The organism is Arthrobacter sp. StoSoilB20 (assembly GCF_019977295.1).
Taxonomy (GTDB): domain Bacteria; phylum Actinomycetota; class Actinomycetes; order Actinomycetales; family Micrococcaceae; genus Arthrobacter; species Arthrobacter nicotinovorans_A.
This window is the reverse complement of the sequence record NZ_AP024651.1, coordinates 2,467,956-2,524,487: the sequence shown is the minus strand read 5'-3', so window position 1 is coordinate 2,524,487 and position 56,532 is coordinate 2,467,956. Positions and strand designations below refer to the sequence as shown.

At 62.0% G+C, this 56,532-nt stretch carries 55 protein-coding genes (2 of these 55 running past the window's edge); 24 read left to right on the top strand and 31 right to left on the bottom strand.

Annotated features, from left to right (window positions below):
* Positions 1–343 carry the 5' end (the start) of a glycogen synthase gene (glgA, locus tag LDN85_RS11360; protein ID WP_035760663.1) on the bottom strand. The gene continues 854 nt to the left of window position 1, outside the view, so 343 of the gene's 1,197 nt are visible here — the first part of the coding sequence; its start codon is at positions 341–343; the stop codon falls past the left edge of the window.
* Positions 344–436: 93 nt separating this feature from the next.
* Between glgA and glgC the strand changes: the two genes are divergently transcribed.
* Positions 437–1,849 (top strand): glucose-1-phosphate adenylyltransferase, encoded by a 1,413-nt coding sequence (gene glgC / locus LDN85_RS11355; protein WP_172322769.1) that lies wholly within the window; start codon positions 437–439, stop codon positions 1,847–1,849.
* Between the two features lie 73 nt (positions 1,850–1,922).
* On the top strand, positions 1,923–3,374 hold the full coding sequence (locus tag LDN85_RS11350; RefSeq protein WP_026540670.1) for an SDR family NAD(P)-dependent oxidoreductase: 1,452 nt from the start codon (positions 1,923–1,925) through the stop codon (positions 3,372–3,374).
* A gap of 88 nt (positions 3,375–3,462) precedes the next feature.
* On the opposite strand, the gene LDN85_RS11345 is transcribed toward LDN85_RS11350, so the two are convergent.
* The 3 genes from LDN85_RS11345 to LDN85_RS11335 are packed head-to-tail and all read right to left on the bottom strand — an operon-like array spanning position 3,463 to position 6,849.
* A complete protein-coding gene (locus LDN85_RS11345; RefSeq protein WP_026540669.1) occupies positions 3,463–4,314 on the bottom strand; it encodes a transglutaminase family protein in 852 nt (283 codons plus the stop codon).
* Entirely contained in the window at positions 4,311–5,237 is a 927-nt protein-coding gene (locus LDN85_RS11340) for an alpha-E domain-containing protein (RefSeq protein ID WP_026540668.1), read from the bottom strand. The genes LDN85_RS11345 and LDN85_RS11340 overlap by 4 nt, the downstream gene beginning before the upstream one ends.
* A 55-nt stretch (positions 5,238–5,292) precedes the next feature.
* The gene (locus tag LDN85_RS11335; RefSeq protein ID WP_223943135.1) at positions 5,293–6,849 is read right to left on the bottom strand and encodes a circularly permuted type 2 ATP-grasp protein; all 1,557 of its coding nucleotides are present in this window, start codon (positions 6,847–6,849) and stop codon (positions 5,293–5,295) included.
* A gap of 111 nt (positions 6,850–6,960) precedes the next feature.
* Here LDN85_RS11335 and LDN85_RS11330 point away from each other — a divergent pair, with 111 nt between their 5' ends.
* On the top strand, positions 6,961–8,010 hold the full coding sequence (locus tag LDN85_RS11330; protein ID WP_223943134.1) for a putative sulfate exporter family transporter: 1,050 nt from the start codon (positions 6,961–6,963) through the stop codon (positions 8,008–8,010).
* A 4-nt stretch (positions 8,011–8,014) separates the two neighbouring features.
* Positions 8,015–10,621 (top strand): aminopeptidase N, encoded by a 2,607-nt coding sequence (pepN, locus tag LDN85_RS11325; RefSeq protein WP_223943133.1) that lies wholly within the window; start codon positions 8,015–8,017, stop codon positions 10,619–10,621.
* A 12-nt stretch (positions 10,622–10,633) separates the two neighbouring features.
* Here the strand turns inward: pepN and LDN85_RS11320 are convergent, their stop codons facing one another.
* From LDN85_RS11320 to LDN85_RS11300, 5 genes are all read right to left on the bottom strand, one after another.
* Positions 10,634–11,734, bottom strand: coding sequence for a lipoate--protein ligase family protein (locus LDN85_RS11320; protein ID WP_223943132.1), 1,101 nt, complete (start codon positions 11,732–11,734; stop codon positions 10,634–10,636).
* Positions 11,735–11,821: 87 nt separating this feature from the next.
* Positions 11,822–12,079 (bottom strand): type B 50S ribosomal protein L31, encoded by a 258-nt coding sequence (locus LDN85_RS11315; protein ID WP_017200906.1) that lies wholly within the window; start codon positions 12,077–12,079, stop codon positions 11,822–11,824.
* 142 nt (positions 12,080–12,221) lie between these two features.
* The gene (locus tag LDN85_RS11310; protein ID WP_026546797.1) at positions 12,222–13,031 is read right to left on the bottom strand and encodes an RNA methyltransferase; all 810 of its coding nucleotides are present in this window, start codon (positions 13,029–13,031) and stop codon (positions 12,222–12,224) included.
* A gap of 7 nt (positions 13,032–13,038) precedes the next feature.
* The gene (locus LDN85_RS11305) at positions 13,039–13,824 is read right to left on the bottom strand and encodes a sulfite exporter TauE/SafE family protein (RefSeq protein ID WP_026546796.1); all 786 of its coding nucleotides are present in this window, start codon (positions 13,822–13,824) and stop codon (positions 13,039–13,041) included.
* Between the two features lie 6 nt (positions 13,825–13,830).
* Positions 13,831–14,628 (bottom strand): ABC transporter ATP-binding protein, encoded by a 798-nt coding sequence (locus LDN85_RS11300; RefSeq protein WP_026540661.1) that lies wholly within the window; start codon positions 14,626–14,628, stop codon positions 13,831–13,833.
* A gap of 110 nt (positions 14,629–14,738) precedes the next feature.
* Here LDN85_RS11300 and serB point away from each other — a divergent pair, with 110 nt between their 5' ends.
* Both serB and LDN85_RS11290 read left to right on the top strand, forming a co-directional pair.
* On the top strand, positions 14,739–15,632 hold the full coding sequence (gene serB / locus LDN85_RS11295) for a phosphoserine phosphatase SerB (protein ID WP_223943131.1): 894 nt from the start codon (positions 14,739–14,741) through the stop codon (positions 15,630–15,632).
* Positions 15,633–15,930: 298 nt separating this feature from the next.
* On the top strand, positions 15,931–16,527 hold the full coding sequence (locus tag LDN85_RS11290) for a hypothetical protein (protein WP_223943130.1): 597 nt from the start codon (positions 15,931–15,933) through the stop codon (positions 16,525–16,527).
* A 73-nt stretch (positions 16,528–16,600) separates the two neighbouring features.
* Here the strand turns inward: LDN85_RS11290 and LDN85_RS11285 are convergent, their stop codons facing one another.
* From LDN85_RS11285 to LDN85_RS11275, 3 genes are all read right to left on the bottom strand, one after another.
* Positions 16,601–18,103: a sugar ABC transporter ATP-binding protein gene (locus LDN85_RS11285; protein ID WP_223943129.1), complete on the bottom strand. Its 1,503-nt coding sequence runs from the start codon at positions 18,101–18,103 to the stop codon at positions 16,601–16,603.
* A 267-nt stretch (positions 18,104–18,370) separates the two neighbouring features.
* On the bottom strand, positions 18,371–19,123 hold the full coding sequence (locus LDN85_RS11280; protein ID WP_026540657.1) for an SDR family oxidoreductase: 753 nt from the start codon (positions 19,121–19,123) through the stop codon (positions 18,371–18,373).
* Positions 19,124–19,239: 116 nt separating this feature from the next.
* The gene (locus LDN85_RS11275; protein ID WP_026540656.1) at positions 19,240–19,965 is read right to left on the bottom strand and encodes a beta-ketoacyl-ACP reductase; all 726 of its coding nucleotides are present in this window, start codon (positions 19,963–19,965) and stop codon (positions 19,240–19,242) included.
* A 153-nt stretch (positions 19,966–20,118) separates the two neighbouring features.
* On the opposite strand from LDN85_RS11275, the gene LDN85_RS11270 reads away from it, so the two are divergent.
* Genes LDN85_RS11270 through LDN85_RS11255 form a run of 4 tightly spaced genes read left to right on the top strand, consistent with a single transcriptional unit; the run spans position 20,119 to position 22,224 of the window.
* On the top strand, positions 20,119–20,616 hold the full coding sequence (locus tag LDN85_RS11270) for a DUF3099 domain-containing protein (protein WP_026540655.1): 498 nt from the start codon (positions 20,119–20,121) through the stop codon (positions 20,614–20,616).
* Complete coding sequence (locus LDN85_RS11265) at positions 20,613–20,888, top strand: hypothetical protein (RefSeq protein WP_026540654.1); 276 nt, start codon at positions 20,613–20,615, stop codon at positions 20,886–20,888. The genes LDN85_RS11270 and LDN85_RS11265 overlap by 4 nt, the downstream gene beginning before the upstream one ends.
* On the top strand, positions 20,889–21,755 hold the full coding sequence (locus tag LDN85_RS11260; protein ID WP_026540653.1) for an SURF1 family protein: 867 nt from the start codon (positions 20,889–20,891) through the stop codon (positions 21,753–21,755).
* Positions 21,739–22,224, top strand: coding sequence for a YbaK/EbsC family protein (locus LDN85_RS11255; RefSeq protein WP_026540652.1), 486 nt, complete (start codon positions 21,739–21,741; stop codon positions 22,222–22,224). The genes LDN85_RS11260 and LDN85_RS11255 overlap by 17 nt, the downstream gene beginning before the upstream one ends.
* 157 nt (positions 22,225–22,381) lie before the next feature.
* On the opposite strand, the gene LDN85_RS11250 is transcribed toward LDN85_RS11255, so the two are convergent.
* Positions 22,382–23,980, bottom strand: coding sequence for an ABC-F family ATP-binding cassette domain-containing protein (locus LDN85_RS11250; RefSeq protein WP_026540651.1), 1,599 nt, complete (start codon positions 23,978–23,980; stop codon positions 22,382–22,384).
* Between the two features lie 277 nt (positions 23,981–24,257).
* Between LDN85_RS11250 and LDN85_RS11245 the strand changes: the two genes are divergently transcribed.
* From LDN85_RS11245 to LDN85_RS11235, 3 genes are read left to right on the top strand one after another with little or no spacing between them, the layout of a single operon-like run.
* Positions 24,258–24,875 (top strand): biotin transporter BioY, encoded by a 618-nt coding sequence (locus tag LDN85_RS11245; protein WP_026540650.1) that lies wholly within the window; start codon positions 24,258–24,260, stop codon positions 24,873–24,875.
* A 14-nt stretch (positions 24,876–24,889) separates the two neighbouring features.
* Positions 24,890–25,627 (top strand): ABC transporter ATP-binding protein, encoded by a 738-nt coding sequence (locus LDN85_RS11240; RefSeq protein WP_026540649.1) that lies wholly within the window; start codon positions 24,890–24,892, stop codon positions 25,625–25,627.
* On the top strand, positions 25,624–26,250 hold the full coding sequence (locus LDN85_RS11235) for an energy-coupling factor transporter transmembrane component T (RefSeq protein ID WP_223943128.1): 627 nt from the start codon (positions 25,624–25,626) through the stop codon (positions 26,248–26,250). The genes LDN85_RS11240 and LDN85_RS11235 overlap by 4 nt, the downstream gene beginning before the upstream one ends.
* A 9-nt stretch (positions 26,251–26,259) precedes the next feature.
* Here LDN85_RS11235 and LDN85_RS11230 read toward each other — a convergent pair whose 3' ends face one another.
* The gene (locus tag LDN85_RS11230; RefSeq protein ID WP_223943127.1) at positions 26,260–27,483 is read right to left on the bottom strand and encodes a thiolase family protein; all 1,224 of its coding nucleotides are present in this window, start codon (positions 27,481–27,483) and stop codon (positions 26,260–26,262) included.
* Positions 27,455–28,846, bottom strand: a complete 1,392-nt coding sequence (locus LDN85_RS11225; protein ID WP_223943126.1) for an AMP-binding protein — start codon at positions 28,844–28,846, stop codon at positions 27,455–27,457. Before LDN85_RS11225 ends, LDN85_RS11230 begins: the two co-directional genes overlap by 29 nt.
* 61 nt (positions 28,847–28,907) lie before the next feature.
* Between LDN85_RS11225 and LDN85_RS11220 the strand changes: the two genes are divergently transcribed.
* On the top strand, positions 28,908–29,813 hold the full coding sequence (locus LDN85_RS11220; protein WP_091551794.1) for a neutral zinc metallopeptidase: 906 nt from the start codon (positions 28,908–28,910) through the stop codon (positions 29,811–29,813).
* Positions 29,814–29,918: 105 nt separating this feature from the next.
* Here LDN85_RS11220 and LDN85_RS11215 read toward each other — a convergent pair whose 3' ends face one another.
* From LDN85_RS11215 to LDN85_RS11190, 6 genes are read right to left on the bottom strand one after another with little or no spacing between them, the layout of a single operon-like run.
* Positions 29,919–30,251, bottom strand: a complete 333-nt coding sequence (locus tag LDN85_RS11215) for a metal-sulfur cluster assembly factor (RefSeq protein WP_011774796.1) — start codon at positions 30,249–30,251, stop codon at positions 29,919–29,921.
* A 13-nt stretch (positions 30,252–30,264) separates the two neighbouring features.
* Entirely contained in the window at positions 30,265–31,050 is a 786-nt protein-coding gene (gene sufC, locus LDN85_RS11210; RefSeq protein ID WP_026540644.1) for a Fe-S cluster assembly ATPase SufC, read from the bottom strand.
* A gap of 43 nt (positions 31,051–31,093) precedes the next feature.
* On the bottom strand, positions 31,094–31,450 hold the full coding sequence (locus LDN85_RS11205; RefSeq protein WP_026540643.1) for a non-heme iron oxygenase ferredoxin subunit: 357 nt from the start codon (positions 31,448–31,450) through the stop codon (positions 31,094–31,096).
* Positions 31,451–31,471: 21 nt separating this feature from the next.
* Positions 31,472–32,785: a Fe-S cluster assembly protein SufD gene (gene sufD / locus LDN85_RS11200; protein WP_026540642.1), complete on the bottom strand. Its 1,314-nt coding sequence runs from the start codon at positions 32,783–32,785 to the stop codon at positions 31,472–31,474.
* 2 nt (positions 32,786–32,787) lie between these two features.
* Positions 32,788–34,251 (bottom strand): Fe-S cluster assembly protein SufB, encoded by a 1,464-nt coding sequence (gene sufB, locus LDN85_RS11195; RefSeq protein ID WP_026540641.1) that lies wholly within the window; start codon positions 34,249–34,251, stop codon positions 32,788–32,790.
* Positions 34,251–35,072, bottom strand: coding sequence for a helix-turn-helix domain-containing protein (locus tag LDN85_RS11190; RefSeq protein ID WP_043432181.1), 822 nt, complete (start codon positions 35,070–35,072; stop codon positions 34,251–34,253). Before LDN85_RS11190 ends, sufB begins: the two co-directional genes overlap by 1 nt.
* 109 nt (positions 35,073–35,181) lie before the next feature.
* Here LDN85_RS11190 and LDN85_RS11185 point away from each other — a divergent pair, with 109 nt between their 5' ends.
* Genes LDN85_RS11185 through LDN85_RS11175 form a run of 3 tightly spaced genes read left to right on the top strand, consistent with a single transcriptional unit; the run spans position 35,182 to position 37,912 of the window.
* Positions 35,182–36,147, top strand: coding sequence for an ABC transporter ATP-binding protein (locus tag LDN85_RS11185; protein ID WP_026540639.1), 966 nt, complete (start codon positions 35,182–35,184; stop codon positions 36,145–36,147).
* Positions 36,144–36,908, top strand: a complete 765-nt coding sequence (locus tag LDN85_RS11180) for an ABC transporter permease (protein WP_026540638.1) — start codon at positions 36,144–36,146, stop codon at positions 36,906–36,908. Before LDN85_RS11185 ends, LDN85_RS11180 begins: the two co-directional genes overlap by 4 nt.
* Before the next feature lie 47 nt (positions 36,909–36,955).
* Positions 36,956–37,912: a COX15/CtaA family protein gene (locus LDN85_RS11175; protein WP_223943125.1), complete on the top strand. Its 957-nt coding sequence runs from the start codon at positions 36,956–36,958 to the stop codon at positions 37,910–37,912.
* Here the strand turns inward: LDN85_RS11175 and LDN85_RS11170 are convergent.
* From LDN85_RS11170 to LDN85_RS11145, 4 genes are read right to left on the bottom strand one after another with little or no spacing between them, the layout of a single operon-like run.
* On the bottom strand, positions 37,909–39,891 hold the full coding sequence (locus LDN85_RS11170; protein ID WP_223943124.1) for an ABC transporter ATP-binding protein/permease: 1,983 nt from the start codon (positions 39,889–39,891) through the stop codon (positions 37,909–37,911). The genes LDN85_RS11175 and LDN85_RS11170 overlap by 4 nt on opposite strands.
* Positions 39,888–41,045, bottom strand: a complete 1,158-nt coding sequence (locus tag LDN85_RS11165) for a peptidoglycan-binding protein (protein ID WP_223943123.1) — start codon at positions 41,043–41,045, stop codon at positions 39,888–39,890. The genes LDN85_RS11170 and LDN85_RS11165 overlap by 4 nt, the downstream gene beginning before the upstream one ends.
* Positions 41,032–41,937, bottom strand: coding sequence for a hypothetical protein (locus LDN85_RS21930; RefSeq protein WP_263422062.1), 906 nt, complete (start codon positions 41,935–41,937; stop codon positions 41,032–41,034). The genes LDN85_RS11165 and LDN85_RS21930 overlap by 14 nt, the downstream gene beginning before the upstream one ends.
* 2 nt (positions 41,938–41,939) lie before the next feature.
* A complete protein-coding gene (locus tag LDN85_RS11145; RefSeq protein ID WP_026540633.1) occupies positions 41,940–42,320 on the bottom strand; it encodes a peptidase inhibitor family I36 protein in 381 nt (126 codons plus the stop codon).
* A 222-nt stretch (positions 42,321–42,542) separates the two neighbouring features.
* Between LDN85_RS11145 and LDN85_RS11140 the strand changes: the two genes are divergently transcribed.
* Complete coding sequence (locus tag LDN85_RS11140) at positions 42,543–43,085, top strand: TOPRIM nucleotidyl transferase/hydrolase domain-containing protein (protein WP_223945460.1); 543 nt, start codon at positions 42,543–42,545, stop codon at positions 43,083–43,085.
* 200 nt (positions 43,086–43,285) lie between these two features.
* Here LDN85_RS11140 and LDN85_RS11135 read toward each other — a convergent pair whose 3' ends face one another.
* Positions 43,286–44,248, bottom strand: a complete 963-nt coding sequence (locus LDN85_RS11135) for a heme o synthase (RefSeq protein ID WP_026540631.1) — start codon at positions 44,246–44,248, stop codon at positions 43,286–43,288.
* Positions 44,249–44,675: 427 nt separating this feature from the next.
* Here LDN85_RS11135 and tkt point away from each other — a divergent pair, with 427 nt between their 5' ends.
* Genes tkt through pgl form a run of 6 tightly spaced genes read left to right on the top strand, consistent with a single transcriptional unit; the run spans position 44,676 to position 52,908 of the window.
* On the top strand, positions 44,676–46,802 hold the full coding sequence (gene tkt / locus LDN85_RS11130; RefSeq protein WP_223943119.1) for a transketolase: 2,127 nt from the start codon (positions 44,676–44,678) through the stop codon (positions 46,800–46,802).
* A gap of 31 nt (positions 46,803–46,833) precedes the next feature.
* Positions 46,834–47,952 (top strand): transaldolase, encoded by a 1,119-nt coding sequence (gene tal, locus LDN85_RS11125; RefSeq protein ID WP_026540629.1) that lies wholly within the window; start codon positions 46,834–46,836, stop codon positions 47,950–47,952.
* Between the two features lie 6 nt (positions 47,953–47,958).
* Positions 47,959–49,590, top strand: a complete 1,632-nt coding sequence (locus LDN85_RS11120; protein ID WP_026540628.1) for a glucose-6-phosphate isomerase — start codon at positions 47,959–47,961, stop codon at positions 49,588–49,590.
* A gap of 15 nt (positions 49,591–49,605) precedes the next feature.
* The gene (gene zwf, locus LDN85_RS11115) at positions 49,606–51,162 is read left to right on the top strand and encodes a glucose-6-phosphate dehydrogenase (protein ID WP_026546777.1); all 1,557 of its coding nucleotides are present in this window, start codon (positions 49,606–49,608) and stop codon (positions 51,160–51,162) included.
* A complete protein-coding gene (locus tag LDN85_RS11110) occupies positions 51,159–52,100 on the top strand; it encodes a glucose-6-phosphate dehydrogenase assembly protein OpcA (RefSeq protein ID WP_026540626.1) in 942 nt (313 codons plus the stop codon). Before zwf ends, LDN85_RS11110 begins: the two co-directional genes overlap by 4 nt.
* 37 nt (positions 52,101–52,137) lie before the next feature.
* Positions 52,138–52,908 (top strand): 6-phosphogluconolactonase, encoded by a 771-nt coding sequence (gene pgl / locus LDN85_RS11105; protein WP_263422061.1) that lies wholly within the window; start codon positions 52,138–52,140, stop codon positions 52,906–52,908.
* On the opposite strand, the gene LDN85_RS11100 is transcribed toward pgl, so the two are convergent.
* The 5 genes from LDN85_RS11100 to gap form a co-directional block, all read right to left on the bottom strand.
* Positions 52,861–53,259 carry an RNA polymerase-binding protein RbpA gene (locus LDN85_RS11100; RefSeq protein ID WP_091551778.1) on the bottom strand — a complete coding sequence of 133 codons (399 nt, stop codon included), beginning with the start codon at positions 53,257–53,259 and terminating at the stop codon, positions 52,861–52,863. The genes pgl and LDN85_RS11100 overlap by 48 nt on opposite strands.
* A 179-nt stretch (positions 53,260–53,438) precedes the next feature.
* Positions 53,439–53,696, bottom strand: a complete 258-nt coding sequence (gene secG, locus LDN85_RS11095) for a preprotein translocase subunit SecG (RefSeq protein ID WP_017198454.1) — start codon at positions 53,694–53,696, stop codon at positions 53,439–53,441.
* A gap of 36 nt (positions 53,697–53,732) precedes the next feature.
* Positions 53,733–54,548: a triose-phosphate isomerase gene (gene tpiA, locus LDN85_RS11090; RefSeq protein WP_223943117.1), complete on the bottom strand. Its 816-nt coding sequence runs from the start codon at positions 54,546–54,548 to the stop codon at positions 53,733–53,735.
* Positions 54,549–54,621: 73 nt separating this feature from the next.
* Positions 54,622–55,848: a phosphoglycerate kinase gene (locus LDN85_RS11085; RefSeq protein ID WP_026540623.1), complete on the bottom strand. Its 1,227-nt coding sequence runs from the start codon at positions 55,846–55,848 to the stop codon at positions 54,622–54,624.
* A gap of 9 nt (positions 55,849–55,857) precedes the next feature.
* Positions 55,858–56,532: the 3' portion of a type I glyceraldehyde-3-phosphate dehydrogenase gene (gene gap / locus LDN85_RS11080; RefSeq protein WP_024821016.1), read on the bottom strand. Its footprint extends 336 nt past the window's final position; 675 of the gene's 1,011 nt are visible here — the last part of the coding sequence; its start codon lies off the right edge, out of view — the gene reads right to left on this strand; its stop codon occupies positions 55,858–55,860.

Below are 56,532 nucleotides of genomic sequence, written 5' to 3'. Positions count from 1 at the left end.
GGGCGCTGAGCACGTGGGGAATTCCGTGCAGCAGCGAGGCGAGATGGCCGGCCATGTTCGCGTACCAGGTGTGCGAGTGGACCAGGTCCGCCCCCGCAATGTCCGGAACGATCCTCAGGTCCACGCCCAGGGTTTGGAGGGCGGCGTTGGCATCGCCGAGGTCTTCAGGGGTGGCATAGGATGCCACCGAAGCCCCGTGGTAGTCGGCATCACGCGGCGCGCCGAAGGCCCGGACGTGAAGGTCGACGTGCTTTGCCAGCACCCGGCTGAGCTCGGCAACGTGGACACCGGCACCGCCATAAATTTCCGGAGGGAATTCTTTAGTCACAATGTCTATTCGCACGCTAACCAACGTAGTCGTTCCGGCGTATGTGTTCTAGTGTGAAAGAGTCCGGAAAATCGGACTTTTGGGGGATACGAAGACGTACGGGGAGCTGTGACCATGGCGTTGAAGAAAGTTCTGGCAATCGTATTGGCAGGCGGAGAAGGCAATCGACTGATGCCGCTGACGGCGGACCGGGCAAAACCCGCGGTTCCGTTCGCAGGCGGCTACCGGCTGATTGACTTTGCACTATCCAATCTCGTTAATTCGGGATATTTGAAAATCGTGGTGCTGACGCAGTACAAATCGCACAGCCTTGACCGGCACATCTCCGAAACCTGGAGGATGTCCACGCAATTGGGCCGGTATGTGGCTTCTGTTCCCGCGCAGCAGCGTGTGGGCAAGAGCTGGTTCCTTGGCAGTGCCAACGCAATTTACCAATCGCTGAACCTCATCCATGACGACGCCCCGGACATCGTGGTTGTGGTCGGCGCTGACCATGTGTACCGCATGGATTTCTCCCAAATGGTGGAGCAGCATATTGCCAGTGGTGCCAAAGCAACGGTTGCTGCCGTACGGCAGCCGCTGAACATGGCCAACCAATTCGGTGTGATCGAAGTAGACCAGAACGATCCCCAAAAGATTGCCGCATTCGTGGAGAAACCGGCCAGCACCCCCGGGCTGGCGGCAGATCCCACGCAGTTCCTGGCCTCCATGGGCAACTACGTCTTTAACGCAGACGCCTTGGTGGAAGCCTTGCATGTGGATGCGGAGAGACTCGATACCAAGCACGACATGGGCGGGGACATCATTCCCTACTTCGTGGACCAAGGTGAAGCAGGCGTGTACGACTTCACGCTCAATGACATCCCCGGTGCCACCGATCGGGACCGGACCTACTGGCGCGACGTCGGTACCATCGACTCGTTCTATGACGCGCACATGGACCTCATCTCCCCCGTGCCGATCTTCAACCTCTATAACTCCGAGTGGCCGATCTACACCCGCCAGAGCATCTCGCCGCCGGCAAAGTTTGTCCGTGGCGAGAACAACACCGTCGGTACTGCCCTGGACTCCATTGTTGCCAGCGGAGTGGTGGTTTCCGGTGGCATCGTTGAAGGGTCCGTGATTTCCAACGACGCCTATGTGGCGGCAGGCAGCCGTGTCCAGGACTCTGTACTGATGGACAAGGTCCGCGTTGGTGAAGGCGCGGTCATCAAGCGGGCAATCCTGGACAAGAACGTCAAGGTCCCTGCCGGTGCTGCCATCGGCCTGGACCCGGCCTTGGACAAGGCCCGGGGTTACAAGGTCACCGAATCCGGCATTACTGTGCTGGCGAAGGGCCAGGTTGTGCCCGAGCCCGGTGAAGCAGAGCTTGCCTTGTCGGCGCAACACCGCCGTGGGTTGCCCGAAGCTGTGAAGGCAGCTACCCATGATGATCCGGACATCCGCGATTCTGCCGAAAAGGTAGCCGCGGGAATCCAATCACGCGTCGCGGACGCTGCAGCGCAGGGCGCCTCGCACTAAGGTGCGGGCACTGCACTGACGTCGCCGGAACCCGAGGCAGGCCACAGGCTCCCAAGGCTGTAAAATCAGGTCAATGAGCTCCACCGATCTGACGCCTGAAGAGATCCAGGCCTGCCTCAAGGTTCTGACCACGATCCACGTCTATGACGAAGAGCACCCGGACTACGTTGCAGTCCGCCGTGCCACCGGCAAGATGTTCAAAGCCGTCAAACGGCACCGCAGGGTTACCAAGCGCGACTCCATCGCGGAGGCCGACCGCGCAGTCATCGCCTTGACGGCCACTGCCGCTCCGGACCGCATCGATGATGAGACCCGCGGCAACAAGCTGGAACCTTCTGCCACCGGTGAGATCGCCGGCCACCTCATCCGTTCGCGTCCCTGTTACATCTGCAAGAAGCACTACACGCAGGTTGATGCCTTCTATCACCAGCTCTGCCCGGAATGTGCTGCATTCAGCCACAGCAAGCGCGACGCCCGCACCGACCTCACAGGACGCAGGGCCCTGCTGACGGGTGGACGCGCCAAGATCGGCATGTACATCGCCCTTCGCCTGCTCCGCGATGGCGCCCACACCACCATCACTACCCGCTTCCCCAAGGACGCGGCCCGTCGCTTCGCTGCCATGGAAGACAGCGGTGAGTGGCTGCACCGTCTCCGGATTGTGGGCATCGACCTCCGTGACCCGGCTCAGGTCATGGCCCTGACAGACTCCCTCAACGAGGCCGGGCCGCTGGACATCATCATCAACAACGCAGCCCAGACAGTGCGGCGCTCCGGCAACGCCTACAAGCCCTTGGTCGATGCCGAGGACGAGCCATTGCCTGCCGCTTTGGAAGCCGCCAACGGTGGTCCGGAGCTGGTCACGTTCGGCCATGCCCATGACAAGCACCCCCTGGCCCTGGCCAGCAGCGTTACCGAGCACCCGGTCCTGGCAGGGGACGCGATCACCTCGTTGGCACTGTCCACAGGATCGGCTTCGCTGGAACGGATCGAGTCGGGAACAGCGATCGACGCCGGCGGACTGGTCCCGGACCTCGCCTCCATCAACAGCTGGACCCAGGTGGTGGACGAAGTGGACCCCCTGGAGATGCTCGAGGTCCAACTCTGCAATGTCACGGCCCCCTTCCTGCTGGTCAGCCGTCTGCGCGATGCCATGAAGCGGTCCACTGCGCACAGGAAATACATTGTCAACGTCTCGGCCATGGAGGGACAGTTCTCCCGCGCTTACAAGGGCCCCGGACACCCCCACACCAATATGGCCAAGGCCGCATTGAACATGATGACCCGCACCAGCGCCCAGGAAATGCTGGATTCCGACGGCATTCTGATGACTGCCGTGGACACCGGATGGATCACCGACGAGCGTCCGCACTACACGAAGGTCCGGCTTATGGAGGAAGGCTTCCATGCGCCGTTGGACCTGGTGGATGGAGCCGCGCGGGTCTACGACCCCATCGTGATGGGCGAAAAGGGCGAGGACCAGTACGGTGTCTTCCTGAAGGACTACAAGCCCTCACCCTGGTGACCGTTCCCCGAGCCTGATCACAGCGAAGGCCCTTAAGAGCAACTCTTAAGGGCCTTCGCTGTTTTCACGTTCCTGTGCGCTTCAACGCCTAGGCCAGGCGGGTGATCTCCACTGATACGGAGAGTCCCGAACCTCCACCTCCGGACAGGATGCCTTTCAACGGGGGAACATCGCGGTAGTCACGTCCGCGGGCCACAGTGACGTGATAGTCACCTGCGGGCTTGTGGTTGGTGGGGTCCCAGCTGCGCCATTCCCCATCCCACCATTCCAGCCACGCGTGCGACTGCCCTGCAACGGTTTCGCCGATGTCCGCCGAGGACCTGGGATGGATGTACCCGGAAACATAGCGGGCAGGGATGCCGCTGCAACGCAGGGCCCCGATAGCCAAATGCGCCAGGTCCTGGCATACGCCCTGGCGCTGGGACCATGCTTGCTCGGCGTTGGTGGTGACGCCGGTGGAACCCTTCATGTAGGTCATTTCCCCGGCCATCCAGGCGAACACGGCCAAGGCCGCCTCGTGGGGATTCTTTCCCTCGACAACGCCGGGGACAATGCCCAGGACTTCCTCTCCGGGCCCACTGAGCCTGGACTGGGGCAGCCAGTCGCTGAAGTCGTCCTGGACCTTGTCCGAGGCAATGACGTCCCACCCGACGATGTCGTCCTCCACTGCCACGCGTTCGGTGCGGTGAACTTCCACGGTGGCTGTGGCGAGGACTTCGAGGCTCTCGTGCGGCATCTGCATATCAAACGCCGTGACGCGGGTACCCCAGTAGTCACGGTACGTGCTGACGGACGCCTGGTTGGGCGAGACCTTCAAGGAGGACTCGAGGACCACTTGCTGGCCGTCGGTCAATGGGGTCATCCGGGCCTCGTTGTAGGACAACGTCACGCGGCGGTTGTACTTGTAGGCCGTCTTGTGGACGATGCTCAGCCGGGTCATGAAACTTCTCCCACCCAGGCGTGCTCATCAGCCTGATTGAAGTACTTACGGGAAATCGCATCGGACGCCTGCGTCACGGCCTTCTGCACACGTTCCATGTGCTCGGGCAGCTCCGACATGAGATCGTCTGTGCGGTGGAACTCAAGGAACGTGCGGGCCTGGCCAACTATTCGACGGGCATCATTGATGAAGCCCACACGCTGTGCTGATGGATCCAGCTTGGCAAGGCACTCATCCGCATCACGCAGCGCGTAGACGATGGACCGCGGGAACAACCGGTCCAGAAGCAGGAATTCAGCTGCGTGCTGGTCTCCGAATGCGGCCCTGCGGGTCCGGATGAAGGATTCGTAGGCCCCGGCGCACCGGAGCATGTTGACCCAGGACATTCCCGCGGACTGGACATCCCTCGTAGAGAGCATGCGGGCAGTCATGTCTGCCCGCTCCAGGGAACGGCCAAGGACCATGAACAACCAGCTCTCGTCGTGGCTGACGGTGGTGTCCGCAAGTCCCCGGACCATGGCCGTCCGCTCCAGGACCCAGTTGCAGAAACGGTAGGTTCCCACAACGTCCTTGCGGTGCTGGTTAAGGCCGTAATAGGTGGTGTTGAGGCTTTCCCACAGGGATTGCGAGACGGTTTCCCGTGCACGCCGCGCGTTCTCGCGTGCTGCACCGAGGGAGCCGGCTATGGAAGAAGCGCTCTGCTTGTCATAAGCCAGGGCATGAAGGAGTTCAGGAAGGCCAAAATCCTCGCTTTGGGGCTTGGCACCCATGACGGCGAGGAGTTCCCTGGCCACGCTCCGCTGCTCCTCAAGGGGCAGGTGGTTCAGCCGTTCGAGGTGGACGTCAAGGATCCGGGACGTACCGTCGGCACGTTCTACGTAGCGTCCGATCCAAAAGAGAGACTCAGCAATACGGCTCAGCATGGAACTGCCTCCTTCGAGTGGTGCAGGTCGAAGTTCAAATGGTGGTGGAGCGGGGTCACTGTTGCTGCTCCGTTTGGCGGTCACGCCAGTTGCTTTCCACGGGCCACACGGATACTTGTTCGCGGAGCGTCACGGACTGGCGTGGGATGACCTCAGCGGGAAGTTTCGGCGAGTCGGCCAGGACCCAGGTGTCCTTGGAACCGCCGCCCTGGCTGGAGTTCACAATCAAGGAACCTTCCTTCAGGGCCACCCGGGTGAGGCCGCCGGGCAGGACCCAGACGTCGTCGCCGTCGTTGACTGCGAAGGGCCGCAGGTCCACGTGGCGGGGACCAAATTTGTCCCCGGAGAGCGTCGGCACGGTTGACAGCTGCAGGACCGGCTGGGCGATCCACCCGCGGGGATCAGCGATGACCCGTTTACGCAGGGCTTCAAGCTCGTCCTTGGTGGCATCGGGTCCAATGACCAAACCCTTGCCCCCTGAACCATCAACAGGCTTGACCACCAGTTCATCAAGGCGGTCCAGCACGTGCTCCCTGGCTTCCTTTTCCTCAAGCCGGAAAGTGTCGACGTTGGCGATGATCGGCTCTTCATGAAGGTAGTACCGGATCAGGTCAGGGACGTAACTGTACACGAGCTTGTCATCAGCTACGCCGTTGCCTACAGCGTTGGCTATTGTCACTCCCCCGGCGCGTGCTGCGTTGACCAGCCCGGGGCATCCGAGCATGGAGTCGGAACGGAACTGGAGGGGATCCAGGAAGTCGTCGTCGATGCGCTTGTAGATGACGTCCACTCGCTGTTCACCCGCGGTGGTCCGCATGTAGACACGGTTGCCGCGGCAAATGAGGTCACGGCCTTCCACCAGTTCAACGCCCATGAGACCGGCAAGGAGCGTGTGCTCAAAGTAGGCGCTGTTGAAAACGCCCGGCGTCAGGACCACCACTGTGGGATCGTCCACGCCCGCCGGTGCAGTCTTGCGAAGTGCTGAAAGAAGCCGCCGTGGATACTCTTCCACGGGGCGGATGTGCTGCTGGCCGAAAGCCTCAGGCAGGCCCTTGGCCATGGCCCTTCGGTTCTCCAGGACGTAGCTGACGCCGGAGGGAACCCGGACGTTGTCCTCGAGTACCCTGAAGGTCCCGGCAGCGTCACGGACGACGTCGATGCCTGATACATGGACGCGGACACCACCGGATGGTTCGAAACCGTGGACTGCCCGGTGGAAGTGGGCGCTGGTGGTGATCAGCTGCCGGGGTATCACCCCGTCTGTCACTACCGCCATCCGGCCATAGACGTCATTAAGGAACGCCTCCAGTGCCTTGACCCGCTGGGCCACGCCGCGCTCCAGGACATTCCACTCATCGGCGGGAATGACCCGGGGCACAATGTCCAAGGGGAACGGGCGCTCCTCCCCCGCGTAGTCGAAGGTGACTCCGCGGTCCAGGAACGTCCGGGCCATGGAGTCTGCACGGGCCGTCACATCGGCCAGGGACAGCTCCCGCAAGGCGCCGGAAACCTGACCGTAGGATTTTCTGGCAACGTGGCCGGGGGCAAACATCTCGTCATAGGCGCCGCTGCGCGCAGCGGCCTCGGAGTAATCCTGGAAAAGGTCAGACATGGGATTCAGGTAATCACCTTTTTGAGTCGAGCGCATTACGCACTGATTGTGTCGCGGTTTCCGGATGCTCCCGGTTCGCCTTTCCGTGCCCTCATCCGGCAGGGTTGAGGCATGCCCTTCAACAGTCCTGCGCCCCAGCTGTCCCGGCTGGGGCCCGGGTTGGTCCTGAGCGTCGCCGCTGCGGGTCTTGCCTTCGCAATCCACACGGTGGTTCCGGCGGTTCCCGCCATGACGCTCGCTGTTGCCTTGGGCCTGCTCTCAGCAAATATACCGGGCACGGCGGTCCTGACCGCGGGGCGCGCCCGGCCTGGACTGGACTTCGCGGGGAAACACCTCATGCGTGCAGGGATTGTCCTGCTGGGACTCAAAGTCAGCATGGGCGATGTCCTGGGACTGGGCTGGCTGGCGCTGCTGCTGATTGCAGGTGTGGTTCTGATGAGTTTCGCCGGCACGTATGGCCTTGCGCGTCTATTGCGTCTCCCTGGTGAGGCGGCTTTGTTGATCGCCACGGGTTTTTCCATCTGCGGTGCCTCGGCCATTGGTGCCATGGCGGCTGTCCGGCGGATCAGGCACCAGGACACCGTCCTGCCGGTAGCGCTGGTAACCCTCTGCGGCACGTTGGCCATTGGCGTGCTGCCGCTGCTGATGCACCCTCTTGGCCTGTCTCCTGAACAGTTTGGTGCCTGGACCGGTGCCTCCGTCCATGACGTTGGCCAGGTGGTGGCCACCGCCCAAACGGCAGGGACATCCGCACTGGCGATCGCCGTCGTCGTGAAATTGACCAGGGTTGTCCTGCTGGCACCGATAACCGCCACGGCCGGGCTGCACCAACGGATACTCCACCTACGTGAGCGCGCCAGCGGCGCCACGGACGGGTCGGGCAGCCAGGATGGCAGGTTTCCCCCGATCGTCCCCCTCTTCGTGGTGGGTTTCCTCGCCATGGTGGCTGTTCGATCCCTGGATTGGGCCCCGCCGGCTGTTTTGGAGAGCGCTGCGGCGGTGCAGGACATCCTTCTGGCAACAGCCCTCTTCGGACTGGGCTCGGCGGTCCGCATCAGGACCCTGATCCATACCGGTGGTCGTGCCGTCCTGGTCGCTTTGGGCTCGTGGCTGCTCATCGCATCACTGGGCCTGGGGGCCGCTTTGATCATGATTAGATAGCTGTGTGTCGAATCACAATCTATCGCGCGATGAAGCCGCCACCCGTTCAGCCCTGATCACCACCCACAGCTACGACGTCACCCTCGATGTCCGCGACGCGGAAGATCCCGCCGTCCCCGGGTACCCGAGTACCAGCACCATCACCTTTTCAGCGATGCCGGGTTCGGCCACGTTCCTGGATTTTATCCACGGTGGCGTACAGTCCGTGATCCTTAACGGCCAACCCCTGGACGTTGGGTCCGTCGTGGACCGCCACAGGATAGTCCTGGAAGGACTGGCGGCCGAGAACACCGTCACCGTCACCGGCACTGCCCTGTACAGCCGCTCCGGTGAAGGCATGCACCGCTTTGTCGATCCCGCTGATGGCCAGTGCTACCTCTACACGCAATACGAGCCCGCAGACAGCCGGCGGGTCTTCGCCAACTTCGAACAGCCGGACCTCAAGGCCGAATTCACTTTCCATGTGATCGCCCCGGCAGGCTGGGAAGTCGCGTCCAACGGGGTGGAGGAATCCCGCACCCCGGAGGGCGGAGACGCCCGCGCCGCCCGCTGGGACTTCGCCACCACCAAACGCATGTCCACGTACATCACCACTGTGCTCGCTGGCCCCTACTTCAAAGCCACGGATCACTGGGGAGCAACGCTCGACGACGGCACCCGGCTTGAGGTGCCGCTGGCGCTTTTCTGCCGGGCCTCTTTGGCGGAGTCCTTCGACGCGGACGAACTGTTCCGGTTGACCAAGAGTGGGCTTGCCTTCTTCAACGATCTGTTCGACTACCCCTACCCATGGGGAAAATACGATCAGGCTTTCGTGCCCGAGTACAACCTCGGAGCCATGGAGAACCCCGGCCTGGTGACCTTCACGGAAAAGTATGTCTACGCCTCCCGGGCCACTGACGCCCAGTACCAGGCCCGGGCCAACACGCTGATGCATGAGATGGCCCACATGTGGTTCGGCGACCTCGTGACCATGAACTGGTGGGACGATCTCTGGCTGAAGGAGTCGTTCGCCGACTACATGGGCACCCTTGGCGTGGACCGTGCCACCGATTGGGACACCGCATGGGTGAACTTCGCGAACAAGCGTAAAGCCTGGGCGTACGTCCAGGACCAGTTGCCCACGACGCACCCGATTGTGGCCGACATCCCGGACCTCGAAGCGGCAAAGCAGAATTTTGATGGAATTACCTACGCCAAGGGTGCTTCGGTCCTGAAGCAGCTGGTGGCCTACGTGGGCTTTGATGCTTTCATTGCCGGCTCCCGCCAGTATTTCCGGGATCATGAGTTCGGGAATACTTCCCTGCAGGATCTGCTCCTGGCCCTCAGCGCCGCGTCCGGCAGGGATCTCGGCCAGTGGGCCGGCCAATGGCTGCAGACCTCCGGTATCTCGACCATTTCGGCGGAGATCGTGGACGACAACGGCGTCCTTGGTGCCGTGACGCTCCGGCAGGATGCCATCGACCCCATCACGGGCCACCAAGTACTCCGTCCGCACCGGTTGCGGCTGGGCCTGTACGACGCTGATGCTTCAGGCCTGCTCGTGCGTTCCGAGAGCCTGGAGGTCGACGTAACCGGCCCCAGTACCCTGGTGCCCCAGTTGAACGGCAAACGCCGTCCTGCTTTGCTTTTGGTCAATGATGATGACTTGAGTTACGCCAAGGTCCGCCTCGATCCCGGTTCCGAACACACTGTCCGGGCCTCGCTTGGAAAAATCAGCGATCCCATGGCCCGCGCCCTCTGCTGGACTGCACTGTGGGATTCCGCGCGTGACGGGGTGACGCCTGCCGTGCGCTATGTAGCGGCTGTGGAGCAGTTTGCCTCTGATGAGACCGGCATCGGGGTCCTGTTGAACGTGCTGGGCAACGCTTCTGCCGCCATTGAACGCTACGTTCCTGCAGCCGGCCGGGAAGGTGTACGCAAGGATTTCCTCTCGGTGGCCGCTGACAGGATGAAGGCCGCAGATCCAGGCTCCGACCATCAGCTCGCCTGGGCAAGGACCTTGGCGGAGGTATCCCGGCACGGGGACAGCGAACTCCCCTTGCTCCGGGGAATCCTGGACGGCAGCGTCGTCATTGAAGGACTGGCTGTCGATGCAGAACTACGTTGGAGCTTCTGGCAGGCTTTGTCAGCCCACGGCCAGGCGTCCCGGGCCGAATTGGACCGGGAACTGCAGGCAGACAAGACGGCATCCGGAAGGGAGGGTCATGCCCTTGCTGCGGCATCCATTCCCGACGCCTCAACCAAGGCAGCCGCCTGGGATTCCACGGTCAACAGCACGGGGCTTTCCAACGAAATCCTGAGCGCAACGATCGGTGGCTTCATGACGGGACCGGCGTCCCTTCTGGAACCCTATGTGGAACCCTACTTCGAATGCCTTGAACGGGTGTGGGCCGAACGCAGCATCGAGATAGCCGGCAGGATTGTGCGCGGACTGTTCCCGGGGGCACAGGACCTGGCGGAAAGCATGCAGCCTTCGGAGCACCCGGTCCTGGTACGCACGGACACATGGTTGACCGACCACAGTGACGCTCCCCGGGCATTGCGCCGTATCGTCATCGAGCAGAGAAGCCACTTGGCCCGGGCGCTCACGGCGCAAGCCGCCCCGGCTTAGGCCTGCCGGCAGCTACGGAACCCGGTTCAACCACTCTTCGGTTCCGAACTTCGCCTCCACGCGGTTCTTCGCCTCACCGAGCTCAGCCTCGGTGAGGCGGGACTCGAGGGCGCCATACCGTTCCATGAATACCTCCTGCATGGCTTCAAGGATGGCTGCCCGGGCAAGCCCCGTTTGGCGTCGTAACGGATCAACGCGCTTCTTGGCGCTGCGCGTGCCCTTGTCGGAGAGTTTTTCCTTGCCGATACGCAGGACTTCCACCATCTTGTCTGCATCGATGTCGTAGCTCATGGTGACGTGATGCAACATGCCCCCGTTCGCGAGGCGCTTTTGTGCAGCGCCCCCGATCTTTCCTTGATCGGTGGCGATGTCATTGAGGGGAACGTAGAAAGCGGCGATCCCCAATTTCTCCAGGGCCGCCATCACCCAAGCGTCCAGGAAAGCGTAGGAATCGGCAAAACTGATGCCGTCCACCAGTGTCTGTGGCAGGTAGAGCGAGTAGGTGATGCAGTTGCCGGCTTCCATGAACATGGCGCCGCCGCCGCTGATGCGCCGGACCACGTTGATGCCGTACCGGGAAACCCCTTCAGGGTCCACCTCATTACGCACTGACTGGAAGCTGCCAATGACCACCGACGGCTCTTCCCAATCCCAGAAGCGCAGCGTGGGATTGCGCAGCCCCGCACCCACTTCCTCGGTGAGGACCTCATCCAGTGCGACGTTTACCTGGGTGGGCAGCACGGAGGGCGGGATGACTTCCCATTGGTGGTCTCCCCAGCTGGTGGCTTTGGACAGTGCCCGCCGGACGGTGATAGCCACGGCTTCTGCAGAAAAGCCGAACAGTACTGCGTCCCCGGGCAGCCCCGCGGTGACCGCTGCGGCAATGTCTGCGGCCGTCGAGCTGTCCGGAAGACCGGTCAGTGCCGTGTTGATGTCCTCCAATGCCTCGTCCGGTTCCAGGAAGAAGTCGCCGCTGAGGGAGACGTTGGTGAATTTCCCTTCGCTCACGTCCAGGTCAACCACCACCAGTTTGCCCCCGGGAACCTTGTATTCGCCGTGAAGGCGGGTGTCGGCGTCGTTGATGGCTGGGTGCTGATCAGGGCTGGGAGTCATGGTGTCCATCTTGCCGGAAAACGCAAAAGCCCGCATTGCCGAAGAATCCAGCAATGCGGGCTGTGAAAAGCCTTGGGGTGAAGTGGGTTACTTCTTGCCGCCGAAGCCCTTGAAGCGGGCGTTGAAGCGCTCGACGCGGCCAGCGGAGTCCATGATGCGCTGCTTGCCCGTGTAGAACGGGTGGGACTCCGACGAGATTTCGACGTCGATAACCGGGTAGGTGTTTCCGTCTTCCCACTCGATGGTCTTCGAGGAAGACACGGTGGACTTGGTCAGGAACTGCGTACCGGAAGCCAGGTCGTTGAAAACAACTGCTTCGTACTTCGGGTGGATATCAGACTTCATAATGGGACCTTTTGTTCACGCAGCTGGATTTTGCCAGCTGCCAGGTATGAATGGAGGTGGTCTGGTTGCTGCAATGCGGACATTCCAGCTGCCGGGCCAACAACCAATCATAGCGGAAACCGCACGGCCGGACGAACCGCTGTCAGTCGCGCGGACGGAGTTCCCAAAAAGCCACTGCCGAGGCGGCAGCAACGTTGAGTGAGTCAACGCCCGCGCGCATGGGGATTTTGACTGCCAGGTCTGCAGCATCCAGGGTGTCCTGGCTCATGCCGGGGCCCTCCGTGCCAAGCACCAAAGCCAGTTTGGGGTACTCCCTTGAGGCCAGGTCGTCCAGATCCAACGCATCATCAGTCAGTTCCATTGCGGCAATGGTGAAGCCCTGCTCCTTGAGGCGGAACAGGTCATCCGGCCAGCTTTCCAGCCTGGCCCAGGGAACTTGGAAGACCGTGCCCATGCTGACCCTGACACTGCGCCTGTACAAGGGATCTCCACACCGTGGGGACACCAGGACAGCGTCCACCCCCAGTGCTGCGGCGGACCGGAAAATTGCCCCCACATTGGTGTGGTCAACGATGTCTTCGAGGACAGCGACGCGCCGGGCGCTGGCCAGCAGTGTCTCCAGTGGAACAGGGGCCGGCCGTTGCATTGCTGCCATGGCACCACGGTGCAGGTGGAAACCGGTGATTTCTTCCAGCAGGGACGCCTTGCCGATGAACACCGGAACGTCCGGATATGCCTGGAAAACGTCCTGGAGGTCTTCCAGCCACTTTTCTGCCAGGAAAAAGGATCGGGGCTGGTGTCCGGCGGCCAGTGCCCTGCGTAAAACTCTCGAAGACTCGGCGATGTACATGCCTTCTTCAGGCTCACGAAGCTTCCGAAGGTGCACATCAGTAAGAGTGGTGTAGTCCGTCACGCGTGGATCATCCGCGGACTCAAGATAGTGGAAAGCCACCGGGCGGTTATTTCATCAGGTTGGCGATCATGAAGCCAAGGGCCACGATGCCAAGGGTGAAGATGACGGCCCGGAGGACGCGCGGGGACAACTTCCGGCCAACTTTTGAACCTACCAAACCGCCGATGGTGGAGCTCACGGCAATGAGGAGAACCACCAGCCACTCGATGCGGTCGAAAGCAAAGATCAGGTAGGAGATTGCTGCCACCATATTTACGCCGAGCACCAGGATGTTCTTCATGGCGTTGGCATTTTGCATTGTTCCGCTCAGGAACACGCCAAGGATGCCTACCAGCAAAATCCCTTGTGCCGCCACAAAGTAGCCACCGTAGACGCCGGCAAGATAGACGAGCACAACCAAGAGGATTCCATGGCTGCGATCCCGGATGGCATGTTCCGGGTTTTGCTCCCGGCTGCGGACCCAGGCCTGCAGTTTGGGCTGGAACAGCACCATCAACAGGGCCATGACCAACAGGACGGGAGCAACGTAGTGGAAGACCTTCTCCGGTAGGTGCAGCAGGAGCCACGCGCCGGTGATGCCGCCCAGCAGCGAGGCCGGCAGCAACTTCATCAGCTGCCGTCCCCTGCCGGCCAACTCGCGGCGGTAACCCCAGGCGCCCGCCGCTGTGCCGGCTACAAGGCCCATGGCATTGCTCATGGACGCCACCACGGGTGTGATGCCAATGGCAATGAGGACAGGAAAAGTCACCAGTGTGCCGGAACCGACCACCGCGTTGATGGTGCCGGCCCACAAGCCCGCGAAAAAGACCAGGATGCTGCTAAGGATTTCCATTGATGACTATCGGGTCGGCAAGCGGCGGGCAGTGGCGGTGTAGCGTCCCGCGTTTTCTGAAACGTCCAGCGGCAGGCCGAAGGTCTCGCTGAGGTGTTCGTCCGTGAGAACTTCCTTGATGGGACCAGCGGCCACCACGCCGCCTTCGCGGAGCAGCATGGCATGGGTGAATCCCGGGGGCACTTCCTCAAGGTGGTGGGTCACCAGGACCATCGCGGGAGCCGCTTCGTCGCTGGCCAGCTCACCAAGCTTGTGCACCAGTTCCTCCCGGCCGCCCAGATCCAGGCCCGCGGCCGGTTCATCCAAAAGCAGTAGTTCGGGGTCTGTCATGAGGGCGCGGGCAATCTGCACACGCTTTCGCTCGCCCTCGGACAAGGTGGCAAAGGTCCGGTTAAGCAGCGGGCCCATCCCCCAGTCGTTCAGCAAGCCAAAGGCGCGCCGCTCGTCGTCGCGCTCGTAACCCTCGCGCCAGCGTCCGGTCACGCCGTAGGCGGCGGTGACCACCACGTTGAGGACGTTCTCATGCTCGGGGATCTGGGTCGCAAGTGCTGCCGAAGACAACCCGATGCGGGGGCGCAGTTCGAAAACATCAACACGACCCAGGACCTCATCCAGGATCCCGGCCTTTCCGCTGCTGGGGTGGAGCCGGGCTGCGGCTATCTGGAGAAGCGTGGTCTTTCCGGCGCCATTCGGTCCCAGGATGACCCAGCGTTCCCCTTCGTTGACCTGCCAGTCAACCTTGTCCAGCAGGGTCTTCTTGCCTCGGACAACGCTGACGGAAGCCAATTCCAGAACATCACTCATAGCAGTAGACACTAGGACAAAAAACCATATGACTGATAACCGGTCGTCCTTCTGTGTTACCGGCCGAAACGAATTCGAGTGGTTGTGCTGTGCTCAGTAGGATTGAGGCCATGACTTCGAACTTGGCTGCGGTCAGCTATGGCGTGCATTTGTCCCTCGAATCCCTTGTGAACCTTCGGAAGGTACTTGCCGACGCCGGCGCCGCAGTGTCATCGGAATCACATAGTGGGGACCACCGCTTCAGTGTCGTAACGGCAGGCCTCGCTTCGGGCTCGGAGGCCTTGGTGGATCTTGCCGGCGTTCGCCGGAACGTTGCTGCGGCAGCCAGCGCCGGCATTGATACTGCGATTGTTCCTGAAGAACTGCGCCAGGCTTCCCGGAAGCTCCTGATCATGGATGTGGATTCGACGCTGATCCAGCAGGAAGTCATTGAACTGTTGGCCGCGCATGCCGGTAAACGGGAGGAAGTGGCCGCAGTGACCGAGGCCGCCATGCGAGGCGAGCTGGACTTTGCCCAGAGCCTCCACGCCCGCGTCGCCGTGCTCGCCGGGCTGCCCATGGACGTCGTCGAGTCTGTCCGCCAGGAGGTGCGCCTCAGCCTTGGCGCTGCAGAGCTCGTGGCTGCCTTCAAGGATGCCGGGCACGTTGTGGCGGTGGTGTCCGGCGGATTCAACCAGATCCTTCGTCCCATTGCCGAGGAACTCGGGCTGGACCACTGGATCGCCAACGAGCTTGAAATCGTCGACGGCGTGTTGACCGGCAAGGTGCTTGGCGCTGTGATTGACCGGGCAGCCAAGGAGAAGTACCTGCGTGAGTGGGCAGCTGCCGAAGGAATCAGCCTCGAGCACACCATCGCAGTGGGTGACGGCGCCAATGACCTGGACATGCTCAGTGCGGCAGGGATCGGAATCGCTTTCAATGCCAAGCCTGCTGTTCGGGCAGTAGCGGACGCTGCCATCAACATGCCCTATCTCGACGCCGTCCGGCACATCGCCAACGTCTGACACCCGCTCTCACTGAGCCGGTTTGAATGCCGGCCAACCCGCTTACGGCCGCGGGTGCCTTTGGTGTGCCCAGGGTATCTGTCTTGAGTTCCTGATGCGAAACAACAATGCCTATTTCGTGACGCTATTATTCCGACTATTTATCAAATCGTCATTAAAAGCCCATTCATTGGCGGAGTTCCTTCCGGAACTGAATAGTCCTGCCATTTCTCGGGCAAATACTGTGTAAAGTAAAAGCTCGACATGGAAATCCGTGAACATGCGGCAGTCCTGAATGACGGAAGAGCAGGGTCGGTAAGTGAACCGTTCGGAGCGTACGTGGAAATGGTGGAAACGCAGCGAGGAATTTGAATCCCTGCCAACACCCCTCCACGAGATCATCCGTGAGCGTCACCCTGATGCGGTGGCAACGGGAATGGCTCCCAACCAATGGGAACCGGGCCCTGCGATAGCTCCTGGCCAGGAAATTCCGTCGGTTTATTTCATGGCCGCCAGTGATGGCACTACAGAACAGGAAGAACTGATTATGAGCTCACTTGACGAAGCTACCAAGCAACTGCTGTCCATCGAAGGTGCTACGGGTGCAGCCATTGTTGACTACACCAGTGGAATGGCGCTGGCGCAGGGCGGAAACCCGGGTTTCGACCTGGGAGTTGCCGCAGCCGGCAACTCGAACGTCGTCAGCTCCAAATTGCGGACCATGGCCGACCTCGGCCTGGACAGCAACATTGAGGACGTGCTGATCACCCTGGATACGCAATACCACTTGATCAACGTCCTGAATTCGGCGGGGTCCAAGGGACTTTTCGTTTATCTGGTGCTGGACCGGACCTATGCGAACCTGGCGCTGGCACGCCACAAGCTCAATAACATCGCCAAGGCTGTCGCCATCTGATCTCCAGGTGTTAACAGTGAGGGGCGGCCGCGATCATCGCGGCCGCCCTTCTTCGTCCAATTTGCCGGACTCCTCAGACTTTCACCCTTCGTGCCTCGCGGCCGCCCGATTCGAACTTGACGCCCAGCATGTGGTGCACCAGGACATCCTCGTTGGTGTTGGCGTTGGCCTCAATGGTGACAAGCTCCCCGTCCCGCATGACGCCAATCCGATGGCACCAGTTGACCATCTCGGACAGGTCCGAGGACAGGAGGATGATGGCAACCCCGGTTTGGCTGAGCTGGGTCAGCATCTTGTACACGATTTCCTTGGCACCGATGTCGATCCCGCGGCTGGGATGGCTGAGGATCAGGACATCGCAATCGGTGGAGATCCATCGGGCAAGCTCCACTTTCTGGCGGTCGCCTCCAGAAAGGGTAGTGAGGGCACCTTGGATGTTGGTGGTGTTGATGCGCATGCGGTGCACCACGTCAGCCACGCCACGTAGGTGGGTGATTTCATCCTGGAGACTTGCAGCACCCGGGGCTCCGCCCTGATACAGCCCATCGGCGATGCTGGTCCCTGAAGCGAAGGAGTCGGCCGTGTCCGGCGAATAGCCGATCTTCAGCCGCCGTGCATCCTGGAGCCCGCGGATCTGGACCTGGTTTCCGTTCACGTGGATCGTCCCCGAGGTGCAGGGGTGGATCCCGGCCAGTGCCTCCGTGAGTTGGAAGACACCGGATCTGTGGGTTCCCACGAGGCCGAAAATTTCACCCTTGACCACGTTGAAGCTCACATCACGGACGTTCTCCCCCACACCGAGGTTTGAGATCCGCAGGGCTTCTTCCCCGGCGGCCGGACCTGTAGGCCGGGCAATCCGCTCGAGTTCCTGCTGCAGTAGGAGGAAGGCAAGTTCGTCGACGTCGGTTTTGCTGGCTTCCACGATCTTGTGAACTCTGCCGTCGCGGAGGATCGCGATGCGATGGGCAATGGAGCGGACTTCGTCCAGGCGATGGGTGATGTAGATGATCGCCCGGCCCTGCCTTGTCAGCATCCTCAGAACCTGGTGCAGGACTGCGACGTCGTGGTCCGGAAGGGACGCGGCTGCCTCGTCCATGATGACCAACTGGGCTTCCTCGGCAACCATGCGGAGGACTTCCACCAAGGCTTGCTCTGCCCGTATCAGTGTGCCGACCTTCGCATCAGGGTCCAGGGTGATCCCGATATCCCGGATCAGCTTGGCGGCTTGGCCGCGGAGTTCGCCATGCGGCCGACCCGATTGGAAGGTCCCTCGGAAAATGGCCTCCGTGATGGTCAGGTCCGGATCTATGTGGAAGTTTTGGGGAATAAGCCCTACTCCGCAGGCCTGTGCCTCTGCGATCGAATCCGGCGCGTACTTCTCTTCGGCAAGCGTGATCCGTCCCTGGTCATGTTTGAGGGATCCTGCCAGGACGCCCATGAGCGTGGTCTTACCTGCGCCGTTGGTTCCAATCAGCCCCAGGATCTCGCCGCGATGCACTGAAAGGCCAACACCTTTGAGGATGCGGCGTTGATCGTACGACGCGTGAATATCATCAGCATGTAACAACAGATCCAAAGAAGCTCCTAATGCATGCAAAACCCGCCCATTGTGGATTATGCAATGTGCTGACAACTACGTGCGAGGCTGCCTTGGAGAGTCAACCAGAAGGATTCCCTTAATGCAAAGTCGAATTTGCAAAACAGTTAAGCCCAATTCGTGACGCGAAAATTCAAACAATTTATCAAACTGGCACTTTACGAGCGTGGGCACCTTCGCCACTTCGATGGTTAAACAGCTGTGGCCCTGGACGAAGGTCCGGGGCCACAGCAGGTCAGATAGTCGCTATTCGGCCGTCTTGCCGAAGTAGTCTGCACCACCAACATATTCGGTGTGCCCGGATTCGACGTCCGCAGTGACCATCTTGGCAACTTCGGCTGCGAACTCCTCCACGGAGTACAGCTTGCCGGCTTCGGCCCGCCGTGCTTCGATGGCTCCCGGGTTGGAACGGTCCAGCAGGGTCGCGGTTACGGTGCCTTCGATCATGTCACCGGAAACGACCACCAACGAGATGCCCTTGTCCGCAAGGTGGGGAATCAAATCCCGCAGTGCGTCTTCCCCGGCGCGCTTGCTCTTTGCGACCGGCTCGTACTCAGGCATGGTGGGAACAGTTTCCACGAAGTGCGCCTGGTGGCTGGTAACGAAGACGACGCGCGAGCCCTCAGGCATGAGCGGTACCGCTGCATTAAGCATGTTGACCTGGGCATCGCGGTTGAGCTTGAGGGCATAACCCTCCTCCATGCCTGATTCCATGCCACCTGAAGCGTTCAGCACCAGGACATCGAGGGAACCAAACTCCTCCATGGCTTTGCTCGCCAGGGCGTGCACGCCTTCATCGGTGGTGAGGTCGGCGCCCACGGCAGCTGCACGGCCACCCGCTTCCTGGATGCCGGCCACCACCTTGTTGGCGCGCGGCGCCTTTTGACGGTAGTTAACAACGACGGCGGCGCCCTCGCCTGCCAGGATCTTGGCAACCTCGGCACCAATTCCACGGGAAGACCCCGTGACGATGGCGGTCTTGTTATCCAGCGTTCCCATTCATGCTCCTTTTGTTCAGATCATCCAAATTCCGTGGCCTCACCTTCCATCATGCCAGCGGCAAGGTTGAATCAGGTTGTGGGCCCCGGACAAAAACTGCGGTTGAGGCTAGTGTCCTAGTGACCCATACCCAGGCCACCGTCAACCGGGATAACGGCTCCTGAGATGTAGGCGGCTTCATCGCTGGCAACCCAGCGAACTACATCAGCAACTTCGGAGGCCTCCGCAAAACGGCCCGCGGGAACATTGGCCAGGTAGGACTTCTGGGTGTCCTCAGGCAGTTCTGCAGTCATGTCGGTATTGATAAAGCCCGGTGCCACGACGTTGGCGGTAATTCCCCTGCTGCCAAGTTCGCGCGTGAGGGAGCGTGCGATTCCCACCATGCCTGCCTTTGACGCAGAGTAGTTGATCTGGCCGGGTGCACCATAGAGGCCGGAGACCGAAGAAATGAGGACCACGCGGCCTTTGCGGAGACGGATCATTCCCTTGGATGCCCGCTTGATAACCCGGAAGGCGCCCGTGAGGTTGGTGTCCAGGACCGACGTGAAGTCATCTTCGCTCATGCGCAGCAGCAGCGTGTCCTTGGTGATGCCTGCATTGGCAACCAGTACTTCAACGGGTCCGTGGGCATCTTCGACGATTTTGAACGCGGCGTCGATGGAAGCCTCGTCCGTTACATCGGCCTGGACACCCAGGATGCCCTCAGGCAACTCTGTTTGACTTCGGTAGGTCACGGCTACCTTGTCGCCGTTGGCGAGGAACGATTCCGCAATGGCCAGGCCAATGCCACGGTTGCCGCCGGTTATCAGGACGCTGCGGCCGGTTGTGACTGCTTCAGACATGCTTTGGCTCCAGGTTCCGCGGCAACAACATGCCGCATTGAAGGGGGATTTTCCTGTGTCGATCTTATCCGCCGGCCATCCCAACCCATGGCTTACCCCCAACCTGCGCGGTTTGGGTCGTCACGGCCTTGGTGAGAGAATTGGGAGAGGCCTTTGGAGCGTGATGATTCAGTTGTGACACGAGAAAACAGTCCCCTGCAGCAAGTGCCCGGGGAACCGGACGCTTTTTCCGGCGAGCCCGAAGTCCACAGCATCACAGATGCCGCCGCTGCCCACTCCGAGGACATGCGTGAGCGCATGATCAAGTATGCAGTGGCCATGGGTATCCGCATGGTCTGCATCGTCCTGATTTTCGTGGTGGATGGCTGGTTCAAGATCATTGCGATCGCGGGCGCTGTTTTCCTTCCTTGGATTGCCGTTGTCATCGCCAACGGCAATGACAAGGCCGAGGACCATAGCGAATCATTGCTGGACTACGTGGCAGTCCCTGAAATCGAGCGTTCCTCCCCCTCGGAAGAACCGGCGGCAGAGGGACCTGAGGTTCTCCAAGGCGAGTTGGTCGATGACGAACCATCATGGCAACAAGACGGCCCCCCAACGGGCCCTGCAAGCGAGGCCGGACACACCGGCGATGAACGGGCGGCTTCATGAACATCTTCAATCTTGGCGGCCTGGGTGCAGCCACCGGGGAATCCGGGCGGGCTTTGGCGCCTGAGGTGTGCTCCCGCAAAGGGTGCCGTGTGGTGGCCCAGTGGCAGCTCTTGTGGAACAACCCGCGGATCCACACACCGGATCGGCGCAAGGTTTGGCTTTCCTGCACAGACCACCGCGAGTGGCTGGAGGAGTATCTGACCACCCGGGGCCTGTGGAAAGAGACCCTTCCGTTTTCGGCCGGCCAAGCAGTTTTGAACGAGGCCGACTGAATGTACCGCTTTCTCTTCTCCAGCAAGTGGCTGGGGTACTTCGTTCTGGCTGTCGTCTTTGCCACGGCCTGCGTTTTCCTGGGCCGCTGGCAGATGGACCGCCGGGCCGAGACCCTGGCCGAGATCAATCGCGTGGTCAGCAACTACTCGGCCACCCCAATCCCCTACACGGAAATCAAGGGCCAGTTCAACGCCTTGGATCCTGAGCGTGAATGGACCCAGGTTCAGTTGCGGGGCAGCTACGACCTCGAAGGCCAGCGCGTTGTCAGGAACCGTCCGCTGAACGGCCAGCCAGGTTACGACGTCGTGGTCCCCTTCCGGCTCACAACCGGCGAAGCAGTCGTCATTGATCGTGGATGGCTGCCCATTGGGAACAACACCCCTGGCCGCCCCGACGTCATTCCGGCACCGCCCACGGGCGAGGTCACTGTGATAGCCCGGCTGAAACCGGCCGAACCCAAGTTGGACCGTGGAGCTGTGGACGGGCAGCTGGCATCCATTGACCTGGCAAGTTTTGCCGGGGAACTCCCCTACCCCATTGCCACGGGAGCCTACGGGCAGCTGGCCAGCGAAGATCCCGCGGTGCAGCCAATGCCCACTCCGTTCCCCAAGCCGGCCACCGAAGAGGGGACACACCTCTCCTATTCCCTGCAATGGTTCGCCTTTGGCGTCCTGATGTTCATCGGTTTCGGGTATGCAGCGCGGCAACAGGCCCGCAACGCGGCCATCGACGCCGAAGAGGAAGAGGACGAGCAGATTATTGCCGCAGGGGGAACGCCCAAGAAGCGCGCGCCCGCCCTGCGGAAAAATAAGCGTGCTACGTCCGAAGAAGAGGAAGACGCAATCCTGGATGCCCAAGGCTACTGAAATTTCTCTTGATCCTGTCCGGAACGTCCGGTCTGCCCTGACCGACGCCGGAGCTCCTGACACAGTCCGCACTTTCGAGGACAAGGTCCCGACGGCGGCCGCCGCTGCCGCTGTCCTGGGCTGTGAGGTCGCGGCAATCACCAACAGCCTGGTCTTTGAGCTGGACGGCCAACCATTGCTGATCCTGGCCAGCGGTGCGGCCAAGGTTGATACGGCATTGGTTGCAGCCCAGTTGGGCACAGGCAAGATCCGCCGCGCCACACCGGATTTCGTGCTGGTACATACCGGTCAGGAAGTAGGCGGAGTAGCGCCAGTGGGCCACCCAAGGAAACTGCGCACCGTCCTGGACATCTCACTCCAAGAACACCCTGTCCTCTGGGCCGGAGCCGGAGACCACAATTCAATGTTCTCCATCAGCTACGAAGAACTGGCACGCATTACCGCCGCCGAACCCCTGCAGGTCCGATAACTCGCATGAGGTGACCTGCCCGCGAGCAAAGCGACGCGGTTGATGTGCGCAGCGTGCGTCCAAGCGAGGAACGAGCGAGCACGCGGCACATCAAGCGCGACGCGCAGCGGACGCAAGAAGTGGACGCAACAACACCGCGCAGCGGACGCAAGCAGGCTTACGCCAGCGTGATCAAGTCCAGGTAGTCTTCGTTCCAGTGGTCCTCTACGCCGTCCGGCAGCAACACAACGCGCTCCGGGTTCAGCGCGGACACAGCACCTTCGTCGTGGCTGACCATGACGACGGCGCCGCTGTAGTTTTTGAGTGCGCCCAGGATTTCCGCACGGCTGGCGGGGTCCAGGTTGTTGGTGGGCTCATCGAGGAGGAGGACGTTGGCGCTGGATGCCACGATGGTGGCTAGGGCCAGACGGGTTTTTTCACCACCGGAAAGAACACCGGCGGGCTTGTCGACGTCGTCGCCCGAGAACAGGAATGAGCCCAGGATGCCTCGTACTTCGGCATCCTTCATGTCCGGCGCTGAAGAGCGCATGTTTTCCAGGACGGTGCGGTCGACGTCGAGCGTTTCATGTTCCTGGGCGTAGTAGCCCACCTTAAGGCCGTGCCCGGGGATGATGTCGCCCGTGTCCGGTTTATCGACGCCGGCCAGCATGCGCAGCAGGGTGGTCTTGCCGGCACCGTTGAGGCCCAGGATGACTACCTTGGAACCGCGGTCGATGGCCAGGTCCACGTCGGTGAAGATTTCCAGTGAACCGTAGGACTTGCTCAAACCCTCCGCGGTCAGCGGGGTCTTGCCGCAGGGAGAGGGGTCCGGGAAACGCAGTGCGGCCACGCGGTCGTTTTCGCGAACAGCTTCCAGTCCGCTGAGGAGCCGCTCAGCACGCTTGGCCATGTTTTGGGCGGCGACGGCCTTGGTGGCCTTGGCGCGCATCTTGTTGGCCTGGTCAATCAGGACCTGGGCCTTCTTCTCGGCGTTGGCGCGTTCACGCTTGCGGGCGCGCTCGTCCGTTTCGCGCTGGAGCAAGTAACGCTTCCAGTCCATGTTGTAGTAGTCGATCTGGGCGCGGTTGGCGTCCAAAAGGTAGACCTTGTTCACTGTGGCTTCGAGCAGTTCGGTGTCGTGGCTGATCACGATCAAGCCGCCCTGGTGGTTCTTCAGGAAGTCACGCAGCCACGTGATGGAGTCGGCATCCAGGTGGTTGGTGGGCTCATCGAGGAGCAAGGTCTCGGCATCGGAGTAGAGAATGCGTGCCAATTCGACACGGCGGCGCTGGCCACCGGAAAGGGTCTTCAACGGCTGGTTGAGCAGCCGGTCAGGCAGCGCGAGGTTGGAGGAGATCGCCGCGGCTTCGGCCTCGGCAGCATAGCCGCCACCGGCCAGGAATTCAGCTTCCAGGCGGTCATAGCGGTTCATGGCTTTACGCTGAACGGCAGCGTCGTCGCTGGCCATGTCATCGTGGGCTTTTTTGAGCTTTCCCACCACTACGTCCAAGCCGCGCGCTGACAGGATGCGGTCGCGGGCAAGCTGCTCCATGTCCGGGGTCCTGGGATCCTGGGGAAGGTAGCCGATCTCACCGGATCGGGTGACTTTGCCGCCTGCGGGAAGGCCTTCGCCGGCGAGGACCCGGGTAAGGGTGGTCTTGCCGGCTCCGTTGCGTCCGACGAGACCGATCTTGTCCCCTTTGTCCACCCTGAAGTTGACCTGGTCCATGAGCAGGCGGGCGCCGGCGCGGAGTTCGAGGTCCTGGACGGTAATCAATTCGGGTGATGCCTTTCAATGGGGAACGCTCGCGGGGACCGGCGGGTCCGTTAAGTGCGGCGGGATGCGGCTGTGAGAACAGCCTGTTCAAGTCTACCGGCACCCGGGGCGCAGGCTGACATCGGCCCCTGCAGGGGAAACTGTGTCCAGGGCCAAACAATTCCTGGCCGGCTTTGTGGAAAGGCTCCAAAAACCCGGCTCCGCTGCGTCCGTATTGTCAAGGACAGGGGAAAAGCAACACCGTCATCGCCTCGCACCACACCCGATTGGACCCACAATGAGCCAGACCAACACTGCCCCAGCGCAGAAGAAACCCATGTCCCGGAAACGCTGGACCGCTACTGACCTGGGCCTCATCGCCGTCTTCGCAGCCTTGGTGGCGGCGTCCGCGATCGTTCCAGGCATCCCGGTAGGTGCCCTCGGCGTACCCATCACTTTAGTGACCCTGACAGTGATGCTCAGCGGCCTGGTGCTCGGCGCCGGGCGCGGTTTCGCCGCCGTCGGGCTTTATGTCCTTTTGGGATTGGCAGGCCTGCCGATCTTCAGTGGCGGCCGCAGCGGCCTCGGTATCCTGGCAACTCCCTCAGCCGGCTACATCATTGCCTTCCCGCTGGCCGCAGCCGCAACCGGCTACCTCGCGGCGATCGTCATCCGACGAACGGTCAAATTCCGGGCTCTCTGGCTTTTCGGCGCCACCATGGTCAGCAGCATCGTGGTCATCCACGCACTGGGCGTCCTGGGCATGATGGTCAATGCCAAGCTGGACTTCACCAAAGCCTTCCTCGCCGACATCCCCTTTGTCCCCGGCGATATCCTTAAGAATGTCCTGGCCGTCATTATCGCCATGGCTATTCACAAGGCCTTCCCGGATGTCCTGGTTCGCCGGGTCAAGTAATCGGAACAATCTCCATGGATTCCATCAGTTTCACCGGGGTTTCGGTACGTGTCGCTGTCGATGGCAGCGACACGCCCAAGACCCTGCTGCACGAATTTTCCCTTGATCTGACCGAACGCCGGATCGGAGTGATCGGTGCCAACGGATCCGGGAAGTCCACCCTGCTGCGGCTGGTCAATGGCCTGGTTGGGCCGACCGAGGGCAACGTCAAGGTCCACGGTAACGACACGGCCGCCGATGTCCGTCGGGTCAGGGGCAATGTGGGCTTCGTCTTTACCGATCCCCTGTCCCAGTTGGTGATGCCCACCGGGAGGGAAGATGTTGAACTTTCCCTCCGCCGTTCCATCAGGAACTCCAAGGAGCGGGCAGCCCGGGCCGAAGCAGTCCTGAACCGCTTCGGCTTGCTGCATCTGGCCGATCAGAGCATCTATGAACTGTCCGGTGGTGAAAGGCAGTTGCTGGCCTTGGCGGCAGTCCTTGCCGTCGATCCCGCCGTCCTGGTCCTCGACGAGCCATCCACCCTCCTGGACCTCAGGAACCGCGAACTCCTGCGGCGTACGGTGTCCGGCCTGGACCAACAGGTCATCATGTCCACTCACGATCTCGACCTGGCGTTGGACATGGACCGGGTACTGGTGGTGGAATCCGGGCGGATCGTTTTCGACGGCGATGCCGCCGGCGGCGTCGCCTTCTACCGGGCGCTGTGTGCAACTCCCCTGCCCGGAGCGCGGCTGGGTGACGTTTCCAGATGAGGGGCCATGGCTTCCTGATCGCGAACTATGTCCGCGGCAACTCCATCATCCACAGAACTCCGCTCTGGCTGAAGTTCCTGGTGGTGGCAGGGTGCGGAGCGGCGTCCTTCCTCATAGTGGATTGGGCGGTGTCGCTGGTGATTTTCGCCGTGATGTGCGCTCTTTTCCTTCTCAGCGGAGCGGGCCTGCGGCGTCTCCTGCGGGCCATCTGGTTGGTGATGCCCATCCTTTTGGTCATCGGCCTTTTCCAGTGGTGGCAACTTGGGGGTCCCACAGCGGCCCGCATCGTGCTGAACGTGCTGGTGTGCGTCGTGGCAGCTTCGGTGCTGACTGCCACAACCCCCGTCCAGGACCTGTTGGATGGCGTGGTTGCTGTGGCAAAGCCGTTCCGGCGGTTCGGCGCCGACCCCGAACGGTTCGCTTTGACGATTGCCGTGATGCTCAGGAGCATCCCCTTCATTGCCGGCGCTTTCTCGGACGTGCGGGATTCGGCAAGGGCCCGTGGACTGGAACGCAACCCCCGCGCCTTGGTTCTCCCGGTCTTCATCACCACCGTGGCGTACGCCCGGCAAACCGGCGACGCCTTGGCCGCCCGGGGACTGGGCGAACCCGAAAGCGGCTGACGGGCGGGGCTACAGCCGGGAGTATTGCATGAGCGCGGCAGTGCCCAAACCGCCTGCACCGCTGATCATGGCCAGTGCCAGTGGGCTTTGCCCGTGGCAGGCAAACCCTCTCCGTACTTGGGCCAGCAACCGGGTTACCAGGACTGCACCGGAAGCGCCGTAGCCGTGACCGAGTGCCAGCGCACCGCCGTCGAGGTTGGCCCTGGCAGGATCAATACCCAGGTGATTCAAGCAAGCGATGGTTTGTGATGCGAACGCTTCGTTGAACTCGATCAGGTCAACGTCGGCAGCGGCTACGTCGTGGCGGGCCAGAAGTCGTTCGGCAGCGTGCGCGGCCCCGATGCCAAGGAGTTGCGGATCAACTCCGGTAGTGTCGCAGCCCAGCACCAGCAGTCCGTCTAACGCTCCCAGTGCGCGGGCACGTTTAAGGGAAGTGATGACGACGCCGGATGCTGCGTCCGCGTCGAAGCAGGAGTTTGCTGCGGTGACGGTCCCTCCGGGGACGAATGCCGCAGGAAACCTGCCCATCAGGGGCGCCCGCAAGGAAGCCCGTGGACCGTCGTCGGAATCCACCACAGTTCCGTTGGCACTCAGCGGAACTATCTCGCCACGAAACCTGTCTTCGTTTGCCGCTGTTACGGCTCGTTGATGGCTGCGGAGCGCGTAGTCATCCTGTTGCTCCCTTGTCACCGCGTACTCGCGGGCAACATTTTCTGCAGCGACACCCATGTCGGGGTCGCCAAACTGTGGTGGCACAAAGCTGGCCCTGGAGTAGAAGTCGAGTCCGCCGTCGTGGTTTCTGTTGGCCCTGGCCGGGGCAGTGCTGATGCTTTCGACCCCTCCGGCCAAGTACAGCGGATCATCGCCGGCCGCGACCAACCGGGATGCCAGCGCAATCGCATCCAGGCCCGATCCGCATTGCCGGTCAATGGTGATGCCGGGAACGCCGACGGGCAGACCGGCCTGGAGGGCAGCGAACCTGGCCACATTTCCGCCGCCGCCCACGGCGTTGCCCATGATGACATCGTCCACGTCCGCCGGGTCCACACCTGTTGTTTCCACCAGGGAAGCAAGCACCGGTGCCAGGAGGTCCGGTGCATGGAGATCCCTCAGCTGACCGTTGGCCCGGCAAATCGGAGACCGAAGCGCCGCGATGATGACGGGCTGACGGGACTCCCCGGCTTGCCAGGCTGGACCGCCGGCGCTATCCAAGGAGCTGAGCCCGCGGGTCATGATTCTTGATCCAGTCCAGGAAGACTTTCCTGCTTACTTTGCCCCGGTCGGTCAGCGGCAACTCCGCCAACAAGTAATACTGAAGGGGCCATTTGTCCCGTGCCAACAGGCCATCCAGGCCTGTGCGGAGCTGGGTTGCGGTGACCGGACCGCAAGCGGGAACGACGCCGGCGACGACGCGTTGGCCGCGGATATCGTCAGGTGCCCCGGCGGCAACCGCACCGTCCACTCCGGGAACGGATGCCACTGCCAGCTCCACCTCGTGAGGGTAGACATTCTTCCCCGACGTAATGATCATGTCCGAACGGCGGCCAAGGATGTGCAGGATGCCCTGCTCCAGGAACCCCTGGTCCCCCACGGTGTACCAGCCATCGAGGCACCTTAGTGCCTGACCGTCGTCTCCCCACAGGTAACCGTTGCTCACCATTCCGCTGCGGACGCTGATGTTGCCGTGCGACCCCTCCGGAAGATGCTTGCCGGCGTCGTCCAAAATCGCCAGTTCAACCCCCGGAAAAGGCAAACCGATGCCTGTCCCGCCGGCATCCAAAGGTTCCCCGGCTGCCAGGCGGGTACCGGAGACGAAACTCAGTTCGGAAGCGCCGTAGTACTCATGGATGGCCGCCCGGGGTGCCCACCGCCTGGCAGCTTCCAAGGTCCGGGCATCCAGCTTGGATCCAGCGCAGATGATGCTGCGGATACCGGACGCATCAACGTCCCCGGCAATTCCCCGTTCACTGAGCAACCTCAACGCCGTCGGGGCCAGGACAAGGCGGGTGATGCCGTCGTGGCTGATGGCAGCGTGGGCATCACCGACGTCGAAGGACTCCAGCGTGTGGAAGGCTGCGCCGGCGTAAAGGCACTCCGAAAGGGCGTAAAGGTTAAGGCTGGCTGAAAGGGGTCCCGGCGCAAGGGTCCGATCATCCTGCGAAAGGCCGAAAAACTCGATGGATGCCTCAAACGAAACCTGCCACGATCGGCGGGACCTGGTGAAGGCCTTTGGAACCGAAGTGGTCCCGGACGTCAGGCCGATCAGGAAGGTGCTGGACGGATCGCCATCCAGCAGTTCCGCCACAACCGGTGTGGTGGTTCCGGGTATGCGTGCGGAAACGTCATCGATCATCGGCGCTGGCCATTCGGGGTCCAGCACAGCACAGCACCGCTCCCCCGCGACGGCAGCTGCGTAGCGCTCCACAAAGCGCACAGAGTTGGGTTCGGCGAGAACAGTAGCGGAGGTCGCGGCGCCCAGAAGCGCTGCTGCGGCGTCCCGGAGGTCCGCCCATGTGAGCCGGTCGTTGCCCACCACCACGGCGGTGTCGTGGGGGCGCTCGTCGGCCCAGTGCTGAAGTTTGTCCAGGAAAGGCATCCACACAATTTTACGGCAGTGTCGGGCACCGGGCACCAATAGTGACGTCTATTCTGACTGTATGAGTTTCAATGACGGCGCACAGCTTGACCCCTCCCAAGTGGAGGACCGACGCGGCAGTGGAATGGGCCGCGGGACCAAGATCGGCGGTGGTATTGGCGGCGGAATCGTGGTGCTTCTCCTGGCACTCTTCGGTATCAATCCCAATATCCTTGGCGATCTGACGGGAAGCGGAACCCAGCCTCCCGCCGTCGATGGCGGCAGCCAGGGAGCCGGCGGCATACAGGAATGCCAGTCCGGTGCCGACGCGGACAAGCGGCTCGACTGCCGGATCACCGGTACGGTGAACAGCCTCAATGCTTTTTGGCCTGGCTACCTGTCGGACTACAACGTCCAGTACCCACGGCCGAAGACGGTGATCTTCAGCGAGGCCACCAACACAGGCTGTGGTGCAGCTACCAGTGCAGTTGGCCCCTTCTACTGCCCGGCGGACACTACCGCCTACTTTGATCCGGGATTCTTCGATGAACTGGTGACCCGCTTTGGCTCCTCCGGAGGGCCACTGGCGCAGGAGTACGTAGTAGCCCACGAGTTCGGACACCACATCCAGAACATCCTCGGAAACCTGGACCAGGCCCAGCAGGATCCCCAGGGTCCGCAATCGGGAGCGGTCCGTGTTGAACTCCAGGCAGACTGCTACGCGGGCTTGTGGGTCCGGCATGCCACCACGCAGACCGATGCCAGCGGCAAGCCCTTCCTTGATCCGTTGACCGAACAAGACCTGCAGGATGCCTTGTCCGCCGCCTCCGCGGTAGGCGATGACCGGATCCAGGAGGCCGCCACCGGCCGGGTATCTCCTGAATCTTGGACGCACGGCTCCAGTGAGCAGCGCCAGAAGTGGTTCTATCAGGGGTACACCACTGGCGACATCAACAAGTGCGACACGTTTGGTGTGGCCGCACCTTAGCGGTGAGGCGGTTCAGGGAAAAGTTGAAAGACTAAAAAGAAGGGTTCCGGGCTGTTGGCCCGGAACCCTTCCTTATGCCCGCCGTTGGCGGGTGAATATTGGTGATCAGATGTTGAAGCCGAGGGCCCGCATCTGGTCCTTGCCGTCGTCGGTGATCCGCTCGGGACCCCATGGCGGCATCCACACCCAGTTCAGGCGCCAGTCGTCAACGACGCCATCAAGGGATTTGCCCACCTGCTCTTCAAGCACGTCCGTCAGCGGGCAGGCCGCCGTCGTCAGTGTCATGTCGATCAGGAGCGCGCCGTCCTCGTCGGAGTATTTGAGGCCATAAAGGAGGCCCAGGTCCACCACGTTGACGCCGAGCTCGGGGTCAATGACGTCCTTGAGCGCTTCCTCGACGTCCTCGAGGCTGGTCCGCGCCGTGTTGATTTCGGTCATGGAACGATCCTAACTAGGCCTGCACAGCAGGGGCAACGGCTACGCCGGCGCCCGGGGCGTAACGGTCGTAGCCCTCATCTTCGAGACGGTCAGCGAGCTCGGGGCCGCCCTCTTCGACAACCTTGCCGTCAACAAACACGTGAACGAAGTCCGGCTTGATGTAGCGCAGGATGCGCGTGTAGTGGGTGATGAGCAGAGTACCCATGTTGCCCTCTTCGTGAGCGCGGTTGACGCCCTCGGAGACAACCTTCAACGCGTCAACGTCCAGGCCGGAGTCGGTTTCGTCAAGGATGGCGAACTTCGGCTTGAAGAGTTCGAGCTGAAGGATCTCAACACGCTTCTTCTCACCACCGGAGAAGCCTTCGTTGACATTGCGCTGTGCGAAGTCGGCGTCGATGCGCAGCTGCTGCATGGCAGCCTTGACGTCCTTGGTCCAGGTACGCAGTGCCGGTGCTTCGCCGTCGATTGCCGTCTTGGCGGTGCGCAGGAAGTTGGTCATGGTAACGCCGGGAACCTCTACCGGGTACTGCATGGCCAGGAAGACGCCTGCCCGGGCGCGCTCGTCGACGCTCATCTCAAGTACGTCTTCGCCGTCCAGGGTGATGGTGCCGCTGGTAACGGTGTAACGCGGGTGTCCGGCAATGGTGGAGGCCAGGGTGGACTTGCCCGAGCCGTTGGGGCCCATGATGGCGTGGGTTTCACCGGTCTTGATGGTGAGGCTGACGCCCTTCAGGATCTCCTTGGTACCCTGCTCCGTCTCGATGCTGACGTGCAGGTCCTTGATTTCAAGAGTTGACATGCTCTTCTTTCTTTCCGTTCGTAAGTCTGGCGGTACTGGGCGCTCAGTAGTGGTCTACCGAAGCACCGTTCACAACGTTGGTCACGTCCACATAAACGTCGTCTCCGTCGATGGTGACGGCGAAAACGGGGACGGGGTCATAAGCAGGCAGCTGAAGGGGCTGTCCGCTGCGGAGGTCAAACTGGGAACCGTGTCCCCAGCACTCGATCGCGCAGCCTTCAACCTCACCTTCGGACAACGAGATGTCCGCGTGCGAGCAAGTATCGGCGATGGCGTGGATCTCGCCCATGGAATCCTTCACGATGGCTACGGGGTAGTCATCGATCAGGACGCGCAGCGCTTGCTTGACCTGGATGTCATTGGCGCTGCATACCAGTTCGCCTTTGGTTTCTTCACTCATTGTTGCTCTGCCTGGCCTGTCTTAGTTGTCGGTCGCGGCGAGTTCGCGCTCAACAGCTGCGGTCAGGCGGTCTTCAATTGCCGGAACCTTGATCTGCTGGATGATCTCGTTGAGGAAGCCTCGGACCACCAGGCGGCGGGCAACCTTCTCAGGGATGCCGCGGGCCATGAGGTAGAACAGGTGCTCGTCATCGAAACGGCCGGTGGCACTGGCGTGGCCCGCGCCCTCGATCAGACCGGTTTCGATTTCGAGGTTGGGTACGGAGTCTGCGCGGGCGCCGTCGGTGAGGACCAGGTTGCGGTTGGCCTCGTAGGTGTCCGTGCCTTCTGCTTCCTTGCGGATCAGGACGTCGCCAACCCAGACGCTGTGGGCATTGCGGCCCTGCAGCGCACCCTTGTAGAGGACACGCGACTTGCAGTTGGCCACTGCGTGGTCAACGAACAGGCGCTGCTCAAGGTGCTGTCCGGCGTCGGCGAAGTACAGGCCGAACATTTCGACGTCGGCGCCCGGCGCGGTAAAGCGCGTGGACGGCGTGACGCGAACAAGGTCGCCACCAAGGCTGACCACGATGTGCTTGAACTTGGCATCGCGGCCGATCTTGGCCTGCTGCGATGATGCGTGGACGGCGTTGTCTGCCCATTCCTGCAACGAGACAACAGTCAGTTCAGCGCCATCTTCAACGATGATTTCCACATTCTCGGAAACAACCGCGGAACCCTGGTGGTCCAGGACGACGACGGACTTGGAGAACCGCTCTGCCACAATCACGATGTGCTGGGCGGCCGGAGCCTCTCCTGCACCGGTGATCAGGACGGAAACTTCACTCTCGGCCTGCAGCTCGGCAGGAACGGTGACAACCGTGGCCTCGGCGAAGTTCTCCCAGGCATTGGCGGACACGAGGTCCTCCGGGATGGCTGCCTGGCCGATGCGCTGGTCATCGCGGCCAACCGTTTCAACAACGACGCCGGCCGGGGCGGTAACGCTCACAGCCGGAGCTGCGCCGTTGAGGACGTCGGTGTGAAGGCCGCGCAGGCGCTTCAGCGGCGTGAAGCGCCAGTCTTCCTCAAGGCCGTTCAGCGGCTTGAAGTCTGCAAGCTTGTAGGACGTGAGACGCCCTGCACGCGAGCTGTCCGGAATGCCAACGCCACCGCCGTGGGAGTGGCTCTTGGCCGAAGCGCCGCCGAGCGGACCAGCGGAAGGCTGCTCCGACGTCGTGCTGGTGTTTGTTCCGGTGTTCACGGGCGAAAGGTTCTCGCCTTCCTCGGTGAAGCCGTTGATAAACGGCTGGGCCGAGGGCGCGCCGATGCGCGCCTTTTCAGTAGTGATATCAGTCATTGTTAACCGACGGACCCTTCCATCTGCAGTTCAATCAGGCGGTTCAGCTCAAGAGCGTATTCCATGGGCAATTCCCGGGCGATCGGCTCAATGAAGCCGCGCACGATCATGGCCATGGCCTCGTCTTCAGGCATGCCGCGGGACATCAGATAGAAGAGCTGCTCTTCGCTGACGCGGGAAACGGTGGCCTCGTGGCCCATGACAACGTCATCCTCGCGGATATCGATGTACGGGTACGTGTCCGAACGGGAAATGGTGTCCACCAGGAGGGCGTCGCAACGGACCGTGTTGGCCGAGTGCTTGGCACCCTCGCGGACCTGGACCAGGCCGCGGTAAGCTGCACGTCCGCCGCCGCGGGCTACGGACTTGGAAATGATGGAGCTCTTGGTGTTCGGTGCGATGTGCACCATTTTGGAGCCGGTGTCCTGGTGCTGGCCTTCGCCGGCGAATGCGATGGACAGCGTCTCACCCTTGGCGTGCTCGCCCACGAGGTAGACGGCCGGATACTTCATGGTCACCTTGGAGCCGATGTTGCCATCGATCCATTCCATGGTGGCGCCCTCTTCGCAGATGGCACGCTTGGTGACGAGGTTGTACACGTTGGTGGACCAGTTCTGGATGGTCGTGTAGCGGACGCGGGCGCCCTTCTTCACGATGATCTCCACAACGGCGGAGTGCAGTGAGTCCGAGGTGTAGATCGGAGCCGTGCAGCCTTCGATGTAGTGGACGTAGGAGTCCTCGTCGGCGATGATCAGCGTGCGCTCGAACTGGCCCATGTTTTCGGTATTGATGCGGAAGTAGGCCTGCAGCGGGATATCCACGTGGACGCCCTTGGGCACGTACACGAAGGAACCGCCGGACCATACGGCCGTGTTGAGCGAGGCAAACTTGTTATCGCCCACCGGGATGATCGTGCCGAAGTACTCCTGGAAGATCTCCGGGTGCTCGCGCAGTGCGGTGTCCGTGTCCAGGAAGATGACGCCCTGGGCTTCCAGGTCCTCACGGATCTGGTGATAGACAACCTCGGACTCGTACTGTGCGGCGACACCGGAAACGAGGCGGCTGCGCTCAGCTTCGGGGATGCCCAGTTTCTCGTAGGTGTTCCGGATGTCTTCGGGAAGGTCTTCCCACGTTGCCGCCTGCTTCTCGGTGGAACGCACAAAGTACTTGATGTTGTCGAAGTCAATGCCGGAGAGGTCTGCACCCCAGGTGGGCATGGGCTTGCGATCGAAGTACTTCAGGCCCTTGAGGCGCAGGTCGAGCATCCATTCGGGCTCGTTCTTCTTCGAGGAGATGTCGCGGACAACCTCCTCGCTGAGGCCACGACGGGCATTGGCGCCTACGTCGTTCTTGTCGGCCCAGCCGTACTCGTAGTTTCCGATACCGTGCAGTTCGGGATTCTTCTCCAGAATCTCCGAGATCACAGTGCCGTCAGCTACCGCTTTCTCTGCTATTTGGTCCGTCATCACGGCCTTTCTTGCTGGTTGTTTGATTCCTGGTACGGGTTCCCGGACTGCTCTGCGACATCCAGGGATGCCGTGGCAGCCGGGCGCCCGGTAGGTATGTGGGTGGTGCAAACGTGTCCGCCCTGCGCCAACGTTGAGAGGCGCCGGACGTCAACGCCCACCAAACGCGAGAAGACCTTGGTCTCGGTGTCGCAAAACACCGGGAACTCCGCGGCGAGCCGCTGGATGGGGCAGTGGCCCTGGCAGAGCTGGACGCTGGACAAGGCAGCCGGCAACGGAGCCTTGGCCTCAATGGAGTGCGCAGAAGCAACGAAGCGATCCCGGCTCAGGGCCTTGGACAATGCCCTGGCACGCGCGGTGATGTCATCTCCAGCGGCCTCTACCTCGGGGGCGTAGCGCCGTTCCATGTCCGAGAAGCGTTCCTCGGCATATTCACGGACGGCCTCTTCGCCGGCGAGTTCCTGGAGACGCCGGAGCGCGGAGCTGGCAATATTCAGGTAATCGTCGCCAAGGGTGGACTGCCCTTGGGAGCTAAGGACGTAACGGCGTGCGGGACGTCCCGCGCCGGAACCGGCCTTGGCAACGCGCTTGACCTCAATGACGCCGCTGCGCTCCAGGTGGTCAAGGTGGCGGCGGACTGCCGCGGGCGTGAAGCCGAGAAGATCTCCGAGCTCCGCTGCGCTGACCGGGCCGTTCTCCAGAACGGCGCTCAGCACGCGGTCCCGGGTCCGGTCATCCGCGTCCGGCAGCGTCGGCGGGGCAACATAGGCCCCTGCCGCTGCAGCATGCCGCTTTGAGGGCATGGAAGTTGGACTGCTCATGGAATACACAACACAATCATGTCGTAATTTGTTTCATGCATCCAGTAAGGCAAGACTGACCTCAGCTGCCCGCCAAGTGTGACCCTACTACTTCACGTAGAATACTCTGGTGCGCTCACCCGAATCCCCTGTCCTCACCATAGACGGACTCATTAAGGATGTAGGCCCGTTGGCCTCCCTTGACGGAAAAATGCTCCGGGTGGTCAGCGGAGTGTCCCTGGTCGCCGAGCGCGGCCAAGTGACCGCACTCCTCGGTGCCAATGGGGCAGGCAAGACCACCACCCTCGAATGTGCCCAGGGGCTCCAGAAGCGAACCGGCGGATCTATTTCGCTCCTGGGTTCGGACCCTGATAAAGCCGGCGCCGGGTTGCGGTCCCGCGTAGGCGTGATGCTCCAGGACGGCGGGCTGCCGCCGTCGGCCCGTCCCATACCGCTGCTGCGGCACATCGCCGGCATGTACCAAAACCACATGGACCTGGACGCGCTCGTGGAACGGTTGGGAATCAACCAATTCAGCAGAACCAGCGTGCGCAGGCTCTCCGGCGGCCAAAAGCAACGCCTGGCCCTGGCCGCTGCCTTGGTGGGCAACCCGGAAATCCTCTTCCTTGATGAACCCAGCGCCGGGCTGGATCCGCAATCGCGCCAAATGGTCTTCGAGCTGATCGCCGAACTTCGCGATGCCGGCATGGGAATTGTCCTCACCACACACCTCATGGACGACGCCGAGCGCCTCGCCGACTACGTCTACATCATCGACGCCGGCCACAACGTGGTGGAGGGAACCGTCGCCGAATTGCTCAGCCACGGTCCTGCCTCGGATTCTGCCGTTACGGACCGGACGCTCTACTTCGATGTGCCCGGCGGCCTCGACTTCACGGGCGTCTTGGGGGCCGGCCTCCAGCTGACCGAAACCCGCTCCGGAAGCTACTCCATTACCGGTGCGATCACGCCAAAGGACCTTGCGGCTCTGACTGCCTGGTGGGCGGAACGGAACATCATGCCGGCCTCGCTCCGGTTGGAAGCCCGCAGCCTCGAAGACGTGTTCCTTGATATCTCCGGAAGGGACCTCCGATGAGCAAGCTCCTCTCCCCCAACGCGGGGCCTGCATCGCTGCCGCGCCGCATCATGCAGCAGGGCCGCTACGAAACCATTGCCATGCTTCGGAACGGCGAACAGCTGATCCTCGCGATCGTCCTGCCCTTGATGGCTTTGGTCGGACTGGTAGTGACTCCGCTGCTGGATGGGCTCGGGGGTTCGCGTGTGGACGTTGCCACGCCGGGCATCCTTGCTCTCTGCGCGATGTCCACGGCCTTTACCGGCCAAGGCATTGCAACCGGCTTTGACAGACGCTACGGAGTGCTCCGGTTCCTGTCCACCACCCCACTGGGCAAGGGGGGCCTGATCGCCGGCAAGATCCTCGCCGTACTGGTGGTCCTTTGTCTGCAGGTACTGGTGGTTGGCGCCATTGCCGGCGTCCTCGGGTGGCAACCCAGGCCAGAGGGCTGGCTCCCAGGACTCGGATTGCTGGTTCTGGGCGCTGCCGCCTTTACCGCGCTGGGACTATTGGTCGCCGGTACTGCGCGCCCGGAAGCTACCCTGGCCATCACCAACCTCCTGTGGATCCTGCTCGGAGCTTTAGGCGGCATAGTGGTGCCGTCCGAACGATTGCCCGCATTGCTTCAAGGCATAGTTCACTTCCTTCCTTCGGGGGCCTTGGGTCAGGCACTGCGTGACGCTCTCCTTGCAGGCACTGTGCCCTTCCCCGCCGTCCTCGTTCTTTTGCTGTGGACGGTACTTGCCGGCGCCGCAGCCATCCGCTGGTTCAAGTGGAACTAATCCAACCGGGCACCACCAACAATGCAGAACTGAGAAGTGAGAAAACTGTGAGCACGGCATCGCGCCTCCCAAAAACCATTCAACGGTTCACGTCCAAGTTGCCTACCGAAGTCAACAAGGCAGTACGCCGCCTGGCCTTGCTGTCACTCATCGGGCAGACAATCCTGGTGGTGACCGGTGGTGCCGTGCGCCTGACCGCTTCAGGGTTGGGATGCCCCACCTGGCCGCGATGCACCAACGACTCGCTGGTCAATACACCGGAAATGGGCATCCACGGATTCATCGAATTCGGCAACCGCCTGCTGACATTTGCCCTCGCGGCCGTCGCAGCGCTCATGTTGGTGTACTTGTGGAACCTCCGTAAAGAGCGGCGCGACCTCTTTCTTCTGGCCCTGGGCCTCCTGGCGAGCATCCCGGCCCAGGCCATCATCGGCGGCATCACCGTTTTGTCCGGGCTCAACCCGTGGGTTGTGGGCCTGCACTTCCTGGTATCCATGGCTCTGGTGGTGTTCTCCACCTTGCTTGTTAACCGGGCCTACGGCCGAACCGGTGGCTTCATGAACCGGACCCTCCCGGGCCTGCCCTCCGTCGCACGCCCCGTGATGCTGGCTGTCGCCGTCTTCTCCGCACTCTCAGTGATGCTGGGCGTCGTAGTCACTGGCGCCGGTCCCCATGCCGGCGACGCTGATGCCCCCCGCAACGATCTCGACTGGGACCTCTTCTCGCACATCCACGCCGTTCCGGCTTACCTCATCACCGCCGGCACACTGTTCGCTGTGTTCCTGGTGATCCGCGGCAAGATCGGCGGCCCGTTCCGAACGGCGGCCTACCTTCTGCTGGGCGTAACACTGTTGCAGGCAGTCATCGGCTTTACCCAGTACTACAACGGAATCCCGGCGCTGCTGGTTGGTGCGCATATGTTCGGTGCCGCAGTGCTGATGAGCGCGGCCACCAATGCCGCCGACCTCGCCAAGCACAGCCCGGTCCGTCAGCAGATCTCCTAACTCCGGATCAGTTGCGCCGGGTTGGAACGCATGGCCAGCACTGCCGGATACACAGCCGACAAGGTGCCACTGGCCAACCCCGCCGCTATGCCCCACAGCGACGCGTACCAAGGGACCACAGCCGCCCAACCTTCACTGGATGCGTAGGCCAGCACAGCACCCATCCCGACGGCTGCTCCTCCAGCCCCGCCGAGTACTCCCACCACGGCGCCTTCGGTCAGGAACATTAGGGCGAGCACTCTTCGACGCATACCCAAGGCGAGTCGAAGCGCAATTTCGCTGGATCGCGCCAACACCCCCAGATACATGGTTGTCCCTGCGCTCAGGCAAGCCATGGCGAGCAGGATGATGGACACAACGGCAACCAGTCTGCCGAGGTCCGTATTAATCCCCTGTTTGAGTTCCCGAAGATCGGCCACTGTTTGAACCTCTACGTCGCCGGGTTCAGCCGGGTTGAGCGCTTTTGGGAGCGCCTCGGCAATGGCCGCCGGCATCCCTGGATCAGTCCGAAGGACCAGGCTTGCCGCCACATTGCCGGTCAAATGGTAGGACCCGATCCCCACCATGATTCCTGACGGCAGAAGCGGGTCACGGCCGGGGTCCCCAATAACGCCCACCACCGGGACTGGCTGGCCATACAGCCACACCACGACGCCGGGACCTGGCTTTGCGACTCCCAGTTCCTTGGCAGCGTTCTGACCCAGGATTGCGACGGGACCACCGAACGATTGGTCGAGCAGGGCAGCATCACCGTAGGACAGGGTTGCGCCTTGGAGCCGAAGGTAAGCAGAGTCGATGATCCGGACTGCGCCGTTGAAAGCCGGTTGTTCAGGAAACGACGCGGGCCGAAAGGTGGATGGCTGTACCACTGACGATGAGAGTTCGGCGATGACACCGACGTCATGCACTCCGGAGAGCCTTCTGGATGCATTGAGGTCGCTGTTGACGGTTTCCCACGATGGATAACCGGCCGAACGCGTCACCCTGACTTCGTCGCTAGCGGCTGCATCGATCCGCGTGGACACCTTGACTGAGGCACTCTCGCTTAGTCCGATGGCCGCAACCAACCCTCCGCTGCCAAGGAGAAACGCCATGATCAGAAGTAGGGCTTTGGCTGGGCGGACGGTCAACCCGGAGAACGCGTCGGCAACGGCATCTGCTGCCTCACGGCGCAGGCTCCGACCGAAGGCACGTTTGCTTTCGGGGCCTTCTGTTGTGGGTGATGGAATGCCGTCTGTTGTTGGTGCTGGAATGCTGTCCCTGTTGTGGCCGGTGTCCATGATGATGGCTCCGTCGCGCATGGTGATGATGCGGTCCGCGGCTGACGCAACGTCGGGATCGTGGGTCACCAAGGCCACAGTGGTACCGGCATCACTAAGCTCCCGGAGATGCTGAATGACGATCTGGCCGTTCCCGGTGTCCAGGCTGCCTGTGGGTTCGTCTGCGAGGACAACCTTTGGTGCTCCGATCACTGCCCGTGCGATAGCCAGACGTTGGCGCTCTCCCCCGGACAACAACGACGCCGGTGTTGCTGCCCTGTCTGCGAGCCCGAACTTCTTCAGAGCGGGCATGACCAGTTGTTTCTGGACCTTCATCCCTATTCCCCGCACACGCAGTCCCAACACGGCGTTGCGGGCCGTGGCATCCCGGCCCACCATATGCGATTCCTGGAAGACGAAGCCGAAAACATCGGCCCGTAGAGCCGCCTTCTGCCTCTCGCTGAGATCTGCGACGTTGAGATTCCTGATCCGATACGAACCCCCCGAGGGTGTATCCAGGAGGCCGAGGACGTTGAGCAGTGTGGACTTTCCCGAACCGGATGGGCCCACAATGGCCACGAATTCCCCCTCGTGGATATCGAGGTCCACTTCCTTCAGCGCCTTCGCGCCGGGGAAACTGCGGTCAACACCACGCAGGCTGAGGATTGGCACGCGCTTCGCATGCAAGGACGTTTCCCGGGCTGGCAGAAGCGCATTCATTGGAGTTTCACCTGATCCCCAACAACCAGGCCGTCCACGTCAGCGATCGCCGCCCACCCATCCACCTGCGCGGTAACCCTAACGACTACGCGGCGGGGCTCGCTGTTCCCTTCAACCAGGAGATACGGTGTCCCACCGTCCTGGCGAATGGCGATGAGGGGAACGGCGAGGGAATCTGCAGCCGCACCACCAGCGGCAATGGTGACTGATTGGCCGGCAGCGAATCCCTGCGTCCCCGCCGGCAACGCTACGGTGACATCTTTTCCAGGGATCTCATTCTTGCTTTGGTCACCCTGCAGGAAGTCGCTGACATGAACCACTGTGGTGTCCAGAACTGTTGAACCGGCCCTGACCGTTACGGGCGTACCCGCCACGAAGCTCTCGGCCTGGACAACGTCTGCGCGGGCAACAAAGGAGTCGTCAGCGATCCTGATCCGGGCCACGACCCCGTCCTCGGCCAAGATGGAACCGGGTCCGGCGATGGAAGCTACAGTGCCAGTATCACCGGGGACCTGGACAAATTCCCGCCAGCGAAACATGACATCCAATGGGCTCCTCGATGCCGCATCACCAGCTTCCTCCTGCGCGAGCGAAACGGGGGCTCTAAACCCAGCGGCCTGGTACCACGATGCCAGTGCCTGCTGAGTAGCCCGGTCAAAGGTTCCCGTTATGGCGCACGCATAACCGAAGCCCGCCAAAACCCCTTGTAGTGCCTTGACATCGGGGCCCGAGTCGTTTGGATTGATGTCCCGATACAACGGCACGCTGCTGGGTAGTATCAACAGCGGCCTCCCTGAGACGACCGCCAGTAATTCACCGGAAACCACGGGGCTCCCGGCCTCTTTTGCCACGTCGGTCACCACCAGTCTGTCGACGCCGGCTGCGGGACTGGCCTGAAGGTTTGTCTCGGCTCCTGGAACGACTTTCCCCGAAAGAACAACCTGTTTGGCCACCACACGGCGTTCTACCGCAGCCGAAACCGGAACCACCGATGCAGGGATCGGTGTGGACTTCGCCCCTGCTGTGGTCGATGTTCCTGCCCAGTAAGCGCCGCCCAAACCTGCCAGCACCACCAGTGATGCAACGAGGATCAGCCACGACCGCGGGACCCGCCGCAGTCCGCGTCCAATCAGCTGCAACTCATAGTCTTGCATCAGCAACGCCGTGATCCCGCAAAATCTGTTTGGCACGCACCACGGCGTCCGCCTTCTCTTCTGCCAAGGCGTTGAGTTCGGCCTGATGATCCATCATCTGTGCGGCCTGGTATTCAGCAAGGATGTCGTAGGGTTTCCTGGCCCCGCCACTGGCGTCCTTGCAGTCCAAATCCAAGAGGGCAACCCGTATCCCATCCTCCCTTGATCCGCTGGATTGCAAGCTCCACGAACCCTGTTCCGAAAGTTTGATGCCTTTGGTGGCCAGGCATTCCTCCCAGCTCTTCCGGTAAGCCAAGTACTCCGAATCGAGCTCTGTCAGTGCCACGGCGTTCCGAGTGATTTGATTCTGCAAGGAGGCATCACCAGCCAGGCCGTCCAGGAGTTCGGGTAGTCCGGCCCTCCCCACCGAATTACTGCACTTTGTTTCCGCCGCCTGATGGTCGGCGCTGAGTGCGGGGCGCTCGGGTTGTTCGTCCATTACACCTGGAATTTCGCGGATCTCCGGCATGGCACCGTTTCTGGCGGCCAACGGGCGGGACCACTGTCCATACCTACCGTCCTGGAGGGCCTTGCCACCGCCTCCCCACGGAGCCACCGTGAACCCGGCATCTTCCACGCAATCGTAAATGAGGAATGCCACCGCCGTATTGACCAGGACGTTCTCACGGTCTGAGTACCAGTAAGCACTCATGGGAAGGACAACTTCGCCGGTGCTTTCCTTGAGGTCGGCCTTGGCTCCTGCTCCGGCCGCGCGATCCACTGCAGGCAGGCTGACCGTCGTCGTTGCGGTGGGAGACGGTGCCGGCGGGCCCGAACAGGCCACGCCGGCGAGCACGACTACAGCCAGTGTCGCCGCGACCGCCGAAACTGAATGAAAAGTGGGAGATCGCACGGCTAACCCCAGATGCTGGAGATTTCGTCATCCCAGTTCACGCCGGCATACATTGACACGCCCCGAAGGTCGTTGACGGCGTTGCCACCCCGGAAGATGACCGAATGCCCTGAGTAGTTAAGATCCCGATACAGATACACGTAGGGCGATTGAATGTTCGCAGGCGGGCCTATGACTATTGAGCTGGCTTTATCGTTTGCCGCGTCACCCACATACGATGCGACCCAGTTATAGGTTCGCTGAGTTCCGGTGAACCAGTAGTTGTCGTAGAGACATACGCGGGCCGTGGAGCAAGCCGGTGCGGCTTGCGCGGCGGTGACTCCGGTTAAGACCGAAGCCGAAGCAACCGTCAGAATGCCGGCTGTACGCAGGAATGCTTTCACTTGTGTCCCCAATGCTTGTGCGCCATGGAACTGCTCTGTTCCACCACGAACACTAGGTTGCGCACGTCACCACCTAGACGGCTTTTGCTCAAACTAGGTGGCGTTCCGGCAAGAATTAGGTGCCGAACAGCCCCAAACTAGGTGCTGCGTTGGGGCCTCTAGGTGCTGGCCATCAGCGACCCGAGGCCAGACATCCTCATCAGCCATACTGGTCATGTGCAGATGACGACAGTGTTCGTGGAAGGCGAGAGCGACCGTCTGGCCGTGAACGCGTTGGCCCACCGCCTTGGTCATGACCTGCAAAAGCAACACGTCAGCATCGTCCCAATGGGTGGGGCCACGAACATTGTCCACTTCCTCGACCGCTACGGACCGCAAGGGGAAAACCATCGACTGCTGGGTCTCTGCGATTCCGGAGAATCCCGGGGCATCACCCGAGCCTTCAGCAGGGCCGGTTTCGGGGCCGCTTCCTTGAACGACCTGGGGTTCCAGGTCTGTGAGGCTGATTTGGAGGATGAACTTATTCGTTGCCTGGGCGTCGATGAGGTGCTCAACGTGATCGCCAGTGAAGGTGAGCTTGGCTCGTTCGAACTTCTCCGGCGACAACCCTCGTTGCGGGGCCGGCCCATTGAGGCTCAACTGCGGAGGTTTTTCGGTGGGCGCAGCGGCAATAAGATCCGGTACGCGCCCCTCCTGGTGTCTGGGCTGCCTTCCGGCAAGGCACCACCCCCGCTGGCTCGCTTGGTGGCATCTTTTGATATGTGAGAGACCGTGGGGCTCAAGCCGGTGGGATGTGAGAGACCGTGGGGCTCAAGCCCGTGGGATGTGAGAGACCGTTGGGCTCAAGCCCGTGGGATGTGAGAGACCGTTGAGCTTGTGGCCGGAAACGGCGACGCCGGCACCGGCCACTAAAGCAAGTGGCGGGTACCGGCGTCGAACTTTCTTGTCACAAAAGTCTGCGGAACCTAGCCGCCGACGATCGCTGAGCCGATGAACGGGTCTACCGCCAGGGCGATGAAGAGCAACGTCAGGTAGCTGATGGAGCCATGAAAGACCTTCATGGCGCCCTTGTTGGAGACGTCGCCGCCCTGTGCACGCTTGTACAACGCGTGGCTCTCGTACAGGAACCAAGCGCCCGCAGCAACGGCCACGATCGTGTAGACCCAGCCGGCGCCGCCAACGGGCACCATCAACAGGGAGCACGCAACCATGGCCCAGGCGTAGAGCACAACCTGGACAGAGACCACCTTGGCGCCGGCAATGGCGCCGAGCATCGGCACGTTGGCATTGCGGTAGTCCTCGCCGTACCGCATGGACAGCGGCCAGTAATGGGGAGGCGTCCAGAGGAAGATGACCATGAAGAGCACGATTGCGGGCCACTCCACAGTGTTGGTCACTGCAGCCCAGGCGATCAGGACAGGGAAGCAACCGGCTGCGCCACCCCACACGATGTTCTGGGCTGTGCGGCGCTTCAGGATCATGGTGTAAATCACCACGTAGAAGACGATGGCACCAAGTCCAAGCCAGGCGGACAGCGGATTGGCGCCGAACCACAAGATGGCAATCGAGGCTGCCCCGAGAATCCAGGCAAAGACCAACGCTTCACGCGGGGTCACCTCACCGGTGACAAGGGGCCGCTTCTCGGTCCGGTGCATCAGCTTGTCGATGTCACGGTCGATATAGCAGTTGAAGACGCCGGCACTGCCGGCCGCAAACGCTCCACCTACAAGGGTGGCAAGGATCAGGCCGATGGAAGGGAAACCCCGCTGCGCGAAGATCATGGTGGGCAAAGTGCTGACCAGGAGGAGTTCGATGACCCTGGGTTTGGTGAGTGCCAGATACGCCTTGAACTTACGGGAAATTCCGATGCTTCCCCGGGCCGGGGACGCGTTAAGGGGCGTATCAGTTGTGCTCACGGCGGCAGTCACTCTGTTCTATGCTCTGGGGTTCTCGCAGCGGCTGCCGTCCCGGTCCTCGAAGCTGACACGGGCGCATGATCCGCTGGTGGCCTCCAAATATCATACCGTGGCCGGAAGTGGACCAATGTCCCCAAAAGTCGTCAATGTTTCCGAAACTTCACCCACCTTCCGGGCCATCGTGATTCATATAAGGGAATTTCTGTCCAGTTAGTGGGATTCCCTGAGTTCCATGACACGTTTAGGGCTAAGCTGTTGAGCAGATCAGCACACGTTGACGATCCGGGAAACCGTATTCTCGGATATCCGTGCGTCTGGATGAGAGATCAACGTTTCAATGGTGAACGGCTGGTAGACACATTGCAGCGGGCGCCATCCTGTGCTTCCTGCGTGCCGTGTCCTTACACCTGCCGTCAGCACAGAGAGGGGCTCGGTTTTCGTGCCACATTTGGAAGAGCAAGAACTGTCATGGACCGATCTGGACAAGAAGGCAGTTGACACCGTTCGCGTGTTGGCCGCTGACGCCGTGGAGAAGGTCGGCAACGGCCACCCCGGTACGGCGATGAGCTTGGCTCCGGCAGCGTACCTGCTGTTCCAGAAGCTGATGCGCCACGATCCCAAGAACCCGGATTGGTTGGGCCGCGACCGTTTCGTACTGTCCCCCGGCCACACCTCGCTGACCCTTTACATCCAGTTGTTCCTCTCCGGCTACGGGCTGGAACTGAAGGATCTTGAGGCGCTGCGCACGTGGGGTTCGCTGACCCCCGGCCACCCCGAGTACAAGCACACCGCCGGTGTCGAAATCACCACCGGCCCGCTGGGCCAGGGCCTGGCATCTGCCGTAGGTTTCGCTTACTCGCAGCGTCGCCAGCGTGGCCTGTTCGACGCCGATGCTCCCGCCGGCGAATCGCCGTTCGACCACACCATCTGGGTTATCGCCTCCGACGGCGACCTCCAGGAAGGTGTCACTTCCGAGGCGTCCTCGCTCGCGGGCCACCAGGAACTGGGCAACCTCGTAGTGATCTACGACGAGAACCACATCTCCATCGAAGACGACACCGACATCGCTTTCACCGAGGACGTCCTCAAGCGTTACGAAGCGTACGGCTGGCACACCCAGCGCGTTGACTGGACCAAGACCGGCGACTACGTCGAAGACGTCCAGGAACTGTACTCCGCACTGCAGGCAGCAAAGGCAGAGACGAACAAGCCGTCCATCATCTCGCTGCGCACCATCATTGGCTACCCGGCACCTAAGAAGCAGAACACGGGCAAGATCCACGGCTCCGCTTTGGGTGCCGAAGAAGTCGCTGCACTGAAGAGCGTCCTCGGCTTCGATCCGGCCAAGTCCTTCGACGTTGACGAAGAAGTCCTGGCGCACGCCCGCAAGGTCCTGGACCGCGGTGCGGAGTCCCGCACTGCATGGCAGAAGAGCTTTGAGGCATGGCAGTCCGCCAACCCTGACGCTGCTGCCTTGCTGGAACGTGTGGAAGCCAAGAAGCTGCCCGTGGGCATCGACGCCGCGCTTCCGGTGTTCGAAGCCGGCAAGGATGTTTCCACCCGCGCCGCTTCGGGCAAGGTCCTGAACGCCATCGGCCCGGTCCTTCCTGAACTCTGGGGCGGTTCGGCCGACCTCGCCGAGTCCAACAACACCACCATTGAAGGCTCGCCGTCGTTCATTCCGACGTCCCGTTCCACGGACGCCTGGAAGGGCAACCCCTACGGCCGCGTACTGCACTTCGGTATCCGTGAGCACGCTGCGGCCTCGATCGTGAACGGCATCTCCCTTCACGGCCGCACCCGCGCATTCTCCGGCACGTTCCTGATCTTCAGCGACTACCAGCGCCCGGCCATCCGCCTCGGCGCACTGATGGGTGTCCCGTCCCTGTATGTCTGGACGCACGACTCCATCGGTCTGGGCGAAGACGGCCCCACCCACCAGCCCGTGGAGCAGCTCGCGTCGCTGCGCGCCATTCCCGGCCTGGACGTTGTCCGTCCCGGCGATGCGAACGAAGTCTCCGCCGCATGGAAGGCCATGCTGGAGAACCACGAGAACCCGGCCGGCATTGTCCTGACACGTCAGAACATCCCCACTTACGCCCGCGGTGAAGGCGAAGCAAGCGGCGACACGTTCGGTTCAACCGCAGGTGTTGCCAAGGGCGGCTATGTGCTGGCCGAGGCATCCAAGGATGGCGAAACCGTTGACGCGCAGGTCATCCTGATCGGCACCGGCTCCGAAGTCCAGCTCGCCGTGCAGGCCCGCGAAGCATTGCAGGCTGAAGGCATCGCTGCGCGTGTGGTCTCCATGCCGTGTGTTGAGTGGTTCAACAAGCAGGACGAGGCTTACCGCGAGTCCGTGCTCCCGGCATCGGTGAAGGCACGTGTCTCGGTTGAAGCCGGCCTGGCCCTGGGCTGGCGTGAATTCGTCGGTGACGCCGGCCGCTCCATCTCCCTGGAACACTTCGGCGCCTCCGCTGACTACAAGCGGCTTTTCAACGAATTCGGCATCACCGCCGAAGCCGTCGCCGCTGCCGCCAAGGACTCGCTCGCAGACGCCAACGCGTAACAGCCTGATACCTCACAACAGGAGAAATCACATGTCTACAACTCCCACACAGCAGCTTTCCGACGCCGGCGTTTCGATCTGGCTCGATGACCTCTCACGCACCCGCCTCGAAACGGGCACGCTGCAGAAGCTCATCGATGAGAAGAACGTGGTTGGTGTAACAACCAACCCGTCCATCTTCCACGCCGCGATCACCGCCGGTACCGACTACGACGCCACCATCGCAGCCAAGGCCGCATCCGGTGCCAGCGTCGAAGAGACCATCTTCGAAATCACCACCACGGACGTGGCCGACGCCTGCGATCTCTTCGCACCGATCGCCGCTGCAACCAACGGTGTTGACGGCCGCGTCTCCATCGAGGTCGATCCCCGCCTTGCCTGGGACACCGAGGGCACCATCGCCGAGGCCAAGAACCTCTACGCGAAGGTCAACAAGGACAACGTCCACATCAAGATCCCGGCAACATTGGAAGGCCTGGAAGCCATCACGGCTACCCTGGCCGAGGGCATCAGCGTCAACGTGACCCTGATCTTCTCCCTGGAGCGCTACCGCGCGGTCATCAACGCTTTCCAGACCGGCCTTGAGCAGGCCAAGGAAAACGGCCACGACCTCTCCAAGATCCACTCCGTGGCCTCGTTCTTTGTCTCACGCGTTGACTCCGAGATCGACAAGCGCCTCGACGCCATCGGTACCGAGGAAGCCAAGGCACTCAAGGGCAAGGCCGGCGTTGCCAACGCCCGCCTGGCCTACCAGGTCTACGAGGAGCTCTTCTCCACCGAGCGCTGGGCCGTCCTGGCTGAGGCCGGTGCGCTCCCCCAGCGTCCGCTGTGGGCCTCTACCGGCGTGAAGGACCCGGCCTACCCGGACACGCTGTACGTGACCGAGCTCGTCGCAGCAGGAGTGGTCAACACCATGCCGGAGAAGACGCTGGATGCCACGTTCGACCACGGCGTAGTCACCGGTGACACCATCACCGGCACCTACGACGAAGCGAATGAGACCCTCAACGCCCTCGAAGCCCTCGGCGTCTCCTACAACGACGTCGTCACCCTCCTGGAGACCGAAGGCCTCGAGAAGTTCGTGGGCTCCTGGAAGGAACTCCTGGCCGACGTCGAAGGCGCCCTCGCCACCGCACGGAAGGCTTCCTAACACCTCATGAGCACAATCAGCTACGACGCCAGCGGTGCCGCGCAGCAGGCCATCGCCCAACACATTGACAGCCTGGTCGAAGACCGGATCGCGACGAGGATTTTCGCCAAGGACCACACCCTGTGGGGTCCGGATGCAGAATCCGAATCCGCTATCCGTCTTGGCTGGGTAGAGGCTGCCACAGTGTCCCAGGCCTTGGTTGGCGACATCCTGGAACTCCGCGATGCCCTCCGCGCCGAAGGAGTGACACGTATTGTCCTCTGTGGCATGGGTGGGTCTTCCTTGGCTCCCGAGGTCATCGCCGGCACCGCCGGCGTCGAGCTGACTGTGCTGGACAGCACGGACCCCGAACAGGTCAGTGCTGCCCTTGAGGAGCGGTTGGCCGAAACGGCAATCGTGGTGTCGTCCAAGTCCGGCTCCACCGTGGAAACCGACTCCCAGCGGCGGGTTTTCGAAAAGGCATTCAACGACGCCGGCATCGATGCCAAGAGCCGGATCATCATCGTCACGGATCCGGGTTCGCCCTTGGACAAGGCCTCGCGTGAAGCGGGCTACCGTGCGGTGTTCAATGCCGACCCCAACGTCGGCGGACGCTTCTCGGCACTTACTGCATTTGGGTTGGTCCCTTGTGGCCTGGCCGGTGTGGACATCCAGGCATTCCTGGATGAGGCGGAGGAAGCTGCAGAGATCCTCAATGAGGACTCCACCGACAACATCGGACTGGCCCTGGGCATTGCCTTGGGCGGCACCAGTCCCTTGCGCAACAAAATCGTCATCGCTGAAGACGGTTCCGGCATTGTTGGTTTTGCCGATTGGGCCGAGCAGCTCATTGCCGAATCCACCGGCAAGCTGGGTACCGGCGTCCTTCCAGTCGTGGCCGGACCGGATTCTCCGGAAGCCCTGAACGGTGCCCCCGACGTACTGGTGGTCCGGCTGGTTGGTGCGGAGGCCGACGTCGAGCTTCGTGGAAACGAGGTCGCAATTGCCGGCGGCCTGGCTTCGCAGATGTTCACCTGGGAGTTTGCGACGGCGGTGGCCGGGCGCCTGCTGGGGATCAACCCCTTTGACCAGCCTGACGTCGAAGCCGCCAAGGTGGCCGCCCGTGGCTTGCTGGATGCCCGCCCCGAGCCCACTCCTGCGGCATTCACCGATGGTGCAGTGGAAGTCCGCGGTGGCAGCTGGCTTGGTTCGGCTTCCACTGTGTCGGAGGCTGTTCAGGCCCTCCTGGGCCAGCTTGGCACCGACGGATACTTGAGCGTCCAGGCGTACCTTGACCGTATTTCCCACGCGCCCCTGGAAGGTATCCGGGATGAACTCGCAGCCATCAGTGGGCGTCCGGTGACTTTCGGTTGGGGTCCGCGGTTCCTCCACTCCACCGGGCAGTTCCACAAGGGCGGACCTGCAATCGGCGTTTTCCTGCAGGTTACTGCAGCGTCCTCCACCGATCTGGAAATTCCGGACCGGCCGTTCACCTTTGGCCAGCTTATTGCCGCCCAGGCCTCGGGCGATGCCCAGGTGCTGGAAGGCCATGGCCGCCCGGTTTTGCGCCTGCACCTCACAGAGCGTGCTGCCGGCGTAAGCCAACTCCAGGAAGTCGTCGCTGCGTTGGCCGGCCAGGCCAGCGCACTCGAAAGCTAAGGCACAGAACCAAACATGCCAGAAACTGAAAACGGCAGGAAAAACGCCGGTCTGCGGAATCCTTTGCGGGATCCGCGGGACCGGCGCCTGAACCGCATTGCCGGGCCGTCGTCGTTGGTGTTCTTCGGAGTCACTGGCGACCTTGCCCGTAAGAAGCTCATGCCGGCGGTCTATGACCTCGCCAATCGTGGTCTTTTGCCGCCGAGCTTTGCCTTGGTTGGCTTCGGTCGCCGCGACTGGGACAACGCTGAATTCGCCGCTGAGGTGAAGGAAAACGTTAAGGCTCACGCCAGGACGAAGTTCGATGAAGCGGTGTGGGAGCAGTTGGCTTCGGGTATCCGTTTTGTTCAGGGCGAGTTCGACGACGACGATGCTTTCGAGCGTCTCGGCGATGTCCTCGATGAGCTGGATGAGACCCGTGGTACCCGTGGGAATCATGGCTTCTATTTGTCGATCCCGCCGAAGGCGTTCGAGCAGGTCTGCCGCCAGCTCTCCAAGCACGGCCTGGCACAGGCGAAGCCGGGGCAATGGCGTCGTGTGGTGATCGAGAAGCCGTTCGGTCACGACCTGGAGTCTGCCCGTCAGCTGAACGACATCGTCGAATCGGTGTTCCCGGCTGATGCGGTGTTCAGGATCGATCACTACCTGGGCAAGGAGACGGTGCAGAACATCCTGGCGCTGCGTTTCGCGAACCAGTTGTTCGAGCCGCTCTGGAACGCCAATTACGTAGACCATGTCCAGATCACCATGGCCGAGGACATCGGGACGGGCGGGCGTGCAGGCTATTACGACGGCGTGGGTGCTGCCCGTGACGTCCTGCAGAACCACTTGCTGCAGTTGCTGGCGTTGACGGCCATGGAAGAACCGATCTCGTTCAATGCCGATGATTTGCGGGCGGAGAAGGAAAAGGTCCTCGCTGCGGTCAAGCTGCCTGATGATTTGTCCACGCATTCAGCCCGTGGCCAGTTCACCGGTGGGTGGCAGGGCGGTGAGGAAGTCCTCGGGTATTTGGACGAGGACGGCATTCCTGCTGATTCGAAGACTGAGACGTTTGCTGCGATCCGGGTGGATATCAATACCCGCCGCTGGAATGGTGTGCCGTTCTACCTGCGCGCCGGTAAGCGGTTGGGCCGCCGCGTGACTGAAATCGCGGTGGTGTTCAAACGGGCACCGAATCTATTGTTCCGTGACCATGGCGAGGACGACTTCGGCCAGAATGCCGTGGTGATCCGTGTCCAGCCCGACGAGGGTGCCACGATCCGTTTGGGTTCAAAGGTTCCGGGGACGCAGATGGAAGTCCGCGATGTCACCATGGACTTCGGCTACGGACACTCCTTTACCGAATCCAGCCCCGAAGCCTACGAACGCCTCATCCTGGACGTGCTCCTGGGCGAACCGCCGCTGTTCCCGCGCCACCAGGAAGTCGAGTTGTCATGGAAGATCCTTGACCCGTTCGAGGAATACTGGGCCGGACTTGATGAACAACCGCAACCCTACGCGCCCGGCAGTTGGGGTCCGGCTTCGGCCGATGCCCTGCTGGCCCGCGACGGACGAACCTGGAGAAGGCCATGATTGTAGATCTTCCCGATACCACTACTTCAAAGATCTCCAAGAAGATCATGTCCCTGCGCGAGCAAGGCGGCGTGATCGCCTTGGGCCGTGTGCTGACGCTGGTGGTGGTGACCAAGTCCGGGCAGGAAGAAGAGGCCATCGAGGCGGCCAACGAAGCCAGCCGGGAACACCCCTGCCGGATCATCGTCCTCGCTGACGCCGGCGTTGAGGGACCGGATCGTCTGGATGCCCAGATCCGTGTTGGCGGCGACGCCGGCGCGTCCGAGGTCATCGTCCTCCGGGGTCACGGGCACATGGCCCACGAGAGCGAATCGCTGGTGGCAGCCCTGTTGCTGCCGGACGCCCCGATCGTGGCGTGGTGGCCGCACGGAGCACCGGAAAGCGCCTGCGAGACCTCCATTGGCCGGATCGCCCACCGACGCATCACCGATTCGGCCAACGAACCTGACCCCCGCCTGGCTCTGGAGAACATCCGGGCAACGTACAAGGCAGGCGACACCGACCTCGCGTGGACCCGCCTGACCAACTGGCGCATGCAACTCGCCGCTGTCTTCGACCAGGTGGACAGTGACCCCGTCTCCGCGGTTGCCGTCGAGGGTGCCTCCGACTCCCCCAGCACGCTGCTGCTGGCCGCCTGGCTCAGCCTGGCGCTGGAGGCTCCCGTGACGATCGTGGCGGACCCTGCAGGCACCGGCATCCGTCGAGTCCGGCTCACCCGCGCCAGCGGTGACGTCCAACTCTTCCGTCCCGGCCTGTCGGTGGCGGAGTTGACGCAGCCCGGGCAGCCGGCGCAGCGTATCACCCTCCCGCGGCGAAGCCTGAAGGATTGCCTTGCTGAAGAGCTTCGCCGACTCGACCCGGACGAAGTCTTCGGAGAAGTGATTACGATGGGACTGCCACTTACCAGCCAGAGGAGAGTCCAGACCAGTGCACGCTGAGCCAAGAGTTAGCATCCATCCCGACTCCAAGGTGTTGATGGCCGCCATCGCGGCCCGCCTTATTACCAAGCTCGTGGACGTCCAGGACAAACACGGTGAGGCGACGGTTGTCCTGACCGGCGGTACAGTCGGCATTGGAACGCTGAAAGCGGTGGCCGATTCGGCCGCAGCGCCGGCAGTCGACTGGTCAAAGGTTAACTTCTGGTGGGGGGACGAACGTTTCGTTGCAGCGGACAGCGAGGACAGGAATACCCGTCAGGCACACCAGGCTCTCCTGACACACCTTGCGGTGGATCCTGCGCGTATCCACGAGCCGGGTTCGACCGATCACTTCGCAACTGCTGACGAAGCGGCCTCAGCCTATGCCGAGGAGCTGAAGGCGGCAGCCGAGGCCGAGCATGCGGCTGACATGTCAGATGACCGTTCTGAAAAGCCTGGCGTCCTGCCGCGCTTCGATGTCCTGCTTCTTGGAGTGGGTCCGGACGCGCACGTCGCGTCGCTGTTTCCCGAACAGGCCGGCATCCGTGAGAAGAAGCGCACGGTGGTGGGGGTGGAAAACTCGCCCAAGCCGCCGTCGTCGCGTATTTCCCTGACGCTGCCCGCCATTAACACTGCCCAGGAAATCTGGATGGTTGTTGCCGGTGAGGACAAGGCCGGCGCTGTCGGTTTGGCGTTGGCCGGAGCCAATCCCGTCCAGGTTCCGGCTGCAGGTCCTGTTGGTCGTTCGAGGACCTTGTGGCTTATCGACGAAAACGCAGCATCACGGGTCCCCCAGCAATTGGTCCGGAAGGACCCCGCGGGAGCGTAGGCGCTCCAACGCTCCGGCCAGGACAACTTCGGCTTCCTGGCTGGAGCGTCTTTCTTTAACGTAATCCAGATGGGATTTATAGAGGTCATCCACCGGCGCGGCCGCGGCCGGATGACCGGGATCACGCGAAGAAGGAAGACCACATTTGGGGCAATCCCAGGTCCTTGGGATTTGGTCATCCGGGAGCTTCAGGAAAACAAGCTGTGTTTCGTGTCCTTTTGCGCACCAATAGTGGACGCGCATACGGGGCAATTGCGCCCCGCCCCCGCCGTGGTCGCTGTGATTTCTCGGTGGTGAGCCTTGGGCTACACCTACGCGGGTACCCCGGTATCCTGGCGTGCCATGAACCATATCGAACCCCTAGCGACTCGGTGGTCGGCCGTCACGGCCCGCAGGCCTTACGGCCAACAAGGCCAGTCTAATGCGGGAGTCCCTGCAAAGGCAGTAGAAATGGCCGGCACACAACAAAGGGAGCGGTTCCGTTCTGGAACCGCTCCCTTTGTTCTCGGCCGGCTGGTGCCGGTTGGCGACTAGGAGTCGCCGCCCGAGGTGAAGCGCATGATCAGGCCAAGGCCGATGATGACAACGCCCCACGTGATACCGAGAATGATGGTGAAGCGGTTCAGGTTGCGCTCGGCTACGCCGGACGAACTCAATCCGGAGCTCATTCCGCCACCGAACATGTCGGACAAACCGCCCCCACGTCCTTTGTGCAGGAGGATGAGCAGCGTCAGCAGAAGGCTGGTGATTCCCAGCAGGATCTGCAGAATGACTTGAAGAACGTCCACGACGGCCTTTCGAAGAAGCGGAAAACGGGAGCCGGACTAGTCCGTGACGAGGTGGCTCTCGAACCTGACAATGTTAGCAAACTCAGCGGGGTCCAGGCTTGCGCCACCCACAAGCAATCCGTCAACATCTTTTTCGGCCATGATGGCCGCTGCGTTGTTTGCCTTGACGGAACCTCCATAGAGAAGGCGGGTCTTCTCCGCGACGATCTCGTCGAAGAATTCGGCAAGCTCAGCACGGATGGCCGCACACATTTCCTGTGCATCTTCCGGTCCGGCTACTTCGCCGGTACCGATGGCCCAGACGGGCTCGTAGGCAACGACGAGGTCTGCGGCCTGCTCGGCGGTGAGTCCCTCCACGCCCGCGCGCAACTGGGCGAGGGTGTGCTCCACATGCGTTCCTGCCTGGCGGACCTCGAACCCTTCGCCAACACAGAGGACGGGGGTTACGCCGTGGCGGAACGCAGCTTTGACCTTGGCGTTCAGTACTTCGTCGGACTCGTTGTGGATGGTGCGGCGCTCACTGTGGCCCACCAGGACGTAGGCGCAACCCAACTTGCTGAGGAACTGGCCTGAGATGTCACCGGTGTAGGCTCCGGAGTCAAACTGCGAGAGGTCCTGGCCACCGTATACGACATCGAGGTCGTCGCCCTGTACCAGCGTCTGAACGCCTCGGAGGTCCGTAAAGGGCGGGAAGACAGCGACTTCGGCACGGTTGTAGTCGTGCTTGGCGTCGGAGAGCGTCCAGGCAAGCTTCTGCAGCAGGGTGATGCCCTGGACATGGTCCATGTTCATCTTCCAGTTGCCGGCGATGAAGGGCTTACGGACAAATTTGCCATTGGCAGAGGTAGTCACATGAACTCCAAAGAATGCGTCGAAATATGGAACGGCCGGCAGGACGCAAAGCGTCCTGCCGGCCGTCTGGTACTTAGCGGTCGAGGACGCTCAGTCCCGGAAGTTCCTTGCCTTCAAGGTATTCCAGGCTTGCGCCACCGCCGGTGGAGATGTGTCCGAACTGTGAGTCTTCGAAACCCAGGGTCCGGACAGCCGCGGCTGAATCGCCCCCGCCTACGACGGTGAACGCCACGGTATCGGTCAGCGCCTGGGCAATTGCCCGCGTACCGCTGGAGAAGGCTTCGAATTCGAAGACACCCATGGGGCCGTTCCAGAAGACGGTCTTTGCCCCCTCGATGTGGGCTGCGAATGCGGAAGCAGACTCGGGTCCGATGTCCAGGCCAATGCCGGAAGCGCCGAAAGCGCTGTCCTCTATGGCGTCGGCCTTGACGACCTCGTGTTCGGCGTCAGCGGCAAAGCGGCTCGCCACTACGACGTCGGTGGGGATCACGAACGACGTTCCCGCTGCTGAGGCCCGCTGGAGGTAGTCCTGGACCACGGGGATCTGGTCTTCCTCCAGGAGGCTTCCGGCAACCTTGTGGCCTGCTGCGGCAAGGAATGTGAAGAGCATGCCGCCGCCGACGAGGATGGTGTCCGCTTTGCCCAGCAGGTTCTCGATCACTGCCAGCTTGTCCGAGACCTTGGAACCGCCCAGAACCACGACGTATGGACGCTGTGTATCCGTGGTGAGCTTCCGAAGAACTTCGACTTCGGTGTGCACGAGGTCGCCGAGGTACGACGGCAAACGGGTGGCTACGTCATAGACGCTGGCGTGTTTGCGGTGGACCGCGCCGAAGGCGTCGTCCACGTAAGCGCCGTTACTGCCCGTGAGTGCAACCAGCTCATCAGCGAAGGCGCCGCGCTCGGCGTCGTCCTTGCTGGTTTCGCGGGCATCGAAGCGGACGTTCTCGAGGACGAGGACGTCACCGTCCTGGAGTCCGGCTGCGAGCTCCTTGGCGGAGTCACCAACCGTGTCTGCTGCGAGTTGCACCCGGAAGTCCGCAAGTTCCGTGAGACGGTCTGCAGCAGGCTTCAGGGAGTACTTCTCTTCGGGTGCGCCCTTGGGGCGTCCCAGGTGGGCGGTTACGAGCACGCGGGCACCGGCGTCCGAGAGCTTCTTGAGGACCGGGAGCGAGGCCTTGATGCGGCCGTCATCGGTCACCTTAGAGCCGTCGAGCGGCACATTCAGGTCACTTCTGACCAGAATGTACCGCCCGCGGACACCTTCAGCGATGAGTTCGTTGAGGGTGTGAGATGTCATGTGTCTACCCTAGCCCAGCTTGGATGCGACGAGCTCCGTGAGGTCAACGAGGCGGTTGGAGTAACCCCACTCATTGTCATACCAGGAAACAACCTTGACCTGGTTGCCGATGACCTTGGTGAGGCCGGAGTCGAAGATCGACGAAGCAGGGTCTCCAACGATGTCCGAGGACACGATGGGGGCATCCGTGTAGGAGAGAATGCCGGCCCACTGCTCGGACTCAGCTGCGGCCTTGACCGCTGCGTTGACTTCCTCGACCGTGACTTCGCGGGAAACCGTGACCGTGAGGTCGGTAGCCGAACCGGTGGGCACCGGGACGCGGATGGCGTAGCCATCCAGCTTGCCCTTGAGCTCCGGGAGGACCAGGCCAATTGCCTTGGCCGCGCCGGTGGACGTGGGAACCATGTTGATCGCAGCAGCACGGGCGCGGCGGAGATCACCGTGGGGGCCGTCCTGGAGGTTCTGGTCCGCCGTGTAGGCGTGGACCGTGGTCATGAGGCCACGCTCGATGCCGAAGGCGTCGTTCACTACCTTGGCCAGCGGGCCGAGGCAGTTGGTGGTGCAGGAAGCGTTGGAGATGATGTTGTGCGCTGCGGGATCGTAGAGCTCGTGGTTGACACCCATGACGATGGTGATGTCTTCGTCGCTGGCAGGTGCCGAGATGAGGACCTTCTTGGCTCCGGC

Coding starts and splice junctions, on each gene's coding strand:
- LDN85_RS11140 (WP_223945460.1), top strand. CDS start 42,543: ATGACGACAGTGTTCGTGGAAGGCGAGAGCGACCGTCTGGCCGTGAAC.
- LDN85_RS11100 (WP_091551778.1), bottom strand. CDS start 53,259: ATGGTTCATGGCACGCCAGGATACCGGGGTACCCGCGTAGGTGTAGCC.
- LDN85_RS11320 (WP_223943132.1), bottom strand. CDS start 11,734: ATGACTCCCAGCCCTGATCAGCACCCAGCCATCAACGACGCCGACACC.
- LDN85_RS11085 (WP_026540623.1), bottom strand. CDS start 55,848: ATGACATCTCACACCCTCAACGAACTCATCGCTGAAGGTGTCCGCGGG.
- LDN85_RS11110 (WP_026540626.1), top strand. CDS start 51,159: ATGATTGTAGATCTTCCCGATACCACTACTTCAAAGATCTCCAAGAAG.
- LDN85_RS11170 (WP_223943124.1), bottom strand. CDS start 39,891: ATGAATGCGCTTCTGCCAGCCCGGGAAACGTCCTTGCATGCGAAGCGC.
- LDN85_RS11215 (WP_011774796.1), bottom strand. CDS start 30,251: ATGACCGAAATCAACACGGCGCGGACCAGCCTCGAGGACGTCGAGGAA.
- LDN85_RS11190 (WP_043432181.1), bottom strand. CDS start 35,072: ATGAGCAGTCCAACTTCCATGCCCTCAAAGCGGCATGCTGCAGCGGCA.
- LDN85_RS11220 (WP_091551794.1), top strand. CDS start 28,908: ATGAGTTTCAATGACGGCGCACAGCTTGACCCCTCCCAAGTGGAGGAC.
- sufD (WP_026540642.1), bottom strand. CDS start 32,785: ATGACTGATATCACTACTGAAAAGGCGCGCATCGGCGCGCCCTCGGCC.
- serB (WP_223943131.1), top strand. CDS start 14,739: ATGACTTCGAACTTGGCTGCGGTCAGCTATGGCGTGCATTTGTCCCTC.
- LDN85_RS11350 (WP_026540670.1), top strand. CDS start 1,923: ATGAGCTCCACCGATCTGACGCCTGAAGAGATCCAGGCCTGCCTCAAG.
- LDN85_RS11345 (WP_026540669.1), bottom strand. CDS start 4,314: ATGACCCGGCTGAGCATCGTCCACAAGACGGCCTACAAGTACAACCGC.
- LDN85_RS11230 (WP_223943127.1), bottom strand. CDS start 27,483: ATGACCCGCGGGCTCAGCTCCTTGGATAGCGCCGGCGGTCCAGCCTGG.
- LDN85_RS11305 (WP_026546796.1), bottom strand. CDS start 13,824: ATGGAAATCCTTAGCAGCATCCTGGTCTTTTTCGCGGGCTTGTGGGCC.
- sufB (WP_026540641.1), bottom strand. CDS start 34,251: ATGACGGACCAAATAGCAGAGAAAGCGGTAGCTGACGGCACTGTGATC.
- LDN85_RS11205 (WP_026540643.1), bottom strand. CDS start 31,450: ATGAGTGAAGAAACCAAAGGCGAACTGGTATGCAGCGCCAATGACATC.
- LDN85_RS11260 (WP_026540653.1), top strand. CDS start 20,889: ATGTACCGCTTTCTCTTCTCCAGCAAGTGGCTGGGGTACTTCGTTCTG.
- LDN85_RS11335 (WP_223943135.1), bottom strand. CDS start 6,849: ATGTCTGACCTTTTCCAGGATTACTCCGAGGCCGCTGCGCGCAGCGGC.
- LDN85_RS11330 (WP_223943134.1), top strand. CDS start 6,961: ATGCCCTTCAACAGTCCTGCGCCCCAGCTGTCCCGGCTGGGGCCCGGG.
- LDN85_RS11225 (WP_223943126.1), bottom strand. CDS start 28,846: ATGCCTTTCCTGGACAAACTTCAGCACTGGGCCGACGAGCGCCCCCAC.
- pgl (WP_263422061.1), top strand. CDS start 52,138: ATGGCCGCCATCGCGGCCCGCCTTATTACCAAGCTCGTGGACGTCCAG.
- LDN85_RS11300 (WP_026540661.1), bottom strand. CDS start 14,628: ATGAGTGATGTTCTGGAATTGGCTTCCGTCAGCGTTGTCCGAGGCAAG.
- LDN85_RS11165 (WP_223943123.1), bottom strand. CDS start 41,045: ATGCAAGACTATGAGTTGCAGCTGATTGGACGCGGACTGCGGCGGGTC.
- LDN85_RS11315 (WP_017200906.1), bottom strand. CDS start 12,079: ATGAAGTCTGATATCCACCCGAAGTACGAAGCAGTTGTTTTCAACGAC.
- sufC (WP_026540644.1), bottom strand. CDS start 31,050: ATGTCAACTCTTGAAATCAAGGACCTGCACGTCAGCATCGAGACGGAG.
- LDN85_RS11240 (WP_026540649.1), top strand. CDS start 24,890: ATGGATTCCATCAGTTTCACCGGGGTTTCGGTACGTGTCGCTGTCGAT.
- tal (WP_026540629.1), top strand. CDS start 46,834: ATGTCTACAACTCCCACACAGCAGCTTTCCGACGCCGGCGTTTCGATC.
- LDN85_RS11245 (WP_026540650.1), top strand. CDS start 24,258: ATGAGCCAGACCAACACTGCCCCAGCGCAGAAGAAACCCATGTCCCGG.
- LDN85_RS11180 (WP_026540638.1), top strand. CDS start 36,144: ATGAGCAAGCTCCTCTCCCCCAACGCGGGGCCTGCATCGCTGCCGCGC.
- LDN85_RS11120 (WP_026540628.1), top strand. CDS start 47,959: ATGAGCACAATCAGCTACGACGCCAGCGGTGCCGCGCAGCAGGCCATC.
- LDN85_RS11280 (WP_026540657.1), bottom strand. CDS start 19,123: ATGGGAACGCTGGATAACAAGACCGCCATCGTCACGGGGTCTTCCCGT.
- LDN85_RS11275 (WP_026540656.1), bottom strand. CDS start 19,965: ATGTCTGAAGCAGTCACAACCGGCCGCAGCGTCCTGATAACCGGCGGC.
- LDN85_RS11340 (WP_026540668.1), bottom strand. CDS start 5,237: ATGCTGAGCCGTATTGCTGAGTCTCTCTTTTGGATCGGACGCTACGTA.
- LDN85_RS11265 (WP_026540654.1), top strand. CDS start 20,613: ATGAACATCTTCAATCTTGGCGGCCTGGGTGCAGCCACCGGGGAATCC.
- LDN85_RS11255 (WP_026540652.1), top strand. CDS start 21,739: ATGCCCAAGGCTACTGAAATTTCTCTTGATCCTGTCCGGAACGTCCGG.
- zwf (WP_026546777.1), top strand. CDS start 49,606: ATGCCAGAAACTGAAAACGGCAGGAAAAACGCCGGTCTGCGGAATCCT.
- LDN85_RS11235 (WP_223943128.1), top strand. CDS start 25,624: ATGAGGGGCCATGGCTTCCTGATCGCGAACTATGTCCGCGGCAACTCC.